This is a genomic window from Alicycliphilus denitrificans, assembly GCF_044792555.1.
In the GTDB taxonomy this organism is placed as follows: domain Bacteria; phylum Pseudomonadota; class Gammaproteobacteria; order Burkholderiales; family Burkholderiaceae_C; genus Alicycliphilus; species Alicycliphilus denitrificans_A.
In genome coordinates, this window is record NZ_CP126238.1 from 2,135,143 (window position 1) to 2,191,547 (window position 56,405).

The window sequence follows — 56,405 nt, forward strand, 5'->3', positions numbered from 1 at the left end:
CGCGTTGAGGTTTTCCAGCGTGCGGCGGTAGATGTTTTTGAGCGGCTCTATGTCCACCAGGCGGATGTTCTCGTCGATCTTGTGGATGCTGTCGTTGGGCGGGCCCAACTCGACCACCTGCGGGCAGATCTGGGCGATGAAGCGCCCGTCGCTGGTGCCGCCGGTGGTGGACAGCTCGGTGCTCAAACCCGTCTCGGCCAGGATGGCCTGCTGCACGGCGTCGACCAGCTCGCCCGGCTGGGTCAGGAAGGGCTGGCCGCCCAGGGTCCAGGCCAGCTCGTATTCGAGGCCATGGCGGTCGAGCAGGGCATGGACGCGCTGTTGCAGGCCCTCGGCCGTGGACTCGGTGCTGAAGCGGAAGTTGAAGTCGATGACTACCTGGCCCGGGATGATGTTGGTGGCACCCGTGCCGCCGTGGATGTTGCTCATCTGCCAGCTGGTGGGCGGGAAGAAGGCATTGCCCTGGTCCCAGACGGTGGCGGCCAGTTCGGCCAGCGCGGGCACGGCCTGGTGGATGGGGTTGCGTGCCAGTTGCGGGTAGGCGATATGGCCCTGCACGCCCTTGACCGTGAGCTTGCCGCTGAGCGTGCCGCGGCGGCCGTTCTTGATCATGTCGCCGGTGCTGCCCACCGCGGTGGGCTCGCCCACGATGCACCAGTCCAGGCGCTCGCCGCGTGCGGCGAGCCGCTCGACCACCACCTTGGTGCCATCGACCGAGGGGCCTTCCTCGTCACTGGTGAGCAAAAAGGCGATGTTGATGGCCGGCGCGGGCGTGGCGGCCAGGAACTCCTCCACGGCCACGACGAAGGCGGCGATCGAGGTCTTCATGTCGCTGGCGCCTCGGCCATAGAGGCGGCCATCGCGCTGCGTGGGCGTGAAGGGCGCGCTGCCCCACTGCTCCACGGGGCCGGTGGGCACGACGTCGGTATGGCCCGCGAATACTACGAGTTTAGTAGCTGCTTGCGCTTGACTGGCGGGCGTTGCAGGCCTTTTTGCCCATAGATTGCTGACGTGGAAGGTGGGCGGCCCACTGTCCAGCCGTTCGCAGGCAAAGCCCAGGGGCGCCAGGCGCTCGGCCAGCAGGTCGAGGCAACCCGCGTCCTCGGGCGTGACGGAGGGGCGGGCGATGAGTTGTTCGGTCAGTTGCAGGGTGGGGGACATCGGGCGGGCAGGGTAGGGGCCGGCGTAGCGGCCGGTATAAAGCCATCAGGCAGATTTCACGTCCAGCACGATCTCGGTGAACGAGGGTTCATCGTCCTCGGACGGCTGGCTGGCCTCTTGCTGCGCCTGTGCGGCGCGGGCGGCGATGGTGAAGTCGTTTTGCAGGCGCCACATCAGGTTGGTGGGCGAGTCGGCGTAGGCCAGGCCTTCCTTGCGGTCGATCTTGTCGTTCAGGATCAGCTGCGCCAGCGCTTCCTCGAAGGTCTGCGAGCCCTCGGCCATGGACTTTTCCATGGCCTCGCGCACGCCGGAGAAGTCGCCCTTCTCCACCAGGTCGGACACCAGTTTGGTGTTGAGCATGACCTCGGCGGCCGGCAGCCGCTCGCCCGCCTTGGTGCGCACTAGGCGCTGCGAGACGATGGCCTTGAGGGCCGAGGCCAGGTCCCCCAGCATGGTGGGGCGCACCTCGACGGGGTAGAACGACAGGATGCGGTTGAGCGCGTGGTAGCTGTTGTTGCCGTGCAGCGTGGCCAGGCATAGGTGGCCCGACTGTGCGTAGGCGATGGCGGCGGACATGGTCTCGCGGTCGCGGATCTCGCCGATCAGGATCACGTCGGGCGCCTGGCGCAGCGCGTTCTTCAGTGCCGTCTGCAGCGACTGCGTGTCGCTGCCGATCTCGCGCTGGTTGACGATGGATTTCTTGCTCTTGAACTGGTATTCGACCGGATCCTCGACGGTCAGGATATGGCCCGTCATGGCCTCGTTGCGCTCGTCCAGCATGGCCGCCAGCGTGGTGCTCTTGCCCGACCCCGTGGCACCCACGACCAGGATCAGGCCGCGTTTTTCCATGATGAGTTCGCTGAGCACCGGGGGCAGGTTCAAGGAGGACAGCCTGGGGATTTCCTGCGCGATGAAGCGGATCACCACCGCATAGGTGCCGCGCTGGCGCATGGCGCTGATACGAAAACGCCCGACACCCCTGAGCGGCACCCCCATATTGAGTTCGCCCGTCTCCTCGAGCTCCTCGATGCGCTCGGGCGGCACGACCTCGGCGAGCAGATTTTTCGGCGCGTCGGGCGGCAGGAGCTGGCTGTTGATGGGCACGCATTCGCCGTTGATCTTGATCAGCGCAGGCGCATTGGCCGACAGATAGACGTCGGAGGCCTTTTTCTCGCCCATCAGGCGCAGGATCCTCTCCATCGTGCTCATGCTCGCTCCCTCTCTCGTAGTCGTTGTCGTGCGCGGCCGTCCACCGGCCCGGCGTGCCTGTCAGTCGCGCAGCAGGTCGTTCAGGCTGGTGCTGGAGCGCGTCTTGGCGTCCACCTTCTTGACGATGATGGCGGCATACATGCTGTAGCGCCCGCCGTCCTTGGGCAGGTTGCCGCTGACCACCACCGAGCCCGCGGGCACGCGGCCGTACATCGTCTCGCCCGTGGCGCGGTCGTAGATCGGGGTGCTCTGGCCGATGTACACGCCCATGCTGATGACGGAGTTCTCCTCCACGATCACGCCCTCGACCACCTCGGAGCGCGCGCCGATGAAACAGTTGTCCTCGATGATGGTGGGGCCGGCCTGCAGCGGCTCCAGCACACCTCCCAGGCCCACGCCACCGGACAGGTGCACGTTCTTGCCCACCTGGGCGCAGGAGCCCACGGTGGCCCAGGTGTCCACCATGGTGCCCTCGTCCACATAGGCGCCGATGTTCACATAGCTGGGCATCAGGATCGCGCCCTTGGCGATGAAGCTGCCGCGGCGCGCCACGGCCGGCGGCACCACGCGCACGCCGGTGGCGGCCATCTCGTCGGGCGTGAGGTGGGAGAACTTGGGTTGCACCTTGTCGAAGAAGGCCAGGTCGCCGGCCCTCATGACGGCGTTGTCCTTCAGGCGGAAGGACAGCAGCACGGCCTTCTTGATCCACTGGTGCACGGTCCACTGGCCCACGCCTTCGCGCGTGGCCACGCGCAGCTTGCCATTGTTGAGCTCGGCGATCACATGCTCCACGGCATCCATGACCTCCTTGGGGGCGGAGGCGGGCGAGAGGCTGGAGCGGTTGTCCCAGGCGTTGTCGATCAGGGTCTGCAGTTGTTGACTCATGGTGAGCTCAGGTACGGGATTGGATGAATTGCACGATGCGCCGGGCGGCCTGCTCGCATTCCTCGGCCTCGGCCACCAGGGCCATGCGCACGCGCTGGGCGCCGGGGTTGGCGCCGCCGACCTCGCGCGCCAGATAGCTGCCCGGCAGCACCGTCACATTGTATTGAGCCAATAGTTCTCGGGCGAACTCGGCATCACTCATGGCCAGGGCATCGGGCAGCCTGGCCCAGAGGTAGAAACCTGCGTCGGGCAGGCACACGTCCAGCACCTCGGTCAGCATGGGCGTGACCTGGGCGAACTTGGCGCGGTACAGGGCGCGGTTTTCCTGCACATGGGCCTCGTCGCTCCAGGCGGCAATGCTGGCCGCCTGCACGGCCGGCCCCATGGCGCTGCCATGGTAAGTGCGGTAGAGCAAAAAGGCCTTGATGAGTGCCGCATCGCCCGCGACGAAGCCGCTGCGCAGGCCCGGCACATTGCTGCGCTTGGACAGACTGGTGAAGGCGAGCAGATTGCGGTAGTCCGCCCGGCCTAGCCGGGCCGCGGCTTCCAGGCCACCCAGCGGCGCCTCATCGCGGAAGTAGATCTCGCTGTAGCACTCGTCGGAGGCGATCACGAAACCATAGCGGTCGCTGAGCGCGAACAATTTTTCCCACTCGGCCAGTGGCATCACGGCCCCCGTGGGGTTGCCCGGTGAGCACACGAACAGGAGTTGGGTGCGCTGCCACACGGCCTCGGACACGCTGTCCCAATCCACGGCGAAGTTGCGCGCCGGGTCGCTGGGCGCGTAATGCGGCGTGGCGCCCGCCAGCAGCGTGGCGCCCTCGTAGATCTGATAGAACGGATTCGGACAGACCACGGTGGCACCCGGGCGCGAGGCATCGACCACCGTCTGTGCGAACGCAAACAGCGCCTCGCGCGAACCGTTGATGGGCAGCACCTGCGTGGCCGCATCCACGCCTATGCCATAGCGCCGCTGCAGCCATGCGGCACAGGCCTCGCGCAGGCGCGGCTCGCCGGCTGTGGAGGGGTAGCTGGCCAGGCCGGCGAGGTTGGCGGCCAGGGTGTCCTGGATGAAGCGCGGTGTGGCATGGCGCGGCTCGCCCATGCCCAGGCTGATGGGGCTGTACTGCGCTGCGGGGGTGACCCCCGCGAAAAGTTGCCGCAGCCGTTCGAATGGATAGGGCTGCAATAAAGAGAGCAGGGGGTTCATGGGGCGATTATCAAGGATGGCTGACAGGGACGTTACAGGCCGAGTTGCCTACGATGAATGCGGGAAACGCCCGGGTTAGGTAAAAATGTTTATCTACGTTACAAACGGCATCATTTGTATGTGGCGCTGGGACTGCGAGGGAGAAGAGGGCAATGGCTGATTCATACATTCTGCGGCCAGGCACCTGGCTCATGCGCAGGCTGGGGTTTTCGACCAAGCTGGCCTTGCTTGCGGGCGTAGCCGTGCTGGCGCAGCTCATTGTTGCAGGCGTGCAGGGGCTGGGCGCGCAGGTGGCTTGGATCGTGTGCGGCGCAGCCATGCTGGCCATTGTCTATCTGGCGCTGGCGCTACAGAGCAGCGTGACAAAGGACTTGGGACGGCTGAGCAGGGTCATGGAGTGCGTGGAACATGGCGATCTATGCGCCCGTGTCGGGATGCGGGGTGCCGATGAGTTGGCACACATGGGTGCTCAACTTGATCGCATGGTGCTCACGCTGTCATCCATGGTGGCCGACATTCGCAGCAATGCTGCCCTGGTCGCGCATGCGGGACAGAGCCTGGCCGCAGACAGCTGCGAGCTTGCAGAGCGTACCGAGCAACAGGCGGCAAGCCTGGAGCAAACGGTTGCCAGCGTGGCGCAGCTGTCGTCGGCAGTGAACAACAATGCCCAGGCGGCGGGCGTGGCCGATCAGCGTGCGGCAGCGCTGCGCGGTGCGGCCGAGGCCGGCACCCAGGCCATGGCGCGTGCGGTCGACTCCGTACAGAGCATTCAAAGCGATGCGCGGCGTATGGGGGAGATCATTCAGGTGATTGACAGCATCGCGTTCCAGACCAACATCCTCGCCCTCAATGCTGCCGTGGAGGCTGCGCGTGCGGGCGAGCAGGGGCGTGGTTTTGCCGTGGTGGCAGCGGAGGTGCGCACTCTGGCACGCCGCTCGGCCGAAGCGGCGCGTGAGATCCGTGGCCTGATCAGCACATCGGTGCAGCAGGTGGAGACCAGCGCAAGCCTGATCCGCTCCACGGGCGACGGGATTGCTGCCATGACGGACAGCATTCGGGGCGTGGCGGATCATGTGAGCGAGATTTCGCATTCGGCGAGTGAGCAGGAGACCGGTCTGCGTGAAATCAGCACTGCGGTGCAGCAGCTCGACCAGATCACCCAGCGCAACGCACAGATGGTCGGCGATGCACTGCGGCAGGCCCAGGTGCTGGAAGGCCGTGCTCATACGCTATCGCAGGCGGTGCGCAATTTCCGCCTGCAGCAAGGTACGGCCGAGGAGGCTGCAGCCCTGGTGGAGCGCGCAGTGGCCATGCATGGTGCTTACTCGCGCGAGGCTTTCTTGCGCACCTTGACCGATCCTGCGCAGCCTTACCATGACCGCGACATGTATGTGTTTGCACTGGATGCCGCTGGCACCTACCTGGCCTTTGGCGGCAACCCGGCCAAGGTGGGGACGCGCGTCCACGACATTCCTGGTGTCGCCGGTGAGCAGCTGCTGCAAGCCATAGTGGCGCAGTCGGAACGTGCCCCCGGCTGGGTGGAGTACGACATCACTCACCCGGCGACCGGAGCCGTGCAAACAAAGATGTCTTTCGTGCAACGCGCGGGAGACCTGTTCCTGGGCTGCGGGGTCTACAAATCCTTGGCCGCAGTTTGATGCGGCTTCAAGCGCGCTCCGCGCGCTGTGCCCGGGCGCGCGCCAGCGCTGCGGCGATTGCAGCCTGTTTTCCGCCCAAGGGGGGCAGAGCGGCCGGCCCGACGGTGCTGGGCAGTGCCTCGGGCCGTTTGATGTCGGCCGGATCAGGTATGGCCTGCGCCTGATGCTGCTGCTCGCGCTCCAGGCGCTTTTGCCGGGATTGATAGCGCGCGCGGGCCTGGTCGGCCTGCAAGGCGGACCAGGCCGACCAGCCCGTGGCCTGGCCGCTGGCGTTTTCCATACGTATGCAGTCCACGGGACAAGCGGGCAGGCATAGCTCGCAGCCCGTGCAATGGGACGCCATCACGGTGTGCATGCGCTTGTTCAGGCCCAGGATGGCATCCGTAGGGCAGGCCTTGATACACAGCGTGCAGCCGATACACCAGTTTTCATCGATCACGGCCACGGTACGCGGGACTTCCTGCCCATGTTCAGCACTGAGAGGCAGCTCGGGGCGCCCGGTGATGGTGGCCAGGCGCGCCACACCCTGGGCGCCTCCGGGCGGACATTGATTGATCCCGGCCTCGCCATGGGCCACGGCATGTGCGTAAGCGGCGCAGTCGGGGTAGCCGCAGCGCGTGCATTGGGCTTGTGGTAGGGCCGTGTCAATGCGTGCGGCCAAGGCGTGCAGCTCAGCCGTGGACAGCGGCGGCAGTTGCTCAGCCTTGGCTGTGCTCACGCTTGCCCCGCGTGTCAGGTGCCGGTGCGTGCGCGGCGCACGCGAGCGGCATTTGGCTGGCTGGGTTGGTTGGCGAGTATGAAGTCGCGCACCTTGGGATAGACATGCTTGCGCCAGCGGCGGCCGCTGAAGATGCCGTAGTGGCCAGCACCCTTGACCTCATAGTGCGTGCGGTGCTCGGCCGGGATGCCGCTGCACAGGTCCTGCGCTGCCTTCGTCTGGCCACAGCCTGAGATGTCGTCAAGCTCGCCTTCGATGGTCAGCAGTGCCGTGTTGATGATGTCCTGTGGGCGCACACGCTCAAGTTCGCCACTGACCGAGCGCACATCCCAGGTCCCGTGGACCAGCTTGAAGTCCTGGAAAACGGTCTTGATGGTCTCGAGGTAGTAATTGGCATCCATGTCGAGCACCGCGTTGTACTCATCGTAGAACTTGCGGTGGGCCTCGGCACTGGCGTCATCGCCGCGGATCAGGTTCTTGAAATAATCATAGTGGCTGGTCGCGTGGCGATCCGGGTTCATGGCCACAAAACCCATGTGCTGCATGAAACCTGGGTAGACGCGACGACCGGCACCAGGGAAATTACTGGGAACACGGTAGATAACGTTGTTTTCGAACCACTGAAAGCTGCGCTTGGTGGCGAGGTTATTCACCGCCGTAGGCGAACTGCGTGCGTCGATGGGGCCACCCATCATGGTCATGGACAGCGGCGTCATCTCGCCACGGCTGGCCATGAGGGAGACGGCGGCCAGCACCGGCACGGTGGGTTGGCACACGCTCATCACATGGCAGTTACCGTAATGGCGCTGCAGGTGGCGTATGAACTCCTGCACGTAGTTCGCGTAGTCGTCCAGATGGAAGTCGCCCTCGGACAGTGGAACCGTGCGTGCGTTTTTCCAGTCGGTGATGTAGACCTTGTGCCCCTCGAGCATGGAGTGCACGGTCTCGCGCAGCAAGGTGGCATAGTGCCCAGACAGCGGTGCGACGATGAGCACCGCAGGTTGCTCCTTGAGTTTGAGCAGGGTGTCGGGGTCGTCCGAGAAGCGCTTGAAGCGGCGTAGCTCGCAAAAGGGCTTGTCGATCTCTATGCGCTCATGGATGGCGCAGCTCACGCCGTCCACATCTACGGTACGGATACCGAATTCGGGCTTTTCATAGTCCTTGCCAAGTCGGTACATCAACTCGTAGGCCGCAGACATGCGGTGTGCCACTTGCGTTTCGCTGAAAGGCGACAGCGGGTTGCTGTAGAACTTGGCAGCCGCCTGCGCCAGGTCGGCGAAGGGCTCCATCAGGGTGCGCTGGGATTCGTAGAGGGTGTACAGCATGGGGAGCTCATTTTATGTTGCAGTGCACAATATCGTAGCGATTGCCTGGATTTGCGTGTAGGACCATTGCCGATATTTCGTCCCGGATGCGACAAAAGAGCAAGCCATTTTGACTATGGTGTTAATAGATTTTCATACTTTGTGGTACGGCGTTGCAGCGGCTTTTTGCTGCCGTGCGTACCCTATGAAAAGATCATGAGCACGCGCTCAGGCCTGGCCCTGCAACCAGGCCTCGAAGGCCTCGCGTGAACTGTTGCGCAAAGCACGACGAAATATCTGCTTGTCCCCCAGGTACAGGCAGTGGCGTATCACGGTGAAGGGGGTGAAACTGTTCTCCGGGTTGTGCTCCTCGTAGAACTGCTTGTAGCGCTTGACTGTGGCCAGGGTTTCGCGCAGCAGCGCATTGAAGCGCGAGCGGGTGATGCCCGGCGACCAGGCGCGGATGTCCTCCACGAACTGATCCACCTTCTGGGCGTCGAACTCCACATCCTTGAAGAAGTGGTTGGCGATCTTCAGGAAGGTGAAGGCGTTGAGCTCGCTACCTGGCACCTGGAGGCGCGCCGCTTCGGTTTCGGCTTCGGGTTCGGTGATTTCGTCGGGTGCGCGTTGCAGCTCGGCGGCTGTGGCATCGCGGATTTGGCGAAATTCACGGTCGGCCAATTCGAAAAGTGCCGAGAGCACATTAATGCGACGCTTGAGCTGTGCGGGGATCGATTTTTTGTACTTGATCTTGTGATCCAGCACGCTCCAGGCGTCCTGGATGATGGTGCGAACCTGCAGCTCGAAGGGCTGGTTGGCATAGGCGGCATTCTCCGGCAGCGCGGCCTGGGTGGCATTGAGCCGCAGATCCAGGTGCAGGCCCTTATAGCCGAACGAGGCCTCGGTGCCTTCCATGGCGCTGGTCTTGTCGGTCACGTCGATCACATCAAAGTGTGACTGGACGATCTGCGCCACTTTCTCCAATTCGTCCTCATACAGGCAAACCACGCGCACGCCGATCAGGTCGGTGATGTAGTGGCGGATCTCGTAGGGCGTACTGCTTTCTTCCAGAGCCGTGCGGTATTTGCGTGAAAACTTGTGCACGCATTCGTCACGGTCTTTGACACGGCCATCAATCTTGGCGATATCAATGTCGCGCGCACGCGACAAAATCGACTGCAGCAGCGCCATGAAGTAACTACAGGCTTGCTCCAGGGCTGGGCGCTCCAGCGCATAAAAAGCGTGGAAGGCGGCCTCCTCGCGTGCGAGATGGGACGCTGCAGACATGCGGTGACCGGAGTCTCAGATAGATGGAGTCGATGGTAGAACAGCGCACCTTGTCCGGCCATAGCCGGGGCAGTAGGACGGTGCCGTTTTTGCGTTCAAGTTTTGGGTGATGCTGCCGGTGCTTGTCAAGATGTTTGTCCGTTTTTTCATGTGGCAAATGGCGCCAATTCTGCACCCTGCCGGCCAGTTGGGCCGCTTCATAGTAGATGTCAGCATGGCCCGATTCAGCATACAGCCAAACCCCCGCCCGGCGGTGACCGGGCGGGGGTTGCCAATGTCGGGCGCCCCGGTAAGGGCGCCGTTTGCAGTGGGTTGGCGGGATTGCCGCCGCCCCAAGATAAAGGTCTTTACGCTACGTGCCTGCCGCTATGAAACGGCCTTTCTCCGTACAGAGAGTATGCGCCGCGCGGCATAGATGAATTTGCTTAATTTCTCTGGATTTCCTTTAATTGAAGAAAAATTTTCTGCAAATTACTCATTTTGTGAATAATGCAGAGCATGGATCGACTTGATAAAAAAATTCTCTCCGTGCTGCAGGCCAATGCGCGTGCCAGCCTGCAGGAAATTGGCGCCGCCGTGGGCCTGAGTCCCTCGCCCTGCTGGGGGCGCATCCGGAAGATGGAGGAGGCCGGCGTGATCGAGGGCTATACGGTGCGCCTCAATCCCCAGGCGCTTGACCTGGGCGACACGGTGCTGGTGCAGGTGACGCTGGACAGCCATTCCGACAACACGCTGGAGAAGTTTGGCGAGATGCTGGCCAGCATTCCCGAGGTGGTGGAGGCGCACCTGGTCTCGGGCGACTATGACTATCTGCTGCGCGTGGTGGTCAAGGACACGCGCGACTACGAGCGCCTGCTGCGCGAGAAGCTCTACAAGATCAAGGGCATACGCCACAGCCGGTCGAGCTTTGTGCTGCGCACGCTGAAAAAAGCCGACCTGCCGCTCGGGGTGTAGCGGCAGGCTGGAAGGGGCTCAATAGGCCTCGGGTTTCACCTGCATTTCGCTGTAGGGCACGATGCGCGAGCCCTTGATCCAGCGATAGCCGAACCAGACCAGGAGGAACAGCGGCAGCCCGATGTAGGTGGCCACGACACCTGTCCAGTCGATGCGCTCTTGCAGGAAAGCCTGGTAGTTCTGGCCCAGCGTGATGGTCATGCACAGCACGAAGGCGAAGATGGGGCCGAAGGGGAAGGCGGCGGCGCGGTAGGGCAGGGCCGACAGGTGCAGGCCCTGCGCCTCGTAGCCCTTGCGAAAGCGGTAGTGGCTGATGGCGATACCGAGCCAGGCGATGAACCCCGTCATGCCCGAGAGGTTCAGCAGCCAGATATATACCGCCTGCGGGCTGAAGATGTTGGTGAGAAAGCACAGGGCGGCCACCACCGTGGTGGCGATCAGGGCCATCACCGGCACGCCGCGCGCGTTCACACGGGCAAAAATGGCCGGTGCCATGCGCTGGCAGGCCAGGGTGTAGAGCATGCGCGTGGAGGCGTACATGCCCGAGTTGCCTGCCGACAGCACCGAGGACAGCACCACGGCGTTCATCAGGGCGGCGGCCGACAGCAGGCCCGCGCGTTCAAATACCAGGGTGAAGGGGCTCACGGCGATGTCGCCCACATCATTCTTGAGCAGCTGCGGATCGGTGTAGGGGATGAGCAGGCTGATGACCAGAATGGCAAACACGTAGAACAGCAGGATGCGCCAGAATACCTGGCGCACGGCGCGCGGGATGTTTTTGGCCGGGTTTTCCGATTCGCCCGCGGCAATGCCGATCAGCTCCGTGCCCTGGAAGGAAAAGCCCACGATCATGGCCACGCCGATCAGTGCCGCAAAACCGCCGGCAAAGGGCGCATCGCCCTGCGTCCACAGCGCCAGATTGCCCCACAGGCCCTCGGGCGCACCACCACGCACAATGCCCAGGATCATTAGCAGGCCGATGCCGATGAAGATGATCACCGTGGTCACCTTGATGGCGGCAAACCAGTATTCGGCCTCGCCAAAGCCCCTCACCGAGATGGCGTTGAGGCCGCACATGATGGCCAGGAATACCGCGCTCCACAGCACCCCGTCGACGCCCGGGAACCAGTAGGCCATGACGAGCTGCGCCGCCACCAGGTCCACGGCGATGGTCACGGCCCAGTTGTACCAGTAGTTCCAGCCCAGGGCGAAGCCAAAGCCCTCATCGACGTAGCGCGCGCCGTAGGTGGCAAACGAGCCCGAGGTGGGCAGGTAGGCGGCCATCTCGCCCAGGCTGGTCATCAAGAAGTAGACCATCAGGCCCACGACCATGTAGGCCAGCACGGCGCCGCCGGGGCCGGCCTGGGAGATGGTGGCGCCGGAGGCGACGAACAGGCCGGTGCCGATCGAACCGCCGATGGCGATCATCGACAGGTGGCGCGCCTTCAATGCGCGGTGCAGGTGGTTGCTGGAGGCGGAGTCGCTGGCGCTCATGAAGAGTCCTCGGAGGGGCTTGGCCGGTAGCTGCCGTTGTGCGGCGCGCCCGAACCAAGATGGGTGTCTGGTGTTGACTTGGAGGGTGGATAGGGGCCGATAGGGTGCCGGCCCGCAAACAGGGGGTCAGCCCAGCAGCAGGGCGTCGTCCGAGAGCTTCTCGCCGCGCACTTTCTCGAACATCTGCAGCAGGTCGGGCACATCCAGGCGTGCGCGCTCCTCGCCCGACACGTCCAGCACCACCTGGCCCTGGTGCAGCATGACGGTGCGCTGGCCCACGTCCAGCGCCTGGCGCATGCTGTGCGTGACCATCATGGTCGTGAGCTTGTTCTCGGTCACGATGCGCGCCGTGAGTTGCAGCACGAAGTCGGCCGTGCGCGGATCGAGCGCCGCCGTGTGCTCGTCCAGCAGCAGGATGCGGGACGGCTGTAGCGCCGCCATGAGCAGGCTCACGGCCTGGCGCTGGCCGCCCGAGAGCAGGCCGATGCGGTCCGTGAGGCGGTTCTCCAGCCCCAGGCCCAGCGTGGCCAGGCGTTCGCGGTACATGGCGCGCTCGGCCTGCTTGACAGCGCGCGCCAAGCCGCGGCGCGTGCCGCGCTGCTGGGCCAGGGCCATGTTTTCCTCGATGGTCAGGTCTTCGCAGGTGCCGGCCATGGGATCCTGGAACACGCGCGCCACGCGCTCGGCACGCTCCCACACGGGGCGGCGCGTCACGTCCAGGCCGTCGATGGCGATGCGGCCCTGATCCACGCCGATGTCGCCCGAGATGGCGTTCAAGAAGGTGGACTTGCCCGCGCCGTTGGAGCCGATGACGGTGACGAACTGACCGGCCGGGATCTCCAGCGACATACCGCGCAGCGCGCGCGTCTCTATGGGCGTGCCGGGGTTGAAGGTGATGAAAAGGTCTTGTGCGCTCAGCATGGCGTTTTCTCCTGGGGGTACGTCAGGCCTTGCGGCTGCTGAGTTTGCGCTTGAGCTGCGGGATCACCAGCGCCACCGTGACCAGCGCGGCGGTGACCAGGTTCAGGTCTTGTGCCTTCAGGCCGATGAAGTCGCTGTTGAGCGCCGCCGCGATGAAGAAGCGGTAGACGATGGCGCCCACCACCACCGCCAGCGTCGCCCAGACGATGCGCCGCGACGGCAGGATGGACTCGCCCACGATCACGGCGGCCAGGCCGATGACGATGGTGCCAATGCCCATGGAGATGTCCGAGCCGCCCTGCGTCTGAGCAAACAGTGCGCCGGCCAGGCCCACCAGGGCGTTGGAGACGGCCATGCCCAGCAGCACCATGGCCCCGGTGTTGATGCCCTGGGCGCGCGCCATGCGCGCGTTGGAGCCGGTGGCACGGATGGCCAGGCCACGCTCCGTGGCAAAGAACCAGTCCAGCAGCAGCTTGGCCAGCACCACCACGACGAACAGCACCATGGGGCGCGCCACGTAGTCGGGAATGCTCTCGGGCTGCAGCAGCGTGAAAAGGGTGGTGTCATTGATCAGCGGCACGTTGGGCCCGCCCATGATGCGCAGGTTCACCGAGTACAGCGCGATCATCATCAGGATGGATGCCAGCAGGTCCATGATCTTGAGCCGGACGTTGAGCCAGCCCGTGATCAGGCCCGCCGCCGCGCCGGCCGCCGTCGCGGCGAGCGTCGCCAGCCAGGGGTTGGTGCCGGTGGAAATCAGAATGGCGCAGACCGCGCCGCCCAGCGGAAAGCTGCCGTCCACCGTGAGGTCGGGAAAGCGCAGCAGACGGAAGGAGATGTAGACCCCCAGGGCCACCAGGCTGAATATCAGGCCGATTTCAACGGCGCCGAGCAGGGAAAAAAGTGACATGGGCGGTGCTGGGGGCTGGGAGTCAAAAACAAAGCAGGAGCCCGGGGGCTCCTGCAGGCATGGGCAAAGGCCCGTATTGTTACTGAACGACCTGCGCGGCCGACTTGATCAGCGCGTCGGAGAGCTTGACGCCTTGTTTTTCTGCGGCGCCGGGGTTCACGAACAGCTCCATTTTGGTGCTGAGCTCGGGCTTGATGTCGCCGGGCTTCTCGCCCTTGAGAATGCGCGCCACCATGCGGCCGGTCTGCTCGCCCAGGTCGCGGTAGTTGATGCCGAAAGCGGCAATGGCGCCACGCTTGACGCTGTCGGTGTCCGAGGCGACCAGCGGGATCTTCGCGTCCTGGCCCACTTTCACCAGCGACTCGTAGGCCGAGACCACGTTGTTGTCGGTGTTGGTGTAGATCACGTCGACCTTGCCGATCAGGCTGCGCGCGGCGCTGCTCACGTCCACCGAGCGGGGGGCGGCGGCCTCGACCAGGGTCATGCCCAGGGTGGGCAGGAGTTTTTGCAGCTCCTTGACGACGACCACCGAGTTGGCCTCGCCGGGGTTGTAGACCATGCCCACGCGCTTGGCACCGGGCACGACCTGCTTGACCAGGTCCATTTGCTTATCGAGCGCCAGCAGGTCGGACACGCCGGTCACGTTGGTCTTGGATGCCTCCCAGCTGGGCACGAGCTTGGCGGCGACGGGGTCGGTGACGGCGGAGAACACCACGGGCACGGTCTTGGTGGCGGCCACCACGGCCTGGGCCGAAGGCGTGGCGATGGCGACGATGGCGTCGGGGTTGTCACCGACGAACTTGCGTGCGATCTGCGCCGCCGTGCCGGTGTTGCCCTGCGCGCTCTGGTATTGCCACTTCAGGTTCTTGCCGGTTTCATAGCCCGCGGCCTTGAGGGCCGCCTGCACCCCGTCGCGCACCGAGTCCAGGGCAGGATGCTCCACGATGGCCGTGACGGCCACGGACTTTTGCTGCGCATGTGCCACGGGGGCAAGGGTGGCCATGGCCAGGGCGATTGCGCCTAGGGGGGCCCAAGACAAACTCTTCATTTCGGTTCACTCTCCAATTGAACGTGCGGGGTTTCCTGTGCTTGTTATCCCAGGCCGCTGCAGGAAGGTCATGCGGCCTTGGCACGCGAGTCTAGCGTTTGCGCGCAGTGGCCGCGTTGGTTGTTTCCCCGTATCGATGATACGCGTTGAGTTTTAATGAAATTGGCTTGTAACGCTTGTTGGATAAGCGCGACAAGCTATCAAAATCATTGCATCCAATAGCCTGATGCTACATGCCCGAATAGTTCGGGCCGCCGCCCCCCTCGGGCGTGACCCAGACGATGTTCTGCGTCGGGTCCTTGATGTCGCAGGTCTTGCAGTGCACGCAGTTCTGCGCGTTGATCTGCAGGCGCTGGGCGTTGCTGCCCTGGGCCTCGTCGGGCACGAACTCGTAGACACCGGCCGGGCAGTAGCGGCTCTCGGGCCCGGCGTACTTCGCCAGGTTGATGTTGACCGGCACGCTGGCGTCCTTGAGTGTCAGGTGCGCGGGCTGGTTTTCCTCGTGGTTGGTGTTGCTGATGAAGACGCTGGACAGGCGGTCGAAGGTCAGTTTGCCATCGGGTTTGGGATAGACGATGGGCTTGCACTCGGCCGCGGGCTTGAGGTACTCGTGGTCGGCCTTGTCGCGGCGCAGCGTCCAGGGAATGTGGCCGCGCAGCACAAACTGCTCGAAACCGTTCATCAGCGTGGCGGTGGCCAGGCCGTACTTGAACCAGTTCTTGAAGTTGCGGTCCTTGTTCAGCTCGGTGTAGAGCCAGCTTTCCTCGAAGGCCTTGGGATAGGCGCTCAGTTCGTCGTGCTGGCGGCCGCTTTGAATGGCGTCATACGCGGCCTCGGCGGCGAGCTTGCCGGTCTTGATGGCCGAGTGGCTGCCCTTGATGCGGCTGACGTTCAGGTAGCCCGCGTCGCAGCCCACCAGCGCGCCGCCCGGGAACACCGTCTTGGGCAGGGAATTGATGCCGCTGGCGTTGATGGCGCGCGCGCCGTACGAGAGGCGCTTGGCCGTGACCTCGCCCTTGTCGTTCTCGAAGTACCAGCGGACGTTCGGGTGGGTCTTCCAGCGCTGGAATTCCTCGAAGGGGCTCAGGTAGGGGTTGGTGTAGCCCAGGCCGGTGACGAAGCCCAGCGCCACCTTGTTGTCATCCAGGTGGTACAGGAAGGCGCCGCCGTAGGTCTTGCTGTCCATGGGCCAGCCGGCGGTGTGCATGACGAAGCCGGGCTGGTGCCTCTTCGGGTCGATTTCCCACAGTTCCTTGACCCCGATGCCGAAGCTCTGCGGATCGCGGTCCTCGTCGAGCTTGTAGCGTGCGATCAGCTGCTTGCCCAGGTGGCCGCGCGCGCCCTCGGCGAAGATCGTGTACTTGGCCAGAAGCTCCATGCCGAGCTGGAAGTTCTCGGTGGGCTCGCCATTCTTGCCGATGCCCATGTTGCCCGTGGCCACACCCTTGACCGAGCCGTCTTCGTTGTAGAGCACCTCGGCGGCCGTGAAGCCGGGGAAGATCTCCACGCCCAGCGCCTCTGCCTGCTCGGCCAGCCACTTGGTGACGTCGCCCAGGCGCACGATGTAGTTGCCATGGTTGTGTGCGAACGGCGGCAGGACGGCGTTGGGTACGCGAAAGCCTGACTTTTCGCTCAGGAAGATGTAGGCGTCATCGGTCACGGGCTGGTTCAGGGGGGCGCCCTTGGCCTTCCAGTCGGGGATCAGCTCGGTGAGCGCACGCGGGTCCATGATGGCGCCCGAGAGGATGTGGGCGCCGGGTTCGGACCCCTTTTCCAGCACCACGACGGAGACGTCCTGGCCCTTCTCGGCCGCCAGTTGCTTCAAGCGTATCGCCGTGGCCAGCCCGCCCGGGCCGCCGCCGACGATGACCACGTCGTATTCCATGGCTTCGCGCGGGCCGTACTGGGCGAGGATTTCTTCATTCGTCATGGGTGTCTCTTCTGCTTGGATCGTTGGAAAATAGACCGGTCCACTCAGCCAGAGGGCTGGGGCCGTACTGGCGGCGATTGTATTCACGCCGCGGCAGGGCAAGGACGGGCAGCTTGCGCGGCATCTGAGGGAGTGACGGGGATAGCCATGAAAATCGAGATTGCCGAGCAGAAAAAATGGGTTCACACCATGCAAATGGATGTGCGTTGGGGCGACATGGACGCCATGGGTCATGTGAACAACGCGGTGTACTTTCGCTACATGGAGAGCGTACGCGTGGAATGGATGCGGGCCGCGGGCTGTCAGCCCGACCCCAAGGGCCAGGGGCCGGTGATCGTGAACGCGTTTTGCAACTTCTACCGCCAGCTCGAATACCCGGCCCAGCTGCTGCTCAAGCTCTACGTGAGCGACCCGGCGCGCACCACGTTCGAGACCTGGACCACCATCGAGCGCGTGGACCAGCCCGGCGTGCTGGCCGCCGCCGGAGGGGCCACGGTTATCTGGGTCGATTTTCCGGCGCAAAAGGCTGCACCGCTGCCGGATTGGATGCGTCAGCTGGTGCTGTAGCAGCGACCAGTTGCATGCGCGCCTCGAAGCCAGCGCTCTCGCCCGGCAATGGCGATGCCAGCGTCAGAAGCGCATCGTGCTTGGCGGCGATGGTGGCCACGATGGACAGGCCCAGCCCGTAGCCTGTGCGCTCGGCGCTATGGCGCACATGGCGCTGCTGCAGGGTCTGCAGGCGGTCGCCGCTCACGCCGGGGCCATGGTCGCGCACCGCCAGCGCACAGCCCGGCCCGACGATCAGTTCAACGGGGCTGTCGCCGGCATAGTGGAGTGCGTTTTCCACCAGGTTGCGCAGCGCAATGGCCAGGGCGTCGAAATCGCCCAGGGCCACGGGAGCAGGTCCTTCGTAGGCCTGCACCAGATCTAGCCGGTCCACCGCGCGCTCTTCCTGCCAGAACTCCTGTGCCACCGTGGTGGCCAGTTGCACCAGGTCCACGGGCTGGCGCGTGAAGGGGGTGCTGGACTCCGCGCGTGACAGTTGCAGCAGCTTCTCGGTACGCTGGCCCAGCGTTTGTAGGGAGCCGATGGCGGCCTGCACGTCGCTGTGGCTCAGGCCATGCTCCAGCGCCGTTTGCAGGCGCAGGCGCGCGGCGGCAAGCGGCGTGCGCAGCTCGTGCGCGGCATTGGCCGCCAGGGCGCGCTCCACGTCCAGGGCCAGGGCCAGGCGCTCCAGCAGGTGGTTCACATGCTCTTCCACGCTGCGCAGCTCGCGTGGCAGATCGGCCAGGCCAATGGGCGTGAGCAGTTGGCCGCCGCGCAGGCTGATTTCCTGCGTCAGCGTGTCCAGCACCTTGAGTTCGCGCCGCGCTATGCGCCGCAGCAGCAGGGCCAGCAGTGGCAGCATGGCCACCATGGCAACGATCAGGCCGGCCAGCGTGCGGTTCACGGCCTCGCTGCGCTCCTGCAGCGGGTCCGCCACCTGCAGGTAGATGGCTCGCGTGGGGTGGATCAGCGTGTACACGCGCCATTGCCCGGTGTTGGCAAAGCCCTGGGCCAGCGGTACGTCGAACTGCTCGGACCGGGTCTCTGCCGACCGCGCCAGCACCCGGTTGTCGGGTGCGATGAGCTGGTAGAGCACATCGGCATCGGCAAAGGAGCCCGGGGTGGGCAGGATCAGTGGCCCGGCATCGGCGGGACGTGCCGCAGCCCTGTCCAGATGCTCCAGCGCAATGTCGAACATGCGGTGCGAAACCTCGACGAGCTCGCTGTCGAAGTTGTAATTGATCTCGCTGTCCACGTACCAGACCACGCCCAGCACGCACAGCAGCCATACGCCGCCCACCCACAGGATGAGGGCGCGCGTCAGGCGTCCGGCCAGGCTTTGTGCGTGCGCGGAGCTCACAGGGTTCATGCCGGGCTTTGGACGCCGCCGCCTTGCACCATCCGGTAGCCCAGGCCGCGCACGGTTTCGATGTGCTCGCGCCCCAGCTTGCGGCGCAGCCGGCTGATGAAGACCTCCAGCGTATTGCTGTCGGTGTCATCATCGAAACCGTACAGGGCATCCTGCAGTCGCTCGCGCGTGTGCAGGTGCTCGGGCCTGGTGGCCAGCACGCGCAGCAGTGCCCATTCCTTTTGCGTCAGGGCAATCGGCACGCCGGCGCGGCGCACCTGCTCGCGCGACAGGTCGATCTGCAGCTCGCCCAGGCTCAGCACCGGCACCTGCGCCGCGCTGCGCCGCCGCTCCACGGCGCGCAGGCGCGCCAGCAGTTCGCCGGGGTCGTAGGGTTTGACGAGGTAGTCGTCGGCACCGGCGTCCAGACCATGGATGCGGTCGCTGACCTGGTCGCGCGCCGTGAGCACGATGACGCTGGGGCGCTGCTTGATGGCGCGCAGCTGCGGCAGCAGGCTCAGGCCGTCGCCGTCGGGCAGGTGCAGGTCCAGCAGCACGGCTGCGTATTGCGCCGCATGCAGGGCCGCGCTGGCCTGCGCCAGGCTGGGCACGGCGTCCACCACGAAGGCCTTGGCGCGCAAATAGCCGCACAAGGCCTGGGACAAGGCCTCATCGTCCTCCACCAGCAGCACGCGCATGCACGTCCCCGTCGCAGTTGCAAGGATGCGAAGTGTAGGCCCGCAGGCCTGTGCCGTGGCGTTGCCCGTTCATATTGCGTTCAGGCCAAGGACCTACTGTCCAGGGCTTTTGCCGACGCCCTGGTTTCATCATGTCTTCCTGGACCCCGCGCCGCCTGTGGGCGCTGACGCTGTTGCTGTTCGTGCTGCTGGCCCTATGGGATGCCACGGGCCTGGATCTGCCCCTGGCGCGCTGGTTTGGCTCGCCGCAGGGCTTTGCCTGGCGCCATCAGGCGCTCTTTGTGCTGCTGCTGCACGAGCTGCCGCGCATGGCGGGTGCGGCGCTGCTGGCGGCGCTGTTCGTGGGGGTGTTCAGGCCCTGGGGGTTCCTGCGCCGTCTTGCCCGAAAAGAGCGCTGGCAACTGCTGCTGGCCATTGCCGGTGCTGCCCTGGCGATTTCGGCGCTCAAACGCCTGAACACCACCAGCTGCCCCTGGGATCTGGCCGAGTTTGGCGGCGTGGCGCGGTACGTATCGCACTGGCTGTGGAACATGCGCGATGAAGGGGCGGGCCACTGCTTTCCGGCGGGCCATGCATCGACGGCCTTTGCCTATCTGGCGGGCTGGTTCGTGCTGCGCCGCAGGGCTCCCCGCGTTGCCGGGCCCTGGCTGCTGTGGATGCTGCTGGCGGGCATGGTGCTGGGGCTGGCGCAGCAGATGCGTGGTGCGCATTACATGAGCCATACTCTTTGGTCGGCCTGGATTTGCTGGGCCTGGGGCCTGGCAGTGGATACGGCGCTGCAGCTGCGCCAGCGCGGCATGATTGCCGTTGCCACGCAAAATTAAACCTGAACACGGGCTTCAGCCTGGGTTCAGCGGTGGAATCGACGATATAGACGCTTATGCCTCAGCCTACTTCCGACACTTTGGTTTCTTCTTCCCCACAGGCAAATCCCGCTACGCCCCCCCGGCATGCGCCCGGGCGCATGCGCCAGGCATGGCAGCGGCTGGACGACTGGTTTGCCACCCCCTTGTCGGCCCAGCAGGTGGTGCTGCGCCTGTCCCTCTACCTGGTGCTCGCGGCCAACTGGCCGCTGTGGCTGCAGCTCACGCGCATTGGCGGCGCGCCCAGCATCTACATGCGTTCGGCGGCGGCGCTGGCGCTGCTCATCGTCTGCGGCATGGTGGCCATCCTGGCCTTCACCGCCTGGACGCGCGGCATGAGGCTGCTGTGGTGGCTGGTGGTGCTGGTGGCGGCGCTGGCGCAGTACTACATGCTGACCTACAGCGTGGTCATGGACCCCGGCATGGCCGCCAACGTGCTGCAGACCGACGCGCGCGAGGCGGCCGACCTGCTGAGCCTGCGCCTGCTGCTGACCGTGCTGGCCGTGCTGGCCCTGCCCAGCTGGTGGCTGCTGCGCGTGCGCATCCCGCCCATGCGCCCGCTGCGCCAGGTGTGGCGCAACCTGGTGCTGCTGGTGCTGGCGCTCGGCGTGGCCGCGGGCACGGTGGCGGCCACTTCGCGCGACCTGGCGCCGCTGATGCGCAACCACCCGCAGCTGCGCTACCTGATGAACCCGCTGGCCAGCCTGTACTCGGCCACCGTGTCGGTGGTGCGCCCGGTGTTTGCGCGTAGCCGCACGCTGGTGCCCATGAGCGAGGGCGCGGCGCTGGGCGCCTCCTACGCCGCGGCCGCCAAGCCCCTGCTGTTCGTCCTGGTGGTGGGCGAAACGGCGCGGGCCGACCATTTCGGCATCAACGGCTATGGCCGCGATACCACGCCCGAGCTGGCCAGAAACCAGGTCATGAGCTGGCGCGAGGTGCGCTCCTGCGGCACGAGCACGCTGGCCTCGCTGCCCTGCATGTTCTCGCCGCTGGGCAAGAGCGCGTTCGAGGCGCGCGACGATGAGTATGAGAACCTGCTGGACGTGGCGCAGGCCGCGGGCCTGGCCGTGCTGTGGCTGGACAACCAGTCCGGCTGCAAGGGCGTGTGCGACCGGGTGCCGAATGCCTCGGCCGTTGATGGCCTGGACAGCGAGGCGCGCAAGAGCCTGTGCGACGGCGGCGAGTGCCGCGACGAGGCCATGCTGCACGGCCTGGATGCGCGCCTGGCCGCCATGCCCGAGGCCCAGCGCAAGCGTGGCGTGCTGCTGGTGCTGCACCAGATGGGCAGCCACGGGCCTGCCTACTACAAGCGCTCAAGCGGCGCGGCCAAGCGCTTCATGCCCGAATGCCGCACCGAAGTGCTGGCCGACTGTGCCCACGGCGAGCTGGTGAACGCCTACGACAACTCCATCGCCGCCACCGACATCTTCCTGGGCAAGACCATCGACTGGCTGCGCGGCCAGTCCGCGCGGTACGACACCGGCATGCTGTACCTGAGCGACCATGGCGAGTCGCTGGGCGAATACGGCCTGTTCCTGCATGGCATGCCCTACGGCATGGCACCCGACGTGCAAAAGCATGTGCCCATGGTGGCCTGGCTGGATGAGGCCCTGCTGCGCCGCGAGCGCCTGTCCGCCACCTGCCTGCGCGCCGGCGCCGACACGCAGCTGACGCACGACAACCTCTACCACACCATGCTGGGCCTGCTGGACGTGCAGTCGCCTTCGTACCAACGCCCACTGGATGCCTTTGACGGCTGCCGTGGCGCGGCCTTGGTTTCTAAGTGAAAAATGGCTGTAGCGCTTTATTGATAAGCGTCTACAGCTATTTATTCAATAGTATTTTCCGACTCAGGCCTTCTTCTCGCGCGGTATCCGGCCCATCAGGTAGAACTCGGGGTTGGGCTGCATGCCGGCAAAGCTGGCCATGCGGTTGGACAGGCCGAAGAACGCGGTGATGGCGGCGATGTCCCAGATGTCCTCGTCGTCGAAGCCGTGGGGGTAGAGCGCCTCGAAGTCGGCGTCCTCGATCTCGTGCGCCTGCTTGCAGACCTTCATCGCGAAATCCAGCATGGCCTTCTGGCGCGGGCTGATGTCGGCCTTGCGGTGGTTCACCGCCACCTGGTCGGCCACCAGGGGGTTCTTCTCATAGATGCGCAGGATGGCGCCATGGGCCACCACGCAGTACAGGCACTGGTTGGAGGCGCTGGTGGCGGTGACGATCATCTCGCGCTCGCCCTTGGTCAGGCTGCCTTCCTCCTTGAGCATGAGCGCGTCGTGGTAGGCGAAGAAAGCGCGCCATTCGGCGGGCCGGCGCGCAAACGCCAGGAACACGTTGGGAATGAAGCCGGCCTTCTCCTGCACCTCCAGGATGCGCGCGCGGATGTCCTCGGGCAGGGTGTTCAGGTCGGGGAAGGGATAGCGCTCGGCCATGTTGTCTCCTGAGGGTTCATGTAGGTGGGGTGGCGTTGAGCATAGCCGAGCGTGCCGCGGGCCAGTACGCCTGCTGCTGCGCCATGAAGGCCTGCATGGCTGCGCCCAGGGCGGCGGTTCCGGGGTTGGCGGGATCCAGCTGTTGCAGCGCCAGTTGCGCGGCCTCCAGCGTCGATAGCTGGTGCGGTGCATGCGCTTTGCGGATGGCGTAGCGCGACGCCGGTGGCGCATGCAAGGCCAGGCGCGGCAGGGCCTGCAGCTGGGGATTGGCCCACAGCATCTTGCGGCTTTTGCGCCAGGTGCCGTCCAGCACCACGAGGCGCAGTCGCTCGGGGCAGGCCAGCCAGCCGGGCGGCATTGGCGCTGGGGCGGCGCCGGGTGAATCGTGCGGCGTGGCCGGGTACAACAGCACTGCATGGCGCGGGGCCTGGCGGTCGGCATCGCTCCACGGCTCTATCAATGCCTGCGCCAATGCATCGGGGGCGAAGGACTCGCCCACCAGCAGGCGGCTGCCCGGCAGGCACAGGTGCAGCAGCCGCGCCGTGCCCTTGGCCTGGTGCCGCTCCAGCGGGTGCATCAGGATCAGCACCTGCACCCGGTGCGCCACCGGCCGCACGGCGGTGCACAGGCAGGCGGCAGCGGGACGCTGGCAGCGCGGGCACAGGCTGCGGCGCGTGCCGGTCACGGGCCCGGGGTCTCCAGCGCAAACAGCGGCACCTGCGCGCGGTGGCTGAGCCACAGGCCGCCGCCCATGTCGCTGAAGTGCCGCGCCAGGCCCCGGCGGTACAGGGCCGCGCGGTGGCGGTACTGGCGCGCGTCGGTCAGGTCCTCGTCGATGGTGCCGCGCTCGTAGTCCTCCAGCGTCACGGCCTCCAGGTACAGGGCGCCCTGGCACAGCCGGCCCAGGTTGTCCAGCGCAAGCCGCAGATCCTGCGCGCCCAGGTAGGGCAGCACGCCCTGGCAGATCACGAAGTCGAAAGGCGCGCCCGCCTGATAGTCCACCACCGAGCCGCGCTGCCAGCCGAAGCGCTCGCACAGGTAAGCGCTGTATTCCACTCCCTGGTACTGTGCGCCGGGCAGATGCCGGGCCACCAGATCGCGCCACAGGCCGATGCCGCAGCCCATGTCCAGCACGCGCGCCACGGGCACGCGCAGGTAGTGCAGGTAGCTGCAGACGAAGGCGCCCAGCCGCTCGGTGTGCGCGGGGTCGATCACACGGGTCTTCTTGTCGAAATAAAAGCGCTGGTAATACGCTTCGTCGAACCATTGCTCGCTGGCTGATTGCACGCGTGCTCCTGATGAATGTTTAGGCATTTTTGGCGCTTAAGGCTTATCCATAAAGCGCGAATAGCTATATAAATTGAAGTGACTTAACCCTGTGCATGGGCATGCTTGCGCTGGCGCAGCCCCTGCCACGCCAGCAGCGCCAGCACCACGGCGACCATGGGCAGCATGCCGGCGTTGATGCCGTTCCAGCCCACGCTGTGCAGCAGCTGGCCCGAGCCGAACGAGGCCACGGCCACGGTGCCGAACACCAGGAAGTCGTTGAGCGCCTGCACCTTGGCGCGCTCGGATGGGCGGTAGGCCTCGGCCAGCAGGGCCGTCGCACCGATGAAGCCGAAGTTCCAGCCCAGGCCCAGCAGCACCAGGGCGCCCCAGAAATGCGTCAGCGCCAGGCCCATCAGGGCCAGCGCGCCTGAGGCGGCGATCAGCAGCAGGCCCAGCCCGGTGATGCTGCGCTTGCCAAAGCGCTCGATCAGCCGCCCCGTGAAGAAGCTGGGGCCGAACATGGCCAGCACATGCCACTGTATGCCCAGCGCGGCCTCGCCCACGCTGTGGCCGCAGCCCACCATGGCCATGGGCGCGGCGGTCATCAGGAAGGCCATCAGGCCGTAGCTGACCACGCCCGCGGTGGCGGCGACGATGAATTGCGGCGTGCGCGCGATCTCCGCCAGGGGCCGTGCGCCGTGGGCCGCGGCCTTCGGGGGCGCGGGCGGCAGGCGCAGCAGCATGAGGAGCGGCAGCGCCAGCAGGGCCAGGGCCGCCTGGCTGTAGAAGCTGCCGGCAAACGGCGTGGCGGGCAGGGCGTCGCGCGTCCAGATCACCACCTGCGGGCCGATGACGGCCGCGATCAGGCCGCCCACCATGACGCGCGAAATGGCGCCGGCATGCCGCGTCGGGTCGGCCACGGCGTCGATGGCGGCAAAGCGGTAGCTCTGCACGCAGGCGCCATAGAAGCCCGCCAGGGCCGTGCCCAGGCAGAACAGCGTGAAGTCCGACTGGCTGATGCCCCAGGCCGCTACCAGCCCCGACAGCATGCCCATCACCGCCCCCAGCAGATAGGCCGTGCGCCGCCCCGCGCGGTGCATGAGCCAGGCCGCCGGCAGCGTGGACAGGGCCAGCCCCAGCTGGTACAGGCTCACGGGCAGGGTGGCGGCGGAGGGCGTGCTCGACAGCATCTGCCCCACCAGTCCGCCGAGCGAAATGATGATCGGTGGCGAGGCGCCGCCCAGGGACTGGACGGCCACCAGCAGGCCAAGGTTGCGGCGCTCTAGCGCGGAGGAAGTTGTCGTCATGGGAATGGAGGAGGGTACGAAGCTGTGGCGAGCGCCTATTGTGCGTGCTCGCGTCCATGCGGCGCGTGTTCTGCAGTGGATATTGCGTGCGTCATGAGGAGGAATGATGGCAGATGACGCCAAGAAGCCGTGGTGTTCCTGTATTTGGCGTTATTTCGCACGGAGCAATCCCTATCTGGCGCTAATTTTGCTGCTGGTTAAGCGCTTTTGACGTCATGTTTTGAGCGATAGATAAAAGATTTTGTTGAAAAATGCTTACTTTTGAATGCTTTATCGAAACTTTTCATGCGGTTAGAATTTGCGCAATACCTGCTTTGGATTCCGAATGCCGCCTGTCGCCTTTGTGTCTGCCGCCGCCGCAACGCCCTTGCTGGAGCTGCGGCAGCTGCATTTGCGCCGGGGTGCAAGCCAGGTGTTTGCCGACCTGAGCCTGAAGCTTGATGAGCCGCGCATCGGCCTGATCGGCCACAACGGCGCGGGCAAGACCAGCCTGCTGCGCCTGCTGTGCGCGCTGGAGCTGCCTGGCAGCGGCCAGGTGCTCTCGCAGGGGCAGGATTTGCACGCCTTGCCCCAGGGACAGCTGCGGGCCAGGCGGGTGGGCATGATGTTCCAGAACCCCGACGACCAGATCATCTTCCCCACGGTGGAGGAGGAGTTGGCCTTGGGCCTGCAGCCGCAGGGCTTGGCGCGGCGCGAGGCGCTGGCGCGTGCCCGCGACTTCCTGGCCGCGCGCGGCCTGGCCGACTGGGCCGCGCGTGCCGTGGGCAGCCTGAGCCAGGGCCAGCGCCAGCAGGTCTGCTGGCTGGCGCTGTTGCTGGCCGGGCCGCGCACGCTGCTGTTGGACGAGCCCTACGCCAGCCTGGACCTGCCGGGCCGGGCGCGGCTGGCCGACGACATCGCCGGCTGCGCGCAGCAGGTGCTGGTGTCCACCCATGTGCTGGATCCCGTGCGCGACTACCCGCGCGTGATCTGGCTGGATGCGGGCAAGGTGCGCGGCGATGGGCCGGGGCGCGAGGTATGCGCCGCCTACGAGGCGGCCGTGGCCCAGGAGGTGGCCCATGCCCGTACCGTGGCGCGTGCTGTCCACGCGGGCATGCGCGTGGCTGCATAGAGGGATCGGTGCGCCATGGGCAGTCTCTATAGCGAACACCTCACCTGGCTGCACCGCTGGCCCGCGGGCCGCAAGCTCGCCTGCATGGCGCTCCTGGGGACGCTGCTGTTCCTGCTCTCGGCCCCCTGGGTGCTGGCGGCGGCCGCTCTGGCCTGCGCGCTGCTGTGGCGCAGCCTGGGGCCGGCCACGCGCGTGGCGCGGCGGCTCATGGTCTCGGTACTGGCGGCGGCGGCCTTGGTGGCCGTCTTTCACCTGTGGCTGGGGCGGCCCGATGTGGCGGCCGTGAGCGCGCTGCGCCTGGCCTGCGCCTCCACGCTGGGCGTGGCGCTCACCGTGAGCACGCGCCCCACGGACCTGCTGCTGGTGCTCGACGGCCTGCTCGCGCCCCTGGCGCGCCTGGGCCTGCGGCCCGAGCGCTGGTCGCTGCAGCTGGCCCTGATGCTGCGCTTCACCGAGCATTTCTTCGTGCAGTGGAAGCGGCTGGACGAAGCCCACCGCCTGCGCACCGGCCGCCCCGGCGGCCTGCGGCTGATCGCGCCGCTCACGGTGCAGATGCTGCAGGCCGCCAGGCGCGTGGCCGACGCCCTCTACGCCCGCCTGGGCGGGTGAAGGCCGTTTTTTCATGGCTCAAGTAGTGATATCTGTTGATTCGCCTGGCCACGGCATGCAATGTCTGCAGAGCCCGTCATCCCCGCGCAGGCGGGGATCCAAGTGCTGCACAAGCAGTTGTTTCGTCACTGCGGTGGATCTCCCCGCTTTCGCGGGGATGACGGCGGTTTACTTGTCAACAGAAATTGCTACTTGAGCCATTTTCATAACCAACCCAAGGATCTTCCATGACCACTGCCGTATCCCGCAAGGCCTCCCACTCCATGGCGCTGGTGGCGCTGTTCGCCGCCCTCATGGCCGTGATGGGGCTGATCCCCAAGATCGACCTGCCGCTGGGCGTGCCCATCACGCTGCAGTCGTTGGGCGTCATGCTCGCCGGCTGCCTGCTGGGCGCGCGCCGGGGCTTTCAGGCCCTGCTGCTGTTCCTGGCGGCGGTGGCGGCCGGCCTGCCGCTGCTGGCGGGCGGGCGCGGCGGTCTGGGCGTGTTCATGGCCCCTTCGGCCGGCTACCTGGTGGGCTATGCGCTGGCCGCGGGCGTGACCGGTGCGCTGATGCGCCTGCTGCCTCAGGCCACGCCGCTGCGCACGGCGGTCAGTGCCTTCATCGCCTCGGCACTCGGCGGCCTGGTATTCCTGCATGCCATGGGCATCGCGGGCCTGGTGCTGCTGGCGCAGATGCCGCTGGACAAGGCCTTCATGGCCGACCTGGTGTTCGTGCCGGGCGACCTGATCAAGTGCGTGCTGTGCGCCGTGGTGGTGCACACCGTGGCCAAGGCGCTGCCGGACTGGCAGTTTGGCGGGCGTGAGCGTTGAGCGCGCCGCTGGCATCGGCTCCCGACGCGGGCACGCAGCGGCTGCTGGCCGGTGACACGCTTTCGGGATTGTTTGCCTGGGTGCACGGCCCGCTGGCGCACTGGGCGCGCACGCGGCCCCAGGCACTGGCGCTGGCCAATGAAAGCTGCCGCCTGGGCTTTGCCGAGCTGCACGCGCGCGTGCAGGCCCATGCCCGCCGGCTCGATGCCGAGGGCGCGCCCGCCACCGTGCTGCTGCAGGGGGACGCCGGCACGCTGGAGGGCGTGGTGGCCTTCCTCGGCGTGGTCGCCAGCGGGCGCTGCGCCGCCATGGGCGACCCGCAATGGCCGGCCGGCGTGGCCCAGGCCGTGGCGGCAGGCCTGTCCGCCGGCCGCGGCGCGCAGGCCGAGGCCACGCCGCTGTCGCCGTTCTACATCGGCTTCACCTCGGGCAGCACGGGCCTGCCCAAGGGCTTTGCGCGCCACCATCGCTCCTGGGCCGAGAGCTTTCGCGTCAGCCTGCAGGACTTTGGCCCCGCCGCCGCCGCGCGCGTGCTGGCTCCGGGGCGCATGTCGCACTCGCTGTTCCTGTTCGGCGCGCTGCTGGGGCTGTGGACCGGCGCGGGCGCGCTGCTGCAGGAGCGCTTTTCCGCGCCGCGCGCGCTGGCTGCGCTGCAGGCCGGCGGCGCGCCCCTGCTGGTGGCCGTGCCCAGCCAGCTGGTGCTGATGCTGGAGCATGCCGAGCGCAGGCAGCTGGCGCCTATCGAAGGCGTGGAGCTGGTGCTGATCAGCGGCGCGCGCTGGCTGCGCGAGCGCACGCCCGCGCTGCGGCAGCTGTTCCCGCGCGCGCGCATCGTGGAGTTCTATGGCGCGTCCGAGGCCAGCTACATCGCCTGGATGGACGCCGACCCCAGTGCGCCCGCGCAGGCCGTGGGCCGGCCCTTCAGCAATGTGGACCTGCATATAGGCTCGCATCCGCACGGCCCGCCACTGCCGCCCGGCCAGCCGGGGCTGATCTGGGTGCGCAGCCCGATGCTGTTCATGGACTATGTGAACCGGGGTGATGCGACGGCTGCCTTGCGCGCGGGCGAGTGGCTGTCGGTGCGCGACTTCGGCTATCTGGACGCCAGCGGCCTGCTGCACCTGTGTGGGCGCGAAAGTCGCATGCTGGTCACGCAGGGCAAGAACCTGTTCCCCGAGGAGGTCGAGGCGCGCCTGCTGGTCCACCCCGCCGTGGCGCAGGCCAGCCTGCAGGGCGCGGCCGACGGCCTGCGCGGCACGCGCGTGCATGCCGTGCTGCAGTGGCAGGGCGGCGCGCCGCCGCCGACTGCGCTAGACCTGGCCGCCTGGTGCCGCGAGGTGCTGGAGCCCTTCAAGGCGCCGCGCCACTGGTGGTTGTGGGCGGGCGACTGGCCGCAGACCGCCAGTGGTAAGACCGACCATGCGGCCATAGGCCGCGCGCTGGCGGGCGCGTCGCCTCTGCTGGAGCCCTGGCTATGAACGCCATGCCGATCCTGGCCTGGGCGCGCACGCCCGTGGCGCCCGTGGGCGGGGCGCTTGCGGCCTGTGCGCCGCACGAACTGGCGGCCCCGCTGGTGGCGCGCCTGCTGGCGGATGCCGGGCTGCCCGCCGGGGCCGTGGACGCCGTGGTGCTGGGCAATGCCCTGGGCGCGGGCGGCAACCCGGCGCGCGTGCTGGCGCTGGCCGCCGGGCTGCCCGAGCGCACTCCCGCCATCACGCTGGACAGCCAGTGCTGCGCCGGCCTGGACGCCATCACCCATGCCTGCGGCCTGCTGGCCCTGGGCCAGGCGCAGGTGGTGCTTGCCGGCGGCGCTGAAGGCTGGAGCCGCGCGCCGCTGCGCATGCGCCGCCCCCTGCAGGCCGGCGCGCTGCCCGTGCCCTACGAGCAGCCGGCGTTCACGCCCTGGCCCGCGCGCGACCCCGACATGCTGCAGGCCGCGCACGATGGCGCGCGGCGCCTGGGCCTGTCGCGCAGCGCGCAGGACGCCTACGCCCTGGCCAGCCATGCGCGCGGCCTGGCCGCACGCGCGGAGATGGCCGCCGAGATCGTGCCCCTGCGCGGCCTGGCGTATGACGCCTATCCGCGTACTTTGAGCGCCGCGCGCGTGGCGCGCATGCCGGCGGTGGCGGGCGCGAGTGCTGCGGACGGCACGGACTGCAGCCTGAGCACCGTCGCCGTGTCGCCCAGGGCCGACGGCGCGGCCCTGCTGCTGCTGGCCACGCCCGCGGCCTGCAAACGCCTTGGACTGTCCCCGCGCGCGCATTGGCGCGGCGCGGCCAGCGTGGGCGGCGCGCCCGAGTCGCCCATGCTCTGCGCCGTGGACGCGGCCCGCGCGGCGCAGGAGCGCAGCGGCTGGCGCCTGGACGCGCTGGACGCGCTGGAGCTGCACGACGCCTTTGCCGTCCAGGGCCTGGCGTTCTGCCGCGCCTTCAGCCTGCCGCACGAGGCCATCAACCGCGGCGGCGGCGGCCTGGCGCGCGGCCATCCCATAGGCGCATCGGGTGCGATCGCGCTGGTGCGCGTGCTGGCGCAGCTCGACGGCCGGGCACGCGCGCAGGCAAGGACGCTGCGCGGCGTGGCCTGCATTGCGGGCGCGGGCGGCCTGGGCACGGCCGCATGGGTGGAGGTGGGCGCATGCTGATGACGGAACCCCTGGTGTTGCACGAGGCGCAAGACGCCTTCGAGGCACTGGCGCAGGCGCGCCATTCCGTGCGCGCCTTTCTGCCGCGGCCCGTGCCTTTGGCGCTGCTGCAGCGCCTGCTGGCCACGGCGCGCCTGGCGCCCAGCGGCGCCAACCTGCAGCCCGGGCGCTTCTGGGCCGTGGAGGGCACCGCGCGCGAGCGCCTGAGCGCCGCGCTGTGCCAGGCCTGGCGCGACCAGGTTCCAGAGGCCGAGGACTACGGCTACTTTCCCCGTCCCATGCCGCTGCAGCTGCGCAAGCGCCAGGTGGCGGCGGCGCAGGCGCTCTACGGCGCCCTCGGCGTGGCGCGCGGCGACGAGCAGGGGCGGGCGCTGCAGTTCGAGCGCAACTTCCGCTTCTTCGATGCGCCCGTGGCCCTGGTCGTCACCATCGACCGCGAGTTCGGCGCCGGCGGCTTCATGGACCTGGGCATGTGCTTGCATGGGCTGATGCTGGCCGCAGAGGCGCAGGGCCTGGCCAGCTGCGCCATCGGGGCGCTGGCCAGCTACCCGCAGATCGTGCGCGACGCCCTGGGCCTGCCCGCCAGCGAGCTGGTCGTGTGCGGCATGGCCCTGGGCTGGGAGGACGCGCGGGCGCCGGTCAACCGCACGCGCACCGGGCGCGAGCCGCTGCAGCGCTACTTCAGCGTGCTGCGCTGAGCGGCGGGGCCGGGTGGCTGGGATAATCGCCGCCCCTATGCCCCTTTCGATCACCTTCCCCGAGTCACTTCCCGTCTCCAGCCGCCGTGAGGAAATCATGGCGGCCATGGACAAGCACCAGGTCATCATCGTCTGCGGCGAGACCGGCTCGGGCAAGACCACGCAGCTGCCCAAGATTGCCCTGGCGCTGGGGCGCGGCAAATGCAACGCGCCCGAAGGCCAGCGCGGCCGGCTGATCGGCCACACCCAGCCGCGGCGCATCGCGGCCAGCAGCGTGGCCAAGCGCATCGCCGAGGAGCTGAAGACCGCGCCGGGCGAGGTGGTGGGCTACAAGGTGCGCTTCGCCGACACGCTGCAAAAGGGCGCCTCGGTGAAGCTGATGACCGACGGCATCCTGCTGGCCGAGACGCAGACCGATCCGTTGCTGAAAGCCTACGACACGCTGATCATCGACGAGGCGCACGAGCGCAGCCTGAACATCGACTTTCTGCTGGGCTACCTGAAGCAGATCCTGCCGCAGCGGCCCGACCTGAAGATCGTCGTCACCTCGGCCACCATCGATGCCGAGCGCTTTGCCAAGCACTTTGAAGGCAAGCAGGGCCCCGCGCCGGTGATCATGGTGTCCGGGCGCACCTACCCGGTGGAGATGCGCTGGCGGCCGTTTGAGGAAAAGAAGGACTACGACCTGAACGACGCCATTGCCGATGGCGTCGATGAGCTCTGGGCCGGTGGGGCGGGCGGCGACATCCTGATCTTCCTGCCTGGCGAGCGCGAGATCCGCGAGGCCGCGGACCATTTGAGAAAGCACCTGCAGCATTCGCCGGTGCTCAGAAGCGCCGAGGTGCTGCCGCTGTTCTCGCGCCTGTCGCAGGCCGAGCAGGACCGCATCTTCGACAGCCACAGCCACCGGCGCATCGTGCTGGCCACCAACGTGGCCGAGACCTCGCTCACCGTTCCAGGCATCAAATACGTCATTGACGCAGGAACGGCGCGCGTCAAGCGCTACTCTTTCAGGAGTAAAGTCGAGCAGCTGCTGGTCGAGCCCATCAGCCAGGCCGCCGCCAACCAGCGCGCCGGGCGCTGCGGGCGCGTGGCCCACGGCATCTGCATCAGGCTGTATGACGAGCAGGACTTCAACCAGCGCGACCGGTTTACCGACCCAGAGATCCTGCGCTCATCGCTGGCCGGCGTGATCCTGCGCATGAAGAGCCTGGGTCTGGGCGACGTGGTGAACTTCCCGTTCCTGGAGGCCCCCTCGGGCCGCGCCATTGCCGACGGCTACCAGCTGCTGCAGGAGCTGGGCGCGGTCGATGAGCGCGGCAACCTGCAGCCCATGGGGCGCGAGCTCGCCAAGCTGCCGCTGGACCCGCGCGTGGGCCGCATGATTCTGGAGGCGCGCGGGCGCGGCGCGCTGGCCGAGGTGCTGGTGATCGCCTCGGCGCTTTCCGTGCAGGACGTGCGCGACCGGCCGCTCGAAGCCCAGGCCCAGGCGGACCAGGCGCATGCCAAGTTCGACGACGAGAAGAGCGAATTTTCAGGCTATGTGCGCCTGTGGCATTGGCTGATGGACGCGCGCGGCGGCAAGGTGGTGGCGACCAGCCGCAAGGAGATGGCGGCGCAGGCTGCGGCGCCGGGGCGGGCCAGGAACCAGGCTTTCTTGCCCGTGAACCAACGCTCGGTACACCCTCCCCCTCTGGGGGAGGGCAGGGGTGGGGGGCAGCGCCCTATGTCAAGCAGCCCCCATCCCAGCCTTCCCCCAAAGGGGGAAGGAGTAATACCCCCGACAGCCGACACCCACAAGCTCAGCAACCGCCAGTGGGAGCAGCTGCTGCGCCAGAACTACCTGAACATCCGCCGCGTGCGCGAGTGGCGCGACATCCATTCGCAGCTGCTCACCGTGGTGCGCGAGCACCAATGGCAGCTCAACGCCCAGCCCGCCGGCTACGAGGCCGTGCACCTGTCCATGCTCTCGGGCCTGCTGGGCAACATCGGCTTCAAGGGCGAGGAGAGCGAGGCCTACCTGGGCGCGCACGGCATCAGGTTCCACCCGCACCCCGGCGCACACCTGAACAAGAAGCCCGGGCGCTGGATCGTCGCCGCCGAGCAGGTGGAAACATCCCGCCTGTATGGCCGCGGCATTGCCGCCATCGAGCCGCAATGGCTCGAGGAAGTCGGCGGCCATCTGCTGCGCAAACAGCTGCTCGACCCGCACTGGAGCAAGAAGCAGGCCGACGTCGTGGCCTATGAGCGCGCTACGCTCTACGGCCTGGTGGTCTACAACAACCGCGGCGTGAGCTACGGCCGCGTCGATCCGCTGGAGGCGCGCCAGATGTTCATACGCCGCGCCCTGGTCGAGGGCGAGTGGGAGACGCACTGGCCCTTTCTCGCGGCCAACCACAAGACGGTGCGCAAGGTCGAGGAGCTGGAGCACAAGAGCCGGCGCCAGGACGTGCTGGTCGACGACGAGCTGATCTACGCCTTCTATGACCAGCATATTCCCGAGGGCGTCTACAGCGGCGCGACCTTCGACAAATGGTTTCGCGCCGCCGGCAAGGAGCAGCCGGGCCTGCTAGTGCTGTCGCGCGACGAGCTGATGCGCCACGAGGCGGCGGGCATCACCACCGACAAATTTCCCAAGACCGTGAAGCTCGGCGGCGTGGACTGCTCGGCCAGCTACCTGCACAGCCCGGGCGACGCGCGTGACGGCATCACCGTCACGGTGCCGCTGTTCGTGCTGAATCAGGTCAGCGAGGAGCGCGCCGAATGGCTGGTGCCCGGCATGCTCAAGGACAAGATCCAGGCCCTGCTGAAAAGCCTGCCGCAGCGCCCGAGGAGCCGCTTCGTGCCGCTGTCCGAGCATGCCGAGCGCCTGGCGCAGCTGTTTGCCCAGGAGGAGCGCTGGAGCCGGGGCGGCCTGGTCGATGTGCTGTTGAAGCAGGTGCGCGATGAGACCTCGCTCGACGTGAAGCGCGCCGACTTCAAGCTGGATATGCTCAGCCCGCACCTGTTCATGAACCTGCGCATCACCGACGAGCATGGCCGCCAGCTCGGCCAGGGGCGCAACCTGGCCGCCCTCAAGGCCGAATGGGGCGGCAAGGCGCGTGGGGCGTTTCAGGCACTGGCGGGCTTGAAGCTGGGACTTGCTCCCTCTCCCTCTGGGAGAGGGGGGGGTGAGGGCAAGTCCCAGGGCGCGCCCGTCCCCGCTGCCGCCACCACGGCCACCGGCCCCCACCCCAACCCTCCCCCAAAGGGGGAGGGAGCGAAAACCGAGCAGCGCCACACAGCCTGGGACTTTGGCGAGCTGCCCGAGCTTATGGAGATCAAGAAGGGCGGCCAGACCCTGATCGGCTTCCCGGCCCTGATCGACCAGGGCGATGCCGTGGCCATCGAGGTTTTCGACGAGCCCGAGGTGGCTGCCGCGCGCCACCGCCTGGGCCTGCGCCGCCTGTGCGCGCTGCAGATCAAGGACGCGCTCAAGTACCTGGAAAAGAACATCCCCGACCTGCAAAAAATGGCCGTGGCCTACATGCCGCTGGGCACGCAGGAGGAGCTGCGCGCGCAGATCATCGATGTGGCCATGGACCGCGCCTTCCTGCAGGAGCCACTGCCTGTGAACGAGGCGCAGTTCAAGCAGCGCGTGCAGGACGGGCGCGCCCGCCTGACCCTGATCGCGAGCGAGGTGGCGCGCCTGGCCGGCGTGATCCTGCAGGAATACGCCAGCGCCCAGCGCAAGATAAAAGATACAAAAAACGCACCAGAAGCCACACAGGACGAGGGCAGGCAGCTACAAATCTTGATGCCAAAGAACTTCATCGCCCAGACCCCCTGGGCACAGCTGCAGCACTTTGCGCGCTACCTGAAGGCCATCACCGTGCGCCTGGACAAGTACCGCGCCGACCCGGCGCGCGATGCCGCCAGGCTCAAGGAGCTGCAGCCGCTGGAACAGCGCTACTGGCGCCTGGTGGCCGAGCGCAAGGGCCAGCAGGACGCGCGCATGGCGGAATACCGCTGGATGCTGCAGGAGCTGCGCGTGAGTTTTTTCGCCCAGGAGCTGCGCACACCGTATCCGGTGAGCAGCAAGCGGTTGGACAAGGTCTGGTTCCAGCTGGTGTCCTAAAACTAAGATGTGCGCCTGTGTTTCAAGGAGTGAGTCCATGTCCCAAGCATTGCAGACCATCACCCTGGGCGGCGGTTGCTTCTGGTGCACCGAGGCCGTGTTCGACCGCGTGCGCGGCGTGACCGATGTGCAAAGCGGCTACGCCAATGGCGATGTGGCCGAGCCCAGCTACGAGCAGGTGTGCTCGGGCACCACGGGCCACGCCGAGGTAGTGCGCGTCACCTTCGACCCGGCCCAGATCGGCGTGCGCGAGATCCTGGAGATCTTCTTTGCCACCCATGACCCCACGACGCCCAACCGCCAGGGCAACGACGTGGGCACGCAGTACCGCAGCGCCATCTTCTACACCGACCCGGCCCACAGGCAGGCGGCCGAGGAGCTGCTGCGCGAGCTGGCGCAGGGCGGGCCATGGGGCGCACCCGTGGTGACGCAGCTGCAGGAGCTGCTCACCTACTGGCCGGCCGAGGACTACCACCAGGACTACTTTGCCAAGCACCCCGGCCAGGGCTATTGCGCCTTCGTCGTGGGGCCGAAGGTGGAGAAATTCCGCAAGACCTTCGCACACCACTTGAAGCCTGGAGCCTGAGAGACTGAGAGGAAATCGCCCGCGCACTGGACAACCAAGCGGAGCACCTGGAATGACGAGAGACTCGCATCATGATGCATCTGCATCTTGATGCAATAAAATTATTCTCCTCAAGGAGAGCCTTCATGCGAACGACCGTTGATTTGGATATGGATGCGTTGCTGGCCAGCAAAGAGCTGGCGCGGGCGGAAGGGGTCAGCCTGGGCAAGGTGATCTCGCGCCTGGTGCGCCAGGCGTTGACCGGCTCGGCGGCTGCCGTGGCGGCTGACAGCGCGCCCTATGCGGCATCGGCTACCGGTTTTGTGCCGTTTGCCCCGCGTGGCGTGGTGGTGAGCAATGAGCTGATTGACAAGCTGCGCGACGGCGAAGGGGTGTAGGCGGTGCGTGTATTGCTGGATGTGAATGTCCTCATTGCCTTGCTGGATGGCGCGCATGTGCATCATCAAAGAGCAACCACTTGGCTGACGCAGAACCTGCACCACGGCTGGGCGTCTTGTCCGCTGACGCAAAACGGGTGCCTGCGCATCATGGCGCAACCGGCCTACCCCCAGGCCTTGCCGCTGCATGCGGTGGCCGAGCGCCTGGCCCAAGCCATGGCCACGCCTGCACACCTGTTTATTGCCGATGATTACAGCCTTTTGGAGGCGGGGGGCTTGCATTGGCAACGCATATTAGGGCACCGGCAGGTGACGGATGCGTATCTTCTGGGCTTGGCGGTGCGTCACCAGTGCCGTTTTGTCAGCTTTGATGCCCGGGTGGACTTGGCCGTAGTGCCTGGTGCGACCGCTGGGCATTTGTGTGTGCTTTAGCGGGTGGTTGCTGCTCACGTCTTGGGCATCGTGACCCAAGACCATGTCCACATTGGCAGATGCTTGCTTGGATTGGAGAAGTTAATGGGTTTGAATTTTTTTGATTGCCTTGTGAAATGAAACGCTTGTTTGACTTCACCGCCGCCGCGCTGGGCCTGATCCTGCTGGCCCTGCCGCTGCTGGTGCTTATCCTGCTCATCCGCCGCAAGCTGGGCAGCCCGGTGTTTTTCCGCCAGGTGCGCCCGGGGCTGCATGGCCAGCCGTTCGAGATGGTCAAGTTCCGCACCATGACGGATGCACGCGGGCCCGATGGTGTGCTGCTGCCCGATGCCCAGCGGCTCACGCCCTTTGGCCGGTTTTTGCGTTCCACCAGCCTGGATGAGCTGCCAGAGCTGTGGAACGTGCTCAAGGGCGATATGAGCCTGGTGGGACCGCGCCCTTTGTTGATGGAGTATTTGCCGCTGTATTCGCCCGAGCAGGCCCGCCGCCATGCGGTGCGCCCAGGGGTGACGGGCTGGGCCCAGGTCAATGGCCGCAACGCCATCAGCTGGGAAGACAAATTCAAGCTGGACGTGTGGTACGTCGATCACCAGTCGCTGTGGCTGGACATCAAAATTTTGTGGCTGACGGTGAAAAAGGTCCTGGTGCGCGAGGGCATCAGCGCGGCCGGGGAAGCGACGATGGGAAAATTCACGGGTAGCCACTAAAGCACCACGCGAGGAGTACATGCCATGGCAATGACGGCAAGCATCCATTATGAAAACGCCAATTTCCTGCGTGACCTGGCAGAAAATTTGCCGCAGGTGCGCCCCCAGGGCTATAGCGCAGCCCAGGTGGCTTTGCTGCAGCGTTTGGCGGATGAAGAACTGGCGCAAGCGCAGCATGATGAGTGGATCCGCCGCAAGGTGGCCTCCGCCAAAGCAGATACCCGCCCAGGCCTGACGACGCAGGAAGTGCGTGCCAGTCTGCAAAGCCGGTTTGAAAGACTGCGCGATGTACCGCGTTGAATGGAGCGCAGCTGCCCATGAAGACATTGCAGTCCTGTTTGACTACGTAGCCGAACATGCCGCGCCACAGGATGCTTTGGATTTATGCGAGCGCTTGTTGAGCAGTACCGAGAAGCTCCCCCTCTATCCACGTTTGTATGAAGCTGCTCCTGAGTATGGCGAAGGCATACGCCGTATCAGCTTGATGGGCCAGCATGTGTTGTACGAGGTCGATGACACGCAACATGTTTGCGTCGTGTTGGCCGTCGTTGGGCAAAGGCAGAACGCCAGAAGTATCCGCTGATCGGCGACGGGTGCGCGAGGGCATCAGCGCGGCCGGGGAAGCGACGATGGGGCGCTTTACCGGCAGCCCCGATCGCTCGGATGGCAAGGTATCGTTTTACGCATCAAATATGCGTTTTCCCCTTATTTGAAAAGCGTTAATAGCTATCAATAATGAAATAAAAGGAGGCTTTCCATGTCTCACCCAGATGATTTGTATGCCGTGTATGGCGCCAGTGGCTGTGGGCGTGGAGTAATGCCTTTGGCGCGCCAGCAGTTGGCCCAAGCCGGGGTGGGGGCTGAGCGCCTGGTGTTTGTGGACGATGCGCCGGGGCCTGTTGCAGTGAACGGCCAGCGCCTGCTGAGCTATGCGCGCTTCTTGGCCGAGCCGGCGCGCCAGCGCCACGCGGTGCTGGCCATTGCCAACAGCGCCGTGCGCGAGCAGTTGGCGCTGCGCTGCGCGCAGGATGGTGTGCGGCCCTGGGCCGTGTCTGCCGCCAATGTGGTGCGCATGGATGGGGTCGAGCTGGGCGAGGGCGCCATCCTCAGCCCCTTCGTCACGCTGACCAGCAATATCCGCATCGGGCGGCACTTTCATGCGAATTTGTATAGCTATGTGGAGCATGACTGCGTGCTGGGCGACTTCGTCACCTTTGCGCCGGGCGTGAAGTGCAACGGCAACATCGTGGTGCAAGACCATGCCTACATCGGCACCGGCGCTGTCATCAAGCAGGGCCAGCCGGGCGCGCCGCTGGTGATTGGCCGCGGCGCCGTGGTGGGCATGGGCGCGGTGGTGACCAAAAGCGTGCCGCCGGGCGCGACGGTGGTGGGCAATCCGGCAAGGATGCTGCAGCGGTGAGGGTGCTTGCCCGCCTGCCTGCGGATGGCAGCGCCATGGCCGAGCAGTTGCCGTCGGCGTGCTGCGGATCGGCGCAGGCGTGACAATGCGCGCATGAGCGCACCCAAGATCCTGCTGATCGTCTACCACTCGCTGACCGGCGGCACGCACCAGATGGCGCAGGCCGCGTGCGCAGGCGCCGGAGCCGAGCCCGGGGTGGCGGTGCGCCTGCTGCACGCGGCGCAGGCCACGCCCGATGACGTGCTGGCGGCGCAGGGCTACCTGTTTGCCACGCCCGAGAACCTGGCGGCCATCAGCGGCCAGCTCAAGGACTTCTTCGACCGCTGCTACTACCCGGCCCTGGACCGCATCAACGGCCGCCCCTATGCCAGCCTGATCTGCGCCGGCAGCGACGGCCAGAACGCGGCGCGCCAGATCGCGCGCATTGCCACGGGCTGGCGCCTGAAGGAGGTGGCCGAGCCGCTGATCGTCTGCACCCACGCCCAGACGCCCGAAGCCATCCTGGCGCCCAAGCAGATCGCGCCCGATGAGCTGGAGCGCTGCCGCGCGCTAGGCGAGGCGCTGGCCACGGGGCTGGCCCTGGGCGTGTTTTAGGGCCTGTTCATACCCCGGCGCAGTGCCGCGCTGGCCCAGTCCACCGCCACCGACAGCGCCAGCATGGCCAGGATCACCGTGCCGGCCTGCGCATGGTGGAACAGCGACAGCTCCACATACAAGAGCTGCCCCAGCCCGCCCGCGCCGACGAAGCCCAGGATGGCGGCCATGCGGATGTTCATCTCCCAGCGGTACAGCGTGTAGGCCACCAGCTGCGTCGCCGCGCCCGGCAGCGTGCCGTACAGGAAGGCCATGGCGCGACCGCCGCCGGCCTGACGCAGGGCGCGCGCGGCGGTGGGCGGGGTGTTCTGCAGTGCCTCGGCGTACAGGCGGCCCAGCACGCCCGTGGTGTGCAGCGCCAGCGCCAGCACGCCGGCAAACGGCCCCAGGCCCACGGCCAGTGCCGTGAGCGTGGCCCACACCAGCTCGGGCACGGAGCGCAGCAGGTTCAGCAACAGGTTCCACGGCGCGCGCCGCGCGGGCAGGGCCAGCAGCAGCCCCAGCAGGGCGGCCAGCAGCGTGCCCACGACGGAGATGGCCAGGGTCTCCCACATGCCGCGCGCCACCTGGCGCAGCCAGCCGCCGCCAAGCTCGGGTGGAAAGAAGCCGGCGGCAAACTCGCCCATGCCGCGCACGGCCTCGGCGGTGAAGAGCGCGCCCAGGTCCATGTCCAGCAGCCACAGGCTGGCCGCCAGGCCGCCAGCCAGGGCCGTGACCAGCAGCGCGCTGCGCCAGCCCAGCGGCATGGGGCGTTCGGCGGGCGGCGCGTCCAGCGCGCGGCGCAGCGCGCCCGACAGCGCATCGGCCGCCAGCACCAGCAGCATGAAGGTGATGAGGATGGTGCAGGCCTCGCCGCCGTTGAGCATCTTCATGGCCTGGTCCATGAGCTGGCCCAGCCCGCCCGCGCCCACGAAGCCCATCACCACCGAGGCGCGCACGGCGCATTCCCAGCGGTACACGGTGTAGGAGGTCAGTTCGCGCGCCGCCTGCGGCAGCAGGCCGTAGAGCAGGGCCAGCGGCCGGCGCGCGCCGCTGCGCGCCAGGGCCTGGGCGGGCGCGGCGTCCACCGACTCCAGGATCTCGGCATACACCTTGGCCAGCATGCCGCCGTAGGTCAGTCCCAGGGCCAGCACGCCCGCGGCCGGCCCCAGGCCGAACACGCGCACGAAGAGCAGTGCCCACACCAGCTCGGGAATGCCGCGCAGCAAGGTGAGCAGGCCGCGCACCACGGGGTTCAGCGTGGGGCGCTCGCGCGCCGCGCCCGTGGCCCAGTAGGCCAGGGGCAGGGCCAGCACGAAGGCCAGCGTCATGCCGGCCGTGGCGATGGCCAGCGTCTCCAGCGTGGCGCGCGCCAGGTAGCCCATGAACTCGGCGTCGGTCTCGGGCGGCAGGAACTGGGCCAGAAAGCCGCCCGCCACGCGCAGGTTCTCGGGGGCGAGCAGCGCCGCGGGGTCAAAGCCCGCCGCCTGCAGCAGCGGCCACAGCAGCAGGGCGGCCAGCAGCAGGGCCGTGGCGCGGCGGGGCGCGGAGGGGTCGCGCAGCCGCCGGGGATTGCTCGCGGTGCGGGCGGCGGGCGTCAGCGGCATGCGTTGTAGGCGGGCATGGGCGAAGGGGCGTGCACGCCCGGCGCGGGGCCGCCGTCCGCCTGGGCGCCGTCATGGGCATACAGCGCCTGCAGCTGCGCCTCGGTCACCTCGGCGGCCGGCAGGTCGAAGGCGATGCGCCCGCCGCGCAGGCCCACCACGCGTGGGAAGCAGGCCAGCGCCAGGTCCACTGCGTGCAGGCTGGCCACCAGCGTGGCGCCGCGCGCGGCGCAGTCCTGCACCAGCAGCCGCACGGTGGCCAGCGCCAGCGCGGGGTCGAGGGCGGAGACGGGCTCGTCGGCCAGCAGCAGCTGTGGCCGCTGGTAGAGCACGCGGGCAATGCCCACGCGCTGCAGCTGTCCGCCCGAGAGCTGGTCGCAGCGCGCAAACAGCTTGTCTTCGAGCAGCACGCGCGCCAGCTGCGCGTGCGCGCCGTCCAGGTCCATGGGGTAGAGCAGCGAGGCCAGCGCCTTCCACGCGGGCCACTGGCCCAGCCTGCCGGCCAGCACCGCCGTGACCACGCGCTGGCGCGGCGGGATGGGCGGCGCCTGGTGCACGCTGCCGATGCGCGCGCGCAGCGCCCGGGCCGGCCGCGACGTGCCGGCAAGGCGCGTGCCCAGCACGCTGGCTTCGCCGCGGGTGGCGGGCAGCGCCGTGCCCAGCACATTGAGCAGCGTGGTCTTGCCCGCGCCGGAGGGGCCGATCAGCGCCACGGCCTCGCCCTGGCGCGCGGCCAGGGTGATGCCGTGCAGCGCGTGATGGCCGCCGGGGTGCAGCAGGTCCAGGCCGTCCAACTGAAAACTCATCGGTGCTCTTTATTAAATAGCTACTAACGCTTGCATGGCAAGTGCTGGAGACTGATTTGGCTGATTAGGTACTTATCTCAGTGCGTCTGCGCCTTACTCCCTCCCCCTCTGGGGGAGGGCTGGGGTGGGGGCCAGTGGCGTAGGTGCACATCAAGCGCCTGTCTTGTGCCAGCAGCCCCCATCCCAGCCTTCCCCCAGAGGGGGAAGGAGTCTGAGACATGTCGCTAATCAGGCTGATTTGACTACATATGCTGCGGCAGGCCGCGCAGGGACGGACCGGACGCGGCGGAGGTTTACTTCAGCAGGCCCGCGGCCTTGGCGGCGTCCTGGATGCCGTCGTAGTTCTCGGGTTGGGTGGCAATGAAGCGTGTGGCGCGCTGCAGCTCCAGGATGGCCTTGTGCTCGGGTCGGGCCGCATCCAGCGCCAGGAAGGCGGCCTTGAGCTTCTGCACCACGGCGGGGTCCAGGTCGCCGCGCACGGTCCAGTTGTAGTCGAAGTAGGGCGGCGTAGTGGCGAACACGCGCACCTTGGCCGGGTCCACCTTTTTCGTCTCCACGAGCTTGTCCCATACCGAGGCGTTGAGTACGCCGGCCTCGGCCTTGCCCGCAGCCACGAAGGCCACGGTGGCGTCGTGCGCGCCGGAGTAGGCCACGGTCTTGAAGTCCCGCTCGGGCTGGATGCCGGCCTGCTGCAGGTAGTAGCGCGGCATCAGGCTGCCCGAGGTGGACGAGGGCGCGCCGAAGGCAAAGGTCTTGCCCTTGAGGTCGGCCAGGCCCTGGATGGCGGGGTCGGCGGTGATGAAGCGCGAGGTGAAGCGCGCGTCTTCCTCGCGCTGCACCAGCGGGATGGCCGTGCCGCCGGTGCGGATGCGCGCCTGCACGTAGGTGAAGCCGCCCAGCCAGGCCAGGTCCAGCTTGCGCGTGGCCAGCGACTCGACCACGGCCGCATAGTCCGACACGGGGGTGAACACCACCTTCATGCCGGTGGCCTGTGACAGGTATTCGCCCAGCGGCTTGAACTTGCGCTGCAGCTCGGTGGGCGCCTCGTCCGGAATGGCGGACACGCGCAGCACCTGCGGCTCGGCGGCCCGGGCGGTGGTGGAAAGCAGGGGGGAGAGGCTGGCGACAGCGGCGGCGGCTGCGGCAATACGGCGCAGCGCCGCACGGCGTGCGGTCGTGGAATAGGGCATGGATGGAAAGGGTCTGAGGGAGTTGAGTGCGCTGCCGGGCATTCCCGGCGTGGTGTGCGCAGGCGCTCGATTGTGACGCAATCCGCCCGCGGCCCTGGCCGGCCCGGCTATGCCGCGGCCCGGGCTGCGGGCTGCGCCGGCGGGTGCCGCCCCGGCAGCAGCAGCGCCACGCCGGCCGCCAGCATCAGCAGCGCCCCCGACAGGCCGAATGCAATCCAGTGCGTGCCGAAATGCTCGTAGCCCCAACCGCCGAGCCAGGAGCTGAGCGTGGCGCCCAGCTGGTGGCCCAGGTAGGCCCAGCCGTAGAGCACGCCCACCAGGCGCACGCCGAACATGTCGGCCAGGATGGCCGAGGACAGCGCGATGGCGCCCGCCCAGGCGATACCGCCGATCACCGAGGTGCCATACAGCTCCAGTGCGTTGCCGGCTAGCAGCAGCGCGAAGAAGCCCAGGCCGCGCATGCAGAAGATGCCGGCCAGCAGCTTGCGCCGCGGCAGACGGTCGGCCAGGTGGCCCAGCACCATGGTGCTGGGGATGGCCACCAGCCCGATCAGGCCAATCCCGAAGGCGCTGGTGGTGGCGTCGAAGCCGTGGTCCATGAGCATGGGCATGCCATGCGTGCCCAGCAGGTTCATGCTGAAGCCGCAGGCGAACAGGCCCAGCGTGATCTTCAGGAAAGTGCCCGTGCGCATGGCCTGCAGCGCCGTGTAGTGCTGGCCCGCGGGCGCCACGGGGTTGGCCGCGGGCCCCTGGCCGGGCAGCGGAGCGTCGCCATCGGGCGGGGCCTGGTCCTTGATCACGAACAGCGCCGCGGGCACGGTGATGGCGGCAAACAGGGCGGCAAAACCCAGCAGCGTGGCCTGCCAGCTGGCATGCTGCAGCGCCAGGCCGAGCGCGGGCGTCATGATGGCGATGCCGGCCATGGAGCCCGTGGACAGAAAGAACAGTGCCATGCCCCGGCGGCGGTGGAACCAGCGGGTGATCACGGGCGTGAGCGCCACGGGGCTGGTGAAGGCCGCGCCGACCGACATCAGGATGCCGAAGCTCAGCAGCAGCTGCAGCGGCGTGCGCGCGTTCGCCGCCCACAGCGTGGCCAGCACCAGCATGGCCGTGCCCGACAGCAGCACGAAGCGCGTGCCCCGGCGCGCCACCAGCCAGCCCGCCAGCGGCATGGCCACGCCATAGCACAGCATGCCCGCGGCGACGATGGACGACAGCAGGCTGCGCGAGAAGCCCAGGTCCTCGGCCATGGGCAGGAACAGCGGGCCGAGGCCCAGGCGCAGGCCCACGGTCAGGGTGGTGAGCACGGTGGCCGCGGCCACGATGTTCCAGCCGAAGTACCAGCGGGCGGTGTTCTGAGGAGGCATGAGCAAGGGGCTTGGGGGCCGGGAAATGTTGTCCAGCCTTTGGTTGTACGCCATGCATGCCGTGGCCGCGCCCGCGGGGCATCGTAATTCACGGGGTGTGTATTCGTGTAAGGAGGTGGAGCAGGCCAGGGCCCTGGCCGGAGCCTCGAGGTGAAGACCGGTTCATGGCGCGGGGTGCGCTCAATGGGTGCGTCGCGACACTAGGGCCGCGGTTTGCGCCTGCTCGCCAGGACGCAGCCGAGCAATGCGGCGCCTACAAGCGCCAGCGATGCCGGCTCCGGCACCGAGTTGCCTGGCTCCAGGGCTTCGGTGGTGCGTATTCCGAAGGTGAAGCCATGCCATGTCTCCGGGGTGGGCACGGTCCACGAGAAGCTGGAGAACGTGCCCAGGAACTGGATGGTGCCGTGCCCTTCCGTGCCGCGCAGGATGTCCCCGGGCAACTGCGAAAGACTCGCGTTGGTGCCACCCCAATAGCCCGTGCCCTGGCTGACGATGGTGAAGGGGGAATCAAAGTCGTAGGTGGTTGGCACGCCGGGCTGGCCCAGGCTCACGATGGCCATGATCGGGTCCTTGATCGCGGCCGACAAGGTGACCGTATAGATCTGGTTTTGGCCGCCGCTCAACTGGATGATGTCGGTGCCCGGCGGCGCGTTGTCGACCTGGGCGCTGATATAGGGCGCGCTGGGGCTCCAGTAGTTGATTCCGCCGCCTGTCTGGGCGCCGTACAAGTTGCCGGGCGCTCCGTTGGCGTAGGTGGCGCTGAATGTCACGCCCACCGTCGAGGCGTCTGGCAACGTCATGACGCCGGTTGCGGTACCGCCCGCGACATTGGCGCTGGTCCAGTCAACGTAGTAGTAAGGGACGGCCGATGCGCTGCAGGCCGCCGCCAGGCCGCAGGCGGAGAGGGCCAGGTGGATCAGGCGCTTGGTTCTGGTGCTTTGCATGGTGCATGCTCCTTGAAGCGGCGGTATTCCCGTCAAAGCAAATCAAAGCAATTTTCGGTCCGGTTACTCAAGGCCTTGATTTCATTGCACAAGTGCGGCGTGACCCGTGCGGGGTGTCAAAAAATCCGACATCTGCCGTCGTGATGGGCCGCGTTCCCTGGCCGCCGGTAGCCATCTTGCATGGCCAAAAATTTGGCCCGGCATCACCCATGTGGCGCGCGGACCGCACCGGGCTCGCCACAATAGCTGGCCAGGATCCTGCCGCTTCGCGCATGGCCGCAAGCCGAGGCTGCGGCGGCAGGTACATCAAAGTCTTTGGGAGATAGCTTTATGGCCCGTACCGTTCAACAGCTTTTCGATCTTTCGGGCAAGACTGCCCTCGTCACCGGCGGCTCGCGCGGCCTGGGCCTGCAGATGGCGCGGGCGCTGGGCGAGGCGGGCGCGCGCATCATGCTCAGCTCGCGCAAGGCGGGCGACCTGGAGCAGGCCGCCGCCGAGCTGCAGGCCGCCGGCATCGACGCGCGCTGGATTGCCGCTGACTGCGCGCGCGAGGACGACATTCAGCGCCTGGCCGGCGAGACGCTCGAGCGCATGGGCGACGTGGACATCCTCGTCAACAACGCCGGCGCCAGTTGGGGCGCTCCGGCCGAGGACTACCCCCTGGCCGCCTGGGACAAGGTGATGAACCTGAACGTGCGCGGCTACTTCCTGCTGTCGCAGGCCATCGCCAGGCACAGCATGATCCCGCGCCGCGGCGGGCGCATCATCAACGTGGCCTCCATCGCCGGACTGGCGGGCAACCCGGTCGAGATGAAGACCATCGCCTACAACACCTCCAAGGGCGCGGTGATCAGCTTCACGCGCGCGCTGGCGGGCGAGTGGGGCGTGTATGGCATCGGCGTGAACGCCATCTGCCCGGGCTTCTTCAAGACCAGGATGGCCACCGTGCTCATCGAGACCATGGGCGAGGAGAAGATGGCCGCACAGGCACCGCTGCGCCGCCTGGGCGACGACGAGGACCTGAAGGGCATCACGCTGCTGTATGCCAGCGATGCCGGCAAGCACATCACCGGCCAGTGGCTGGCGGTGGATGGCGGGGTGAGCGCGATCCTGGGTGGGTGATAGCGGCAGGCCAAAGCGTAAAGCGCAGCCTGCGGCTATTCTTGCGACCTTATTTTTTTCTAGGAGCTGACCGTGCTGGATTTTGGAGCCGATATTCCCTTCGTCAAAGAGCTGGGTTTTGCCTTGCAGCGCATGCATGGGGGGGAGTCCGAGCTGCACTACGAGGCCCGTTCCCAGCACACCAATTCCTACGGCGTGATGCACGGCGGCGCCGTCATGACGCTGCTGGACGTGGCCATGGCCACGGCCGCGCGCAGCGACACGCCGGATATGGGCGTGGTCACCATCGAGATGAAGACCAGCTTCATGCGCCCGGCGCGCGGCCCCATGGTGGCGCGTGGCAAGCTGATCCAGCGCACGCGCTCCATGGCCTTTGCCGAGGCCTGGGTGTATGACGCCGAGGGCAAGCTGTGCAGCCAGTCCACCGGCACCTTCAAGTACGTGCCCAAGGCCCAGCCGGCCACGGGGCAGGCGGCGGGCACCATCTCCACCGATTGAGTTTTTAGCCAAATATGGCTGAAACGCTTATGCAGCAAGCGTAAGAAGCTATGAAAATGTAGTCCATCAACACGGTACAGGAGGCCAGCAGTCATGCCACGCAACTCACAGATCCTGCTCGACAACCGCCCGCAGGGCGAGGCCACGGTGGATAACTTCCGCCTGGTCGTCAGCGACACCCCCGCGTTGCGGGACGGCCAGGTGCTGGTGCGCCACCATTACCTGAGCCTGGACCCCTACATGCGCGGGCGCATGAACGAAGGCAAAAGCTACGCCGCCTGCCAGCCGCTGGGCGAGGTGATGATCGGCGGCACCGCGGGCGAGGTGGCCGAGAGCCGCCATCCCGACTACGCCGTGGGCGACAAGGTGGTGGGCATGGGCGGCTGGCAGGAGTGGAGCGTGGCCGATGGCGCCGCGCCCGGCATGCTGCGCAAGGTCGATACCCGCCATGTCCCCCTGTCGTACTACCTGGGCGCGGTGGGCATGCCGGGCGTGACGGCCTGGTACGGCCTCACGAAGATCATCGACCCCAAGCCCGGCCAGACCCTGGTGGTGAGCGCCGCCAGCGGCGCCGTGGGCAGCGCCTTCGGCGCCCTGGCCAAGGCGCGCGGCTGCCGCGTGGTGGGCATTGCCGGAGGCCCCGACAAGTGCCGCTACGTGACCGGGGAACTGGGCTTCGATGCCTGCATAGACCACCGCGCGCATGGCGACCTGGCCTCCATGTCCCAGGCGCTCAAGCAGGCCTGCCCGGACGGCATCGACGGTCATTTCGAGAACGTGGGCGGCTACATCCTCGACGCCGTGCTGCTGCGCGCCAACGCCTTCGCGCGCGTGGCACTGTGCGGTGTGATCGCTGGCTACGACGGCCGGCCGCTGCCGCTGCAAAACCCCGCGCTCATCCTCATCAACCGCATGCGGGTCGAGGGCTTCATCGTCAGCGAGCACATGGAGGTCTGGCCCGAGGCGCTGGCGGAGCTCGCCGGCCTGGTGGCCAGCGGCCGGCTGCGCCCGCGCGAGACCATCGCCCAGGGCCTGGCCGCCGCGCCCGAGGCCTTCCTGGGCCTGCTCAAGGGCCGCAACTTCGGCAAGCAGCTCGTCAAGCTGATTTGACGCACCGGCGCAGGGGCCGGGCGCGCGGGTGCATGATTCGGGCCTGGCATCGCCGCTGGAGTTGCACCATGACCGAACTCATACTGCACCACTATCCCGCATCGCCCTTTGCGCACAAGGCGCGTTGCGTGCTGGGTTTCAAGCGGCTGGCATGGAAGTCGGTCATCGTGCCCAGCGTCATGCCGAAGCCGGACGTGGTGGCGTTGACCGGAGGCTACCGGCGCACGCCCTTCCTGCAGATCGGCGCCGACATCTATTGCGACACGGCGCTGATCTGCGATGTGCTGGAGCACCTGCGGCCCGAGCCCACTTTGTTCCCGCCGCACCTCAAGGGCGTCTCGCGCGTGTTCGCGCAATGGGCCGACACCACGCTGTTTACCGCCGCCATGGCCTACAACCTGCAGCCGCGCGCGGCCGAGGCGCTGTTTGCCAGCTATCCCGCCGGCGCGGCCCAGGCCTTCAGCGCCGACCGGCACGCCATGGGCATGGCCCACCCGCAGCCGCAGGACGCGGCGGCGGCCTACCGCTCCTACCTGCGGCGCATCGCCAACATGGTGGAGGAGCATGACTTCCTGTTTGGCGCCGAGCCCTGCGTGGCCGACTTCGCCGCCTACCACCCGCTGTGGTTCACGCGCCAGTGCGTGCCCATGATGGCCGACATCCTGAATGCCACCCCGGCCGTGCTGGAGTGGATGGACCGCCTGGCGGCGCTGGGCCAGGGCCGGGCCGAGAAGTTCAGCGCCCAGGACGCCATCACCGTCGCCGCCGCAGCCATTCCCCAGCCGCTGCCGGCCCAGGTTTTCCAGGACGAGCATGGCATCCCCCTGGGCAGCCGCGTGAGCGTGGCCGCCGAGAGTTTTGGCACCGAACCCACCGAGGGCCGGCTCATCGCCGCCACACGCATGCACTACACCCTGGCGCGCACCGACCCGCGCGCGGGCGACCTGCACGTGCACTTTCCGCGCATCGGCTATGTGCTGCGTGCCGCCTGAATCGGGGTGTAAAAAGGGTATGGGGCTTTTTTAGCAAGCGTTTGCAGCTATCTTTTTTTGGTATGGGTTATAGGTTTGGATGTGGCTGGCCGGGTCTCGCCCCGGCGGGCGAGGCACTTTTCTTTGCTTCGCCAAAGAAAAGTACCCAAAAGAAAGGCGACCCTACTGTCCGTGACCCCTTCGCTGCGCTACGGGGCAACCTGCGATGCTCGTTCCCGGGGCGTGCCGCAGAACTCACTACGCGCCTTTGGCGCTGCGTTCAGACAACTGCGGCAAGTCAGACGACGAAGGCGTGTGTCCTGCGGCACACGCCCGCCCCGCGCCCTGCGCTTCTCGGCACGGCCAGAAGGGCACCCGCGAGACGGGCCATCGCTGCGCTCGGCTTTCGGTTAAACGCCCCCTGCCAGGCCGAGCGCAGCGATGGCCCGTGTCGGGCTGTTCAATCCCTGGGGCTGCGCCTGGGGCGGGGCGCTTGCGGGGTGGCATGCGCGTCGCAGCGCGCATGCTTCGTAGACTGACTTGCCGCAGTTGTTTGAACGCAGCGCCAAAGGCGCGTAGTGAGTTCTGCGGCACACCCCGCAAGTGCCCCGACACAGGTTTGCCCCGCAGCGCAAGCGAAGGGGTCGCAGACTTGGGGTCGCTTTTCTTTTGGGTACTTTTCTTTGGCGAAGCAAAGAAAAGTGCCTCGCCCGCCGGGGCGAGACCCGGCCAGCCACATCCAACCCCCTAACCCACACCAAAAAAGATAGCTGCAAACGCATACCATACAAGCCAAACAACCCAATTCAGCCCAAAGTGAAAGGCATGGCTCTTATGGCGCCGGCCGCACCAGCTGCACATGCAGTCGCGTGGCGCGGCCCACGTCGCTGCGGGCCTCGCCGCTGCCCATGTGCACGGCCCAGCCTTGCTGCACGGTGATGCTGCTCTCGCCCGCGCCGCCGCGTGCCACGTTGCCGTAGGCGTAGGGGTTGACGGTGTTGGCGTTGACGCTGGCCGATCCCGTCCAGAGCCAGTCGCGCGGCATGGCCGGGAACAGCCGCTGGTCCACCGACGGCGGCTGCGCATTGCGGTTGACCAGGCGGCGCAGCTCATTCACGCGCGGCAGGCGCCAGCGCACGCCGTCGGCCTGCCAGCGCTGGCGCACCAGGGCTTGGGCCTCGCCGTAGCTGAACAGCTGGGCCACGCCGCGGCAGGCGCTGCCGTTCCAGACCATGCCCTGCACGCAGCGCGGCCAGGCCAGGCGCGCGTGCGGGTCTATCACCAGGCTGCCGTCGGGCGACAGGAGCAGGGCCGGTTGCGGTACCCGTGCCGCCGGCACCGGCGCATCGTCGCCGCCGCTCTGCGCTTGGGCTGCGGCCATGGCCGGCAGGGCCAACGCCGCGGCCCACAGGGCCAGGGCGGCGACGCGCCGGCGCAGCGCGGGGGAGGATGGAGGCAGGAGCATGGCGGTGTGGGCAGTGATCATCGACGACGTCCATTGTGTGTGCACGCGCATGCGGACAATGCCGCGAATAGCTGCGGCTTAAGGGCCTTCATGCGCGTGCCAGGCAGGCCCGGGTGAGTCTGGCGACAATCGCAGGAATGCCGTTTCCCACTTTTTGCCGCAGCTTTTGCCATCACGCCCCGCACGGGGGCGTGCGATGAGCGCCCGTCCGCAGATCGTCACCACCTCCGACGGCCTGGCCCAGCCCGCGCGCGGCCAGGCCATGCTGGTCATCATCCTGGGGCTGGCGCTGGCCGTGCTCGACACCAGCCTGATCAACCTGGCGCTGCCCGACATCGCGCGCGAGCTGGAGTCGAACGCGGCGCAGTCGATCTGGGTGGTCAACGCCTACCAGATGGCCACGCTGATCGTGCTGCTGCCGCTGGCGGCCCTGGGCGAGCGCATGGGCTACCGGCGCGTGTACCTGGTGGGCATCGCGCTGTTTGCCGTGGCGTCGGTGGGGGCCATGCAGGCCGCCAGCATGCCGGCGCTGATCGCCGCGCGCGCGCTGCAGGGCCTGGGCGCGGCCGGCGTGATGGCCGTGAACGCGGCCCTGGTGCGCCTGATCTATCCGCGCGCGCAGCTGGGCCAGGGCATGGCCATCAATTCGCTGGTCGTGGCCACGGCGTCCATGGCCGGGCCGTCGGTGGCGGCGGCCATCCTGTCGGTGGCGACCTGGCCCTGGCTGTTTGCCATGAACCTGCCGCTGGGCCTGGGCGTCTGGTGGCTGGGGCGGCGCGCGCTGCCGGCCAACCCGCCGTCCGAGCACGATGGGCCGCGCTTTTCGCTCATCGACGTACTGCTCAACGGCGCCATGTTCACGCTGATCTTCCTGGGGGGCTCGCGCCTTGGCGTGGGGGCTGCGGCGCAGGCGGGTGGCGGCACATCGGGTGCTGTCTCGGGCGGTTGGCTGCTGCTGGCCGGCCTGGCCGTGGGGGCGGTGTATCTGCGGCGCCAGTGGAGCCGGGCGGCGCCGCTGTTTCCGGTGGACCTGCTGCGCATACCCGTGTTCGCGCTGTCCATGGGCTCGTCCGTGGGGGCGTTCTGCGCGCAGATGCTGGGCTTTCTGGCACTGCCCTTCCTGCTGCTGGAGGCGCAGGGCCGCAGCCACCTGGAGGCCGGCTTGCTCATCACTGCCTGGCCGCTGGCCACGGCCGTGGTGGCGCCGCTGGCCGGGCGCCTGATCGGCCGTCACCCGGACGGCCTGCTGGGCGGCATCGGCATGGCGGTGTTCGCGGCCGGTCTGCTGTCGCTGGGCCTGCTGCCGGCGCAGCCGGCCGACTGGAACGTGGTCTGGCGCATGGCGCTGTGCGGCGCCGGTTTTGCGCTGTTCCAGTCGCCTAACAACCACACCATCGTCACCTCGGCCCCGCTGCACAGGAGCGGCGCGGCCAGCGGCATGCTGGGCACGGCGCGCCTCACGGGCCAGACCCTGGGCGCCGTGCTGCTCGCGGCCATCTTTGCGCTGCGGCCTGGGCACGACGGCAGCGCCGAGTCGCTCGCGCTGCTGGTGGCCGCGGGCTGCGCGGCGGCGGCGGGCGTGTGCAGCTCGCTGCGGGTGCGCACATGATGCGGCCTTCGCTGCCGGGCGGCGCCACCTCGGCCCTGGTCTGGCTGCGGCGCGACCTGCGCTGCGATGACCATGCGGCGCTCTATCACGCGCTGCGCCGTTTCGAGCGGGTGTACTGCGCCTTCGTCTTCGACACCGACATCCTCGATGCGCTGCCCAGCCGCTGCGACCGGCGCGTGGAGTTCATCCACGCCAGCGTGCTGGAGCTGCATGAGGCCTTGCAGCAGCTTGCCGCGCACGGCGGCGCCCCCGGCGGCGGGCTGATCGTGCGCCATGGCCCGGCGGTGCGCTGCATCGTGCAGCTGGCACAGGAGCTGGGCGTGCAGGAGGTGCTGGCCAACCGCGACTACGAGCCCGAAGCCATCGCGCGCGACCGGCGCGTGGCCCAGGCCCTGCAGGCCGTGGGCATTACCTTCAGCGACTACAAGGACCAGGTGCTGCTGGAGCGTGACGAGGTGCTGACCCGGCAGGGCCGGCCCTATAGCGTGTTCACGCCCTACAGGCGCGCCTGGCTGCAGCGGCTGGATGCCTTTCAGCTCAGGCCCTACCCGGTGGCGCGCCATGCCCGGCACCTGGCCGCGCCGCCCGCGGGCGAGCGCCTGCCTGCGCTGGAAGAGCTGGGCTTTGCCCGCACCAACCTGCACGAGCTGCACCTGCCCACCGGCATGCGCGGCGCGCAGCGGCTGCTGCAGGACTTCGCGCCGCGCATGGCGGCCTATCAGGAGGCGCGCGACTACCCCGGGCGCAAGGGCGTCTCCTACCTGTCGGTGCACCTGCGCTTTGGCACCGTCTCCATCCGCCGGCTGGCGGCGCTGGCGGCGGCACAGGCAGAGCAGGGCTGCGCGGGCGCGCAGACCTGGCTGTCGGAGCTGGCCTGGCGCGACTTCTATTTCATGATCCTGTGGCACCACCCGCAGGTGCTCACGCAGTCGTTCAAGCCCGAGTACGACGGCGTGCAATGGGACGAGGCGCCAGACCTCTGGCAGGCCTGGTGCGAGGCACGCACCGGCTACCCGCTGGTCGATGCCGCCATGCGCCAGCTGCTGCAGACGGGCTATATGCACAACCGCCTGCGCATGGTGGTGGCGAGCTTTCTGACCAAGGACCTGGGGATCGACTGGCGCCGAGGCGAACGCTTTTTTGCCCAGCACCTGAACGACTACGACCTGGCGGCCAACAACGGCGGCTGGCAGTGGGCGGCGTCCACCGGCTGTGACGCGCAGCCCTGGTTTCGCATCTTCAACCCGGTGACGCAGTCCGAGCGGTTCGACCCCGGGGGGCGCTTTATCCGCCGCTACCTGCCCGAGCTGGCGCGCGTGCCCGATGCGCACATCCACTTTCCCGCGGCCATGAAGCCGGTCGAGCTGGCGGCCTGCGGCCTGCGACTGGGCATGGACTACCCGCTGCCCGTCGTGGACCATGCGCGGGCGCGCGAGCGCACGCTGATGCGCTTTCACTTCCTGGGAGCCAAGGCCGGCGCTTGACGCCACCACGCGCGGCTGCAGAACCGCCTTGTCAGGATTTTTGTCGTGTAACGGGCTTCCAGAAAGCGCTTGAAGCTATCAATCAAATAGCTGATGCGCGGTCGCCCACCACCTGTTCTGCCAGCCGGCGCAGCGTGAGCGGCGCGCAGCCCTCGGCATGGTTGCTGATGGTGACGTAGGCGTTCTGCCCGCGCCCGCACACCCCGGCCAGCGTGCGCGCGAGCAGCGCGTGGGTGTCAGGGTCGGGGTCGTGGATGCGGTCGTAGGGCGCGTACAGCCTTTGCGCGTCCGCATAGCCGTGCGGGCCGTGCACGGAGTGCAGGTTCCAGCGGCAGACCAGCGGCCCGGGCCACAGCCGGCGCAACAGCGGCAGCTGCCCGGCCAGCGGCGGCAGGCGCGGGTGCAGGCCCAGGCAGTAGGTGGCGCCGCAGCTCCTGAGCACGTCGGCGAAGTGCGCCAGGTGTTCTGGCGCCAGCCACGCGCTGTCGCGCACCTCCACGGCCAGCACGGCGTCGGGCTGGTTCAGGGCGGGCTGCGCCAGCAGCAGGGCGCGCAGGCGCTCCAGCACCTCGGGCAGGCGATCGAGCAGGCGCCAGGGCAGGGGGCTCAGCTGGAACACCAGGGCGCCGGTGCGCGCGCCCAGGCCTTCGAGCGCGGGCGCGACGAACTCCTGCGCGGCCAGCAGCGGGTCCAGGAAGGCGGGGTTGGGCTCGCGTGCGCGCCCGTCCTCGCTGCGCACCAGGGCGTCGGTGACCAGGCTGGGCGCCTTGACCACGAAGCGGAAATCCCCCGGCACCTGGGCCGCGTAGCGCGCGTAGTCGCTGGCCGTGAGTGGGCGGTAGAAGCTGCGGTCTATGCTCACGGTGCGCAGCAGCGGGTGCTGGGCATAGACGCTCAATCCCTTCCTGGCGAGCAGCTGCTCGGAATGCGCGCCCTCCCACAGCAGGCCCTGCCAGCCGGGGTAGCTCCACGACGAGGTGCCCAGGCGCAGGCTGGGTGGCAGCCGCGCGGCCAGGGCGCGCAGATCGTCACCCCAGGCGGCGGGGTGTATGCCCGAGCGGCGCGCGCCCGGTCTTTCGGGCGCCTTGTCAGGCCCGGGCGGCGGGCCGCCGAACAGGTCGTCCTGCAACTACAGCCCCTCGAACAGCGCGCCGCGCGCGCATACGCAGCTGCCCGGCGGGCATTCGGCGCGGATAGGAAAGGGCTGGGCGGGCATGGCTGGCGTTCGATTATGGGGCGGCCGCCATGGGTGCGCCGGGCCGTATGGCAAACTCCCGCGCTTCGTTTTCCTCGCGTTTTCCAGGCACATGCAGCAGATCGTCCGGCAGTTGGCCGCAGAAATCAAAATCACCGAAACCCAGGTCCAGGCCGCCGTGGAACTGCTCGATGGCGGCGCCACCGTGCCCTTCATCGCGCGCTACCGCAAGGAGGCCACCGGCGGGCTGGACGACGTGCAGCTGCGCGAGCTCGACGCGCGCCTGTCCTACCTGCGCGAGCTGCAGGAACGCCGCGTGGCCGTGCTCAAGGCCATCGACGAGCAGGGCAAGCTGACCGACGCATTGCGCGCGCAGATCGCCGCCGCGCCGACCAAGCAGGAGCTGGAGGACATCTACCTGCCGTTCAAGCAGAAGCGCCGCACCAAGGGCCAGATCGCCAGGGAGTTCGGCATCGAGCCGCTGGCCGACAGACTGTTCGCCGACCCCACGCTGGACCCGCACACAGAGGCGCAGGCCTTCTGCCAGCCCGCCACCACCTTGGACGACGGCAAGCCGGGGCCGGACTTTTCCACGACGTTTGCCGTGCTCGACGGTGTGCGCGACATCCTCTCCGAGCGCTGGGCCGAAGACGCCGTGCTGGTGCAGGGCCTGCGCGAATGGTTGTGGAACGAGGGGCTGCTGCGCTCCAAGAAGGTGGAGGGCAAGAACGAGAACGACCCCGAGGTCGCCAAGTTCCGCGACTACTTCGACTACGACGAGCCGATCGGCCGCGTGCCCTCGCACCGGGCGCTGGCGGTGTTCCGCGGCCGGGCGCTGGAGATTTTGGAGGCCCGGCTGGTGCAGCCCGAACTCACTCCCTCCCCCGCTGGGGGAGGGCAGGGGTGGGGGCCAGCCGCGGCCGCCAGCGCCAGCCAGCCCCCATCCCCACCTTCCCCCAGCGGGGGAAGGAGCGATACCCCCAGCCTGGCCGAAGGCCGCATTGCCCTGCACCTGGGCTGGAGCCACCAGGGCAGGAAGAGCGACGACCTGCTGCGCAAATGCGTGGCCTGGACCTGGCGCGTGAAGCTCAGCCTGTCCACCGAACGCGACCTGTTCTCGCGCCTGCGCGAGGATGCCGAGAAGGTGGCCATCAAGGTCTTTGCCGACAACCTGCGCGACCTGCTGCTGGCCGCGCCTGCCGGCCCCAAGGCGGTGATGGGGCTGGACCCCGGCATTCGCACCGGCGTCAAGGTGGCGGTGGTGGACGCCACGGGCAAGCTGGTGGAGACCGCCACCGTCTACCCGCACGAGCCGCGCCGCGACTGGGACGGCAGCCTGGCGACGCTGGGCCGCCTGGTGCAAAAGCATGGCGTGCAGCTCATCGCCATCGGCAACGGCACGGCCAGCCGCGAGACCGACAAGCTCGCCGCCGAGCTCATCAAGTTGATGCAAAAAACGGTTTCAGCCCAAGCGGGTCAAGCGCAAGCAGCTATTGAAAAAGTAGTGGTGAGCGAGGCCGGCGCCTCGGTCTACAGCGCCAGCGAATACGCTTCTCAAGAGATGCCCGACGTGGATGTGAGCCTGCGCGGCGCGGCCAGTATCGCGCGCCGCCTGCAGGACCCGCTGGCCGAGCTGGTGAAGATCGAACCCAAGAGCATCGGCGTGGGCCAGTACCAGCACGACGTGAACCAGGGCGAGCTGGCGCGCACCCTGGGCGCCGTGGTCGAGGACTGCGTGAACTCGGTGGGCGTAGACCTGAACACGGCCAGCGTGCCGCTGCTGTCGCGCGTCTCGGGCCTGTCGG

At 67.6% G+C, this 56,405-nt stretch carries 52 protein-coding genes (2 of these 52 only partly in view); 27 read left to right on the forward strand and 25 right to left on the reverse strand.

The window, feature by feature from the left end; genetic code table 11:
• The 4 genes in view from dapE to dapC are tightly spaced (at most 60 nt apart) and all read right to left on the reverse strand, a layout consistent with a single transcriptional unit that may run on beyond the window.
• Positions 1-1,161 carry the 5' portion of a succinyl-diaminopimelate desuccinylase gene (gene dapE / locus P7644_RS10100; protein WP_404298757.1) on the reverse strand. 15 nt of this gene lie to the left of the window's left edge, so the window shows 1,161 of its 1,176 coding nt (coding positions 1-1,161); its start codon is at positions 1,159-1,161; its stop codon lies beyond the left edge, outside the window.
• A gap of 45 nt (positions 1,162-1,206) precedes the next feature.
• Positions 1,207-2,370 (reverse strand): PilT/PilU family type 4a pilus ATPase, encoded by a 1,164-nt coding sequence (locus P7644_RS10105; protein ID WP_404298759.1) that lies wholly within the window; start codon positions 2,368-2,370, stop codon positions 1,207-1,209.
• A 60-nt stretch (positions 2,371-2,430) separates the two neighbouring features.
• The gene (gene dapD / locus P7644_RS10110) at positions 2,431-3,255 is read right to left on the reverse strand and encodes a 2,3,4,5-tetrahydropyridine-2,6-dicarboxylate N-succinyltransferase (RefSeq protein ID WP_404298761.1); all 825 of its coding nucleotides are present in this window, start codon (positions 3,253-3,255) and stop codon (positions 2,431-2,433) included.
• 7 nt (positions 3,256-3,262) lie between these two features.
• On the reverse strand, positions 3,263-4,465 hold the full coding sequence (gene dapC / locus P7644_RS10115) for a succinyldiaminopimelate transaminase (protein WP_404298763.1): 1,203 nt from the start codon (positions 4,463-4,465) through the stop codon (positions 3,263-3,265).
• A 152-nt stretch (positions 4,466-4,617) separates the two neighbouring features.
• On the opposite strand from dapC, the gene P7644_RS10120 reads away from it, so the two are divergent.
• Complete coding sequence (locus P7644_RS10120; protein WP_404298765.1) at positions 4,618-6,123, forward strand: methyl-accepting chemotaxis protein; 1,506 nt, start codon at positions 4,618-4,620, stop codon at positions 6,121-6,123.
• Between the two features lie 7 nt (positions 6,124-6,130).
• Here the strand turns inward: P7644_RS10120 and rsxB are convergent, their stop codons facing one another.
• The 3 genes from rsxB to P7644_RS10135 form a co-directional block, all read right to left on the reverse strand.
• Positions 6,131-6,841, reverse strand: a complete 711-nt coding sequence (gene rsxB / locus P7644_RS10125) for an electron transport complex subunit RsxB (protein WP_404298767.1) — start codon at positions 6,839-6,841, stop codon at positions 6,131-6,133.
• Positions 6,842-6,855: 14 nt separating this feature from the next.
• Positions 6,856-8,166, reverse strand: a complete 1,311-nt coding sequence (locus P7644_RS10130; RefSeq protein WP_404298769.1) for a polyhydroxyalkanoate depolymerase — start codon at positions 8,164-8,166, stop codon at positions 6,856-6,858.
• Positions 8,167-8,373: 207 nt separating this feature from the next.
• Positions 8,374-9,432, reverse strand: a complete 1,059-nt coding sequence (locus P7644_RS10135) for a GTP pyrophosphokinase family protein (RefSeq protein ID WP_404298772.1) — start codon at positions 9,430-9,432, stop codon at positions 8,374-8,376.
• A gap of 498 nt (positions 9,433-9,930) precedes the next feature.
• Between P7644_RS10135 and P7644_RS10140 the strand changes: the two genes are divergently transcribed.
• A complete protein-coding gene (locus P7644_RS10140) occupies positions 9,931-10,386 on the forward strand; it encodes an Lrp/AsnC family transcriptional regulator (RefSeq protein WP_404298774.1) in 456 nt (151 codons plus the stop codon).
• A gap of 18 nt (positions 10,387-10,404) precedes the next feature.
• On the opposite strand, the gene P7644_RS10145 is transcribed toward P7644_RS10140, so the two are convergent.
• The 5 genes from P7644_RS10145 to P7644_RS10165 form a co-directional block, all read right to left on the reverse strand.
• Entirely contained in the window at positions 10,405-11,880 is a 1,476-nt protein-coding gene (locus P7644_RS10145) for an amino acid permease (RefSeq protein ID WP_404298776.1), read from the reverse strand.
• 126 nt (positions 11,881-12,006) lie between these two features.
• Positions 12,007-12,801 carry an ABC transporter ATP-binding protein gene (locus P7644_RS10150; protein WP_404298778.1) on the reverse strand — a complete coding sequence of 265 codons (795 nt, stop codon included), beginning with the start codon at positions 12,799-12,801 and terminating at the stop codon, positions 12,007-12,009.
• Positions 12,802-12,823: 22 nt separating this feature from the next.
• Positions 12,824-13,711: an ABC transporter permease gene (locus P7644_RS10155; RefSeq protein WP_404298780.1), complete on the reverse strand. Its 888-nt coding sequence runs from the start codon at positions 13,709-13,711 to the stop codon at positions 12,824-12,826.
• A 79-nt stretch (positions 13,712-13,790) separates the two neighbouring features.
• Positions 13,791-14,759 carry an ABC transporter substrate-binding protein gene (locus tag P7644_RS10160; protein WP_404298782.1) on the reverse strand — a complete coding sequence of 323 codons (969 nt, stop codon included), beginning with the start codon at positions 14,757-14,759 and terminating at the stop codon, positions 13,791-13,793.
• 229 nt (positions 14,760-14,988) lie between these two features.
• Positions 14,989-16,689 carry an electron transfer flavoprotein-ubiquinone oxidoreductase gene (locus tag P7644_RS10165; RefSeq protein ID WP_404298785.1) on the reverse strand — a complete coding sequence of 567 codons (1,701 nt, stop codon included), beginning with the start codon at positions 16,687-16,689 and terminating at the stop codon, positions 14,989-14,991.
• 147 nt (positions 16,690-16,836) lie between these two features.
• Between P7644_RS10165 and P7644_RS10170 the strand changes: the two genes are divergently transcribed.
• Positions 16,837-17,256: an acyl-CoA thioesterase gene (locus P7644_RS10170; protein ID WP_404298787.1), complete on the forward strand. Its 420-nt coding sequence runs from the start codon at positions 16,837-16,839 to the stop codon at positions 17,254-17,256.
• On the opposite strand, the gene P7644_RS10175 is transcribed toward P7644_RS10170, so the two are convergent.
• Positions 17,186-18,604: a sensor histidine kinase gene (locus P7644_RS10175; protein ID WP_404298788.1), complete on the reverse strand. Its 1,419-nt coding sequence runs from the start codon at positions 18,602-18,604 to the stop codon at positions 17,186-17,188. The genes P7644_RS10170 and P7644_RS10175 overlap by 71 nt on opposite strands.
• Positions 18,601-19,281 (reverse strand): response regulator, encoded by a 681-nt coding sequence (locus P7644_RS10180; protein WP_404298790.1) that lies wholly within the window; start codon positions 19,279-19,281, stop codon positions 18,601-18,603. The genes P7644_RS10175 and P7644_RS10180 overlap by 4 nt, the downstream gene beginning before the upstream one ends.
• A gap of 131 nt (positions 19,282-19,412) precedes the next feature.
• Between P7644_RS10180 and P7644_RS10185 the strand changes: the two genes are divergently transcribed.
• Both P7644_RS10185 and P7644_RS10190 read left to right on the forward strand, forming a co-directional pair.
• Positions 19,413-20,105, forward strand: a complete 693-nt coding sequence (locus P7644_RS10185) for a phosphatase PAP2 family protein (RefSeq protein WP_404298791.1) — start codon at positions 19,413-19,415, stop codon at positions 20,103-20,105.
• A 140-nt stretch (positions 20,106-20,245) separates the two neighbouring features.
• Complete coding sequence (locus P7644_RS10190; protein ID WP_404298793.1) at positions 20,246-21,931, forward strand: phosphoethanolamine transferase; 1,686 nt, start codon at positions 20,246-20,248, stop codon at positions 21,929-21,931.
• Positions 21,932-21,994: 63 nt separating this feature from the next.
• On the opposite strand, the gene P7644_RS10195 is transcribed toward P7644_RS10190, so the two are convergent.
• From P7644_RS10195 to P7644_RS10210, 4 genes are all read right to left on the reverse strand, one after another.
• Positions 21,995-22,576 (reverse strand): peroxidase-related enzyme, encoded by a 582-nt coding sequence (locus tag P7644_RS10195; RefSeq protein ID WP_404298794.1) that lies wholly within the window; start codon positions 22,574-22,576, stop codon positions 21,995-21,997.
• Between the two features lie 16 nt (positions 22,577-22,592).
• Positions 22,593-23,261 carry a tRNA-uridine aminocarboxypropyltransferase gene (locus tag P7644_RS10200; protein ID WP_404298796.1) on the reverse strand — a complete coding sequence of 223 codons (669 nt, stop codon included), beginning with the start codon at positions 23,259-23,261 and terminating at the stop codon, positions 22,593-22,595.
• Entirely contained in the window at positions 23,258-23,863 is a 606-nt protein-coding gene (locus P7644_RS10205) for a class I SAM-dependent methyltransferase (protein ID WP_404298798.1), read from the reverse strand. The genes P7644_RS10200 and P7644_RS10205 overlap by 4 nt, the downstream gene beginning before the upstream one ends.
• A gap of 83 nt (positions 23,864-23,946) precedes the next feature.
• Positions 23,947-25,152 carry an MFS transporter gene (locus P7644_RS10210; protein ID WP_404298800.1) on the reverse strand — a complete coding sequence of 402 codons (1,206 nt, stop codon included), beginning with the start codon at positions 25,150-25,152 and terminating at the stop codon, positions 23,947-23,949.
• A gap of 325 nt (positions 25,153-25,477) precedes the next feature.
• Between P7644_RS10210 and P7644_RS10215 the strand changes: the two genes are divergently transcribed.
• The 15 genes from P7644_RS10215 to P7644_RS10285 all read left to right on the forward strand — a co-directional run bounded on the left by P7644_RS10215 (position 25,478) and on the right by P7644_RS10285 (position 39,256).
• Positions 25,478-26,263 carry an energy-coupling factor ABC transporter ATP-binding protein gene (locus P7644_RS10215; protein WP_404298802.1) on the forward strand — a complete coding sequence of 262 codons (786 nt, stop codon included), beginning with the start codon at positions 25,478-25,480 and terminating at the stop codon, positions 26,261-26,263.
• A gap of 15 nt (positions 26,264-26,278) precedes the next feature.
• Entirely contained in the window at positions 26,279-26,872 is a 594-nt protein-coding gene (locus P7644_RS10220; protein ID WP_404298804.1) for an energy-coupling factor transporter transmembrane component T, read from the forward strand.
• Positions 26,873-27,099: 227 nt separating this feature from the next.
• Complete coding sequence (locus P7644_RS10225; protein ID WP_404298805.1) at positions 27,100-27,684, forward strand: biotin transporter BioY; 585 nt, start codon at positions 27,100-27,102, stop codon at positions 27,682-27,684.
• Positions 27,681-29,162, forward strand: coding sequence for an AMP-binding protein (locus P7644_RS10230; RefSeq protein WP_404298808.1), 1,482 nt, complete (start codon positions 27,681-27,683; stop codon positions 29,160-29,162). The genes P7644_RS10225 and P7644_RS10230 overlap by 4 nt, the downstream gene beginning before the upstream one ends.
• A complete protein-coding gene (locus P7644_RS10235; RefSeq protein WP_404298810.1) occupies positions 29,159-30,325 on the forward strand; it encodes a thiolase family protein in 1,167 nt (388 codons plus the stop codon). The genes P7644_RS10230 and P7644_RS10235 overlap by 4 nt, the downstream gene beginning before the upstream one ends.
• Positions 30,325-31,023, forward strand: coding sequence for a nitroreductase (locus P7644_RS10240; protein WP_404303173.1), 699 nt, complete (start codon positions 30,325-30,327; stop codon positions 31,021-31,023). The genes P7644_RS10235 and P7644_RS10240 overlap by 1 nt, the downstream gene beginning before the upstream one ends.
• A 37-nt stretch (positions 31,024-31,060) precedes the next feature.
• Entirely contained in the window at positions 31,061-35,140 is a 4,080-nt protein-coding gene (hrpA, locus tag P7644_RS10245; RefSeq protein ID WP_404298812.1) for an ATP-dependent RNA helicase HrpA, read from the forward strand.
• Between the two features lie 37 nt (positions 35,141-35,177).
• A complete protein-coding gene (gene msrA / locus P7644_RS10250) occupies positions 35,178-35,726 on the forward strand; it encodes a peptide-methionine (S)-S-oxide reductase MsrA (RefSeq protein WP_404298814.1) in 549 nt (182 codons plus the stop codon).
• A 125-nt stretch (positions 35,727-35,851) separates the two neighbouring features.
• The gene (locus tag P7644_RS10255; protein ID WP_404298815.1) at positions 35,852-36,103 is read left to right on the forward strand and encodes a CopG family transcriptional regulator; all 252 of its coding nucleotides are present in this window, start codon (positions 35,852-35,854) and stop codon (positions 36,101-36,103) included.
• A gap of 3 nt (positions 36,104-36,106) precedes the next feature.
• Positions 36,107-36,535: a TA system VapC family ribonuclease toxin gene (locus P7644_RS10260; RefSeq protein ID WP_404298817.1), complete on the forward strand. Its 429-nt coding sequence runs from the start codon at positions 36,107-36,109 to the stop codon at positions 36,533-36,535.
• 116 nt (positions 36,536-36,651) lie between these two features.
• The gene (locus P7644_RS10265; protein ID WP_404298818.1) at positions 36,652-37,242 is read left to right on the forward strand and encodes a sugar transferase; all 591 of its coding nucleotides are present in this window, start codon (positions 36,652-36,654) and stop codon (positions 37,240-37,242) included.
• A gap of 24 nt (positions 37,243-37,266) precedes the next feature.
• Positions 37,267-37,542 carry a plasmid stabilization protein gene (locus P7644_RS10270; protein ID WP_404298820.1) on the forward strand — a complete coding sequence of 92 codons (276 nt, stop codon included), beginning with the start codon at positions 37,267-37,269 and terminating at the stop codon, positions 37,540-37,542.
• A complete protein-coding gene (locus P7644_RS10275) occupies positions 37,529-37,825 on the forward strand; it encodes a type II toxin-antitoxin system RelE/ParE family toxin (RefSeq protein WP_404298822.1) in 297 nt (98 codons plus the stop codon). The genes P7644_RS10270 and P7644_RS10275 overlap by 14 nt, the downstream gene beginning before the upstream one ends.
• 174 nt (positions 37,826-37,999) lie before the next feature.
• On the forward strand, positions 38,000-38,662 hold the full coding sequence (locus P7644_RS10280) for an acetyltransferase (RefSeq protein WP_404298823.1): 663 nt from the start codon (positions 38,000-38,002) through the stop codon (positions 38,660-38,662).
• A 93-nt stretch (positions 38,663-38,755) separates the two neighbouring features.
• Positions 38,756-39,256 carry a flavodoxin family protein gene (locus tag P7644_RS10285; RefSeq protein ID WP_404298825.1) on the forward strand — a complete coding sequence of 167 codons (501 nt, stop codon included), beginning with the start codon at positions 38,756-38,758 and terminating at the stop codon, positions 39,254-39,256.
• Here the strand turns inward: P7644_RS10285 and phnE are convergent.
• The 5 genes from phnE to P7644_RS10310 form a co-directional block, all read right to left on the reverse strand.
• On the reverse strand, positions 39,253-40,842 hold the full coding sequence (gene phnE / locus P7644_RS10290; protein WP_404298827.1) for a phosphonate ABC transporter, permease protein PhnE: 1,590 nt from the start codon (positions 40,840-40,842) through the stop codon (positions 39,253-39,255). The genes P7644_RS10285 and phnE overlap by 4 nt on opposite strands.
• Positions 40,833-41,645 carry a phosphonate ABC transporter ATP-binding protein gene (locus P7644_RS10295; protein ID WP_404298830.1) on the reverse strand — a complete coding sequence of 271 codons (813 nt, stop codon included), beginning with the start codon at positions 41,643-41,645 and terminating at the stop codon, positions 40,833-40,835. Before P7644_RS10295 ends, phnE begins: the two co-directional genes overlap by 10 nt.
• A 293-nt stretch (positions 41,646-41,938) precedes the next feature.
• A complete protein-coding gene (locus P7644_RS10300; protein WP_404298831.1) occupies positions 41,939-42,835 on the reverse strand; it encodes a putative selenate ABC transporter substrate-binding protein in 897 nt (298 codons plus the stop codon).
• A gap of 107 nt (positions 42,836-42,942) precedes the next feature.
• Positions 42,943-44,202 (reverse strand): MFS transporter, encoded by a 1,260-nt coding sequence (locus P7644_RS10305; protein WP_404298833.1) that lies wholly within the window; start codon positions 44,200-44,202, stop codon positions 42,943-42,945.
• A gap of 200 nt (positions 44,203-44,402) precedes the next feature.
• Complete coding sequence (locus P7644_RS10310; protein WP_404298834.1) at positions 44,403-45,146, reverse strand: PEP-CTERM sorting domain-containing protein; 744 nt, start codon at positions 45,144-45,146, stop codon at positions 44,403-44,405.
• Positions 45,147-45,476: 330 nt separating this feature from the next.
• Between P7644_RS10310 and P7644_RS10315 the strand changes: the two genes are divergently transcribed.
• The 4 genes from P7644_RS10315 to P7644_RS10330 all read left to right on the forward strand — a co-directional run bounded on the left by P7644_RS10315 (position 45,477) and on the right by P7644_RS10330 (position 48,868).
• Complete coding sequence (locus P7644_RS10315; protein ID WP_404298836.1) at positions 45,477-46,268, forward strand: SDR family oxidoreductase; 792 nt, start codon at positions 45,477-45,479, stop codon at positions 46,266-46,268.
• Between the two features lie 72 nt (positions 46,269-46,340).
• Complete coding sequence (locus P7644_RS10320; protein ID WP_404298838.1) at positions 46,341-46,766, forward strand: PaaI family thioesterase; 426 nt, start codon at positions 46,341-46,343, stop codon at positions 46,764-46,766.
• A 93-nt stretch (positions 46,767-46,859) separates the two neighbouring features.
• Positions 46,860-47,876: an NADP-dependent oxidoreductase gene (locus tag P7644_RS10325; protein ID WP_404298840.1), complete on the forward strand. Its 1,017-nt coding sequence runs from the start codon at positions 46,860-46,862 to the stop codon at positions 47,874-47,876.
• 68 nt (positions 47,877-47,944) lie between these two features.
• On the forward strand, positions 47,945-48,868 hold the full coding sequence (locus P7644_RS10330) for a glutathione S-transferase family protein (RefSeq protein WP_404298841.1): 924 nt from the start codon (positions 47,945-47,947) through the stop codon (positions 48,866-48,868).
• Positions 48,869-49,679: 811 nt separating this feature from the next.
• On the opposite strand, the gene P7644_RS10335 is transcribed toward P7644_RS10330, so the two are convergent.
• Complete coding sequence (locus P7644_RS10335) at positions 49,680-50,333, reverse strand: DUF1566 domain-containing protein (RefSeq protein ID WP_404298843.1); 654 nt, start codon at positions 50,331-50,333, stop codon at positions 49,680-49,682.
• A gap of 175 nt (positions 50,334-50,508) precedes the next feature.
• Here P7644_RS10335 and P7644_RS10340 point away from each other — a divergent pair, with 175 nt between their 5' ends.
• Together P7644_RS10340 and P7644_RS10345 are read left to right on the forward strand one after the other, a co-directional pair.
• A complete protein-coding gene (locus P7644_RS10340) occupies positions 50,509-51,921 on the forward strand; it encodes an MFS transporter (protein ID WP_404298845.1) in 1,413 nt (470 codons plus the stop codon).
• Positions 51,918-53,405 (forward strand): cryptochrome/photolyase family protein, encoded by a 1,488-nt coding sequence (locus P7644_RS10345; RefSeq protein WP_404298847.1) that lies wholly within the window; start codon positions 51,918-51,920, stop codon positions 53,403-53,405. Before P7644_RS10340 ends, P7644_RS10345 begins: the two co-directional genes overlap by 4 nt.
• Positions 53,406-53,487: 82 nt before the next feature.
• Here the strand turns inward: P7644_RS10345 and P7644_RS10350 are convergent, their stop codons facing one another.
• Positions 53,488-54,534 carry a DUF72 domain-containing protein gene (locus P7644_RS10350; protein WP_404298849.1) on the reverse strand — a complete coding sequence of 349 codons (1,047 nt, stop codon included), beginning with the start codon at positions 54,532-54,534 and terminating at the stop codon, positions 53,488-53,490.
• 178 nt (positions 54,535-54,712) lie between these two features.
• Here P7644_RS10350 and P7644_RS10355 point away from each other — a divergent pair, with 178 nt between their 5' ends.
• Positions 54,713-56,405, forward strand: the 5' portion of a protein-coding gene (locus P7644_RS10355; RefSeq protein WP_404298851.1) for a Tex family protein. It continues 779 nt past the right edge of the window; the window shows 1,693 of its 2,472 coding nt (coding positions 1-1,693); it begins with the start codon at positions 54,713-54,715; its stop codon lies off the right edge, out of view.

Coding starts and splice junctions, on each gene's coding strand:
- P7644_RS10105 (WP_404298759.1), bottom strand. CDS start 2,370: ATGAGCACGATGGAGAGGATCCTGCGCCTGATGGGCGAGAAAAAGGCC.
- dapD (WP_404298761.1), bottom strand. CDS start 3,255: ATGAGTCAACAACTGCAGACCCTGATCGACAACGCCTGGGACAACCGC.
- dapC (WP_404298763.1), bottom strand. CDS start 4,465: ATGAACCCCCTGCTCTCTTTATTGCAGCCCTATCCATTCGAACGGCTG.
- P7644_RS10120 (WP_404298765.1), top strand. CDS start 4,618: ATGGCTGATTCATACATTCTGCGGCCAGGCACCTGGCTCATGCGCAGG.
- P7644_RS10130 (WP_404298769.1), bottom strand. CDS start 8,166: ATGCTGTACACCCTCTACGAATCCCAGCGCACCCTGATGGAGCCCTTC.
- P7644_RS10135 (WP_404298772.1), bottom strand. CDS start 9,432: ATGTCTGCAGCGTCCCATCTCGCACGCGAGGAGGCCGCCTTCCACGCT.
- P7644_RS10140 (WP_404298774.1), top strand. CDS start 9,931: ATGGATCGACTTGATAAAAAAATTCTCTCCGTGCTGCAGGCCAATGCG.
- P7644_RS10145 (WP_404298776.1), bottom strand. CDS start 11,880: ATGAGCGCCAGCGACTCCGCCTCCAGCAACCACCTGCACCGCGCATTG.
- P7644_RS10150 (WP_404298778.1), bottom strand. CDS start 12,801: ATGCTGAGCGCACAAGACCTTTTCATCACCTTCAACCCCGGCACGCCC.
- P7644_RS10155 (WP_404298780.1), bottom strand. CDS start 13,711: ATGTCACTTTTTTCCCTGCTCGGCGCCGTTGAAATCGGCCTGATATTC.
- P7644_RS10160 (WP_404298782.1), bottom strand. CDS start 14,759: ATGAAGAGTTTGTCTTGGGCCCCCCTAGGCGCAATCGCCCTGGCCATG.
- P7644_RS10165 (WP_404298785.1), bottom strand. CDS start 16,689: ATGACGAATGAAGAAATCCTCGCCCAGTACGGCCCGCGCGAAGCCATG.
- P7644_RS10170 (WP_404298787.1), top strand. CDS start 16,837: ATGAAAATCGAGATTGCCGAGCAGAAAAAATGGGTTCACACCATGCAA.
- P7644_RS10175 (WP_404298788.1), bottom strand. CDS start 18,604: ATGAACCCTGTGAGCTCCGCGCACGCACAAAGCCTGGCCGGACGCCTG.
- P7644_RS10180 (WP_404298790.1), bottom strand. CDS start 19,281: ATGCGCGTGCTGCTGGTGGAGGACGATGAGGCCTTGTCCCAGGCCTTG.
- P7644_RS10185 (WP_404298791.1), top strand. CDS start 19,413: ATGTCTTCCTGGACCCCGCGCCGCCTGTGGGCGCTGACGCTGTTGCTG.
- P7644_RS10190 (WP_404298793.1), top strand. CDS start 20,246: ATGCGCCAGGCATGGCAGCGGCTGGACGACTGGTTTGCCACCCCCTTG.
- P7644_RS10195 (WP_404298794.1), bottom strand. CDS start 22,576: ATGGCCGAGCGCTATCCCTTCCCCGACCTGAACACCCTGCCCGAGGAC.
- P7644_RS10210 (WP_404298800.1), bottom strand. CDS start 25,152: ATGACGACAACTTCCTCCGCGCTAGAGCGCCGCAACCTTGGCCTGCTG.
- P7644_RS10215 (WP_404298802.1), top strand. CDS start 25,478: ATGCCGCCTGTCGCCTTTGTGTCTGCCGCCGCCGCAACGCCCTTGCTG.
- P7644_RS10220 (WP_404298804.1), top strand. CDS start 26,279: ATGGGCAGTCTCTATAGCGAACACCTCACCTGGCTGCACCGCTGGCCC.
- P7644_RS10225 (WP_404298805.1), top strand. CDS start 27,100: ATGACCACTGCCGTATCCCGCAAGGCCTCCCACTCCATGGCGCTGGTG.
- P7644_RS10235 (WP_404298810.1), top strand. CDS start 29,159: ATGAACGCCATGCCGATCCTGGCCTGGGCGCGCACGCCCGTGGCGCCC.
- P7644_RS10240 (WP_404303173.1), top strand. CDS start 30,325: ATGACGGAACCCCTGGTGTTGCACGAGGCGCAAGACGCCTTCGAGGCA.
- hrpA (WP_404298812.1), top strand. CDS start 31,061: ATGCCCCTTTCGATCACCTTCCCCGAGTCACTTCCCGTCTCCAGCCGC.
- msrA (WP_404298814.1), top strand. CDS start 35,178: ATGTCCCAAGCATTGCAGACCATCACCCTGGGCGGCGGTTGCTTCTGG.
- P7644_RS10255 (WP_404298815.1), top strand. CDS start 35,852: ATGCGAACGACCGTTGATTTGGATATGGATGCGTTGCTGGCCAGCAAA.
- P7644_RS10265 (WP_404298818.1), top strand. CDS start 36,652: ATGAAACGCTTGTTTGACTTCACCGCCGCCGCGCTGGGCCTGATCCTG.
- P7644_RS10270 (WP_404298820.1), top strand. CDS start 37,267: ATGGCAATGACGGCAAGCATCCATTATGAAAACGCCAATTTCCTGCGT.
- P7644_RS10275 (WP_404298822.1), top strand. CDS start 37,529: ATGTACCGCGTTGAATGGAGCGCAGCTGCCCATGAAGACATTGCAGTC.
- P7644_RS10280 (WP_404298823.1), top strand. CDS start 38,000: ATGTCTCACCCAGATGATTTGTATGCCGTGTATGGCGCCAGTGGCTGT.
- P7644_RS10285 (WP_404298825.1), top strand. CDS start 38,756: ATGAGCGCACCCAAGATCCTGCTGATCGTCTACCACTCGCTGACCGGC.
- phnE (WP_404298827.1), bottom strand. CDS start 40,842: ATGCCGCTGACGCCCGCCGCCCGCACCGCGAGCAATCCCCGGCGGCTG.
- P7644_RS10295 (WP_404298830.1), bottom strand. CDS start 41,645: ATGAGTTTTCAGTTGGACGGCCTGGACCTGCTGCACCCCGGCGGCCAT.
- P7644_RS10300 (WP_404298831.1), bottom strand. CDS start 42,835: ATGCCCTATTCCACGACCGCACGCCGTGCGGCGCTGCGCCGTATTGCC.
- P7644_RS10305 (WP_404298833.1), bottom strand. CDS start 44,202: ATGCCTCCTCAGAACACCGCCCGCTGGTACTTCGGCTGGAACATCGTG.
- P7644_RS10310 (WP_404298834.1), bottom strand. CDS start 45,146: ATGCAAAGCACCAGAACCAAGCGCCTGATCCACCTGGCCCTCTCCGCC.
- P7644_RS10315 (WP_404298836.1), top strand. CDS start 45,477: ATGGCCCGTACCGTTCAACAGCTTTTCGATCTTTCGGGCAAGACTGCC.
- P7644_RS10325 (WP_404298840.1), top strand. CDS start 46,860: ATGCCACGCAACTCACAGATCCTGCTCGACAACCGCCCGCAGGGCGAG.
- P7644_RS10330 (WP_404298841.1), top strand. CDS start 47,945: ATGACCGAACTCATACTGCACCACTATCCCGCATCGCCCTTTGCGCAC.
- P7644_RS10335 (WP_404298843.1), bottom strand. CDS start 50,333: ATGATCACTGCCCACACCGCCATGCTCCTGCCTCCATCCTCCCCCGCG.
- P7644_RS10340 (WP_404298845.1), top strand. CDS start 50,509: ATGAGCGCCCGTCCGCAGATCGTCACCACCTCCGACGGCCTGGCCCAG.
- P7644_RS10345 (WP_404298847.1), top strand. CDS start 51,918: ATGATGCGGCCTTCGCTGCCGGGCGGCGCCACCTCGGCCCTGGTCTGG.